This is a genomic window from Aquabacterium sp. (assembly GCF_044226965.1).
Taxonomy (GTDB): Bacteria; Pseudomonadota; Gammaproteobacteria; order Burkholderiales; family Burkholderiaceae_C; genus Pseudaquabacterium.
On record NZ_JBGAGA010000048.1, the window covers coordinates 1 to 45,397 of the forward strand.

The 45,397-nt window shown below is 72.0% G+C and carries 41 protein-coding genes and 1 pseudogene; 17 read left to right on the forward strand and 25 right to left on the reverse strand.

Going from position 1 to position 45,397, the window contains the following annotated elements:
• Positions 1-31: 31 nt before the first annotated feature.
• Genes puhC through bchF form a run of 10 tightly spaced genes read right to left on the reverse strand, consistent with a single transcriptional unit; the run spans position 32 to position 12,176 of the window.
• On the reverse strand, positions 32-472 hold the full coding sequence (puhC, locus tag ACILR4_RS19470) for a photosynthetic complex assembly protein PuhC (RefSeq protein ID WP_395702531.1): 441 nt from the start codon (positions 470-472) through the stop codon (positions 32-34).
• Between the two features lie 29 nt (positions 473-501).
• Positions 502-1,185 carry a photosynthetic complex putative assembly protein PuhB gene (gene puhB / locus ACILR4_RS19475; protein WP_395702532.1) on the reverse strand — a complete coding sequence of 228 codons (684 nt, stop codon included), beginning with the start codon at positions 1,183-1,185 and terminating at the stop codon, positions 502-504.
• Positions 1,182-1,955 carry a photosynthetic reaction center subunit H gene (gene puhA, locus ACILR4_RS19480; RefSeq protein WP_395702533.1) on the reverse strand — a complete coding sequence of 258 codons (774 nt, stop codon included), beginning with the start codon at positions 1,953-1,955 and terminating at the stop codon, positions 1,182-1,184. The genes puhB and puhA overlap by 4 nt, the downstream gene beginning before the upstream one ends.
• A gap of 20 nt (positions 1,956-1,975) precedes the next feature.
• Positions 1,976-3,439 (reverse strand): BCD family MFS transporter, encoded by a 1,464-nt coding sequence (locus ACILR4_RS19485; protein WP_395702534.1) that lies wholly within the window; start codon positions 3,437-3,439, stop codon positions 1,976-1,978.
• The gene (bchM, locus tag ACILR4_RS19490; protein WP_395702535.1) at positions 3,436-4,134 is read right to left on the reverse strand and encodes a magnesium protoporphyrin IX methyltransferase; all 699 of its coding nucleotides are present in this window, start codon (positions 4,132-4,134) and stop codon (positions 3,436-3,438) included. The genes ACILR4_RS19485 and bchM overlap by 4 nt, the downstream gene beginning before the upstream one ends.
• Positions 4,134-5,042, reverse strand: a complete 909-nt coding sequence (bchL, locus tag ACILR4_RS19495) for a ferredoxin:protochlorophyllide reductase (ATP-dependent) iron-sulfur ATP-binding protein (protein ID WP_395702536.1) — start codon at positions 5,040-5,042, stop codon at positions 4,134-4,136. Before bchL ends, bchM begins: the two co-directional genes overlap by 1 nt.
• Positions 5,039-8,848, reverse strand: coding sequence for a magnesium chelatase subunit H (locus tag ACILR4_RS19500; protein WP_395702537.1), 3,810 nt, complete (start codon positions 8,846-8,848; stop codon positions 5,039-5,041). Before ACILR4_RS19500 ends, bchL begins: the two co-directional genes overlap by 4 nt.
• Positions 8,823-10,376, reverse strand: coding sequence for a ferredoxin:protochlorophyllide reductase (ATP-dependent) subunit B (bchB, locus tag ACILR4_RS19505; RefSeq protein ID WP_395702538.1), 1,554 nt, complete (start codon positions 10,374-10,376; stop codon positions 8,823-8,825). The genes ACILR4_RS19500 and bchB overlap by 26 nt, the downstream gene beginning before the upstream one ends.
• A 13-nt stretch (positions 10,377-10,389) precedes the next feature.
• Positions 10,390-11,667 carry a ferredoxin:protochlorophyllide reductase (ATP-dependent) subunit N gene (locus tag ACILR4_RS19510; RefSeq protein WP_395702539.1) on the reverse strand — a complete coding sequence of 426 codons (1,278 nt, stop codon included), beginning with the start codon at positions 11,665-11,667 and terminating at the stop codon, positions 10,390-10,392.
• Positions 11,664-12,176: a 2-vinyl bacteriochlorophyllide hydratase gene (gene bchF, locus ACILR4_RS19515; RefSeq protein ID WP_395702540.1), complete on the reverse strand. Its 513-nt coding sequence runs from the start codon at positions 12,174-12,176 to the stop codon at positions 11,664-11,666. Before bchF ends, ACILR4_RS19510 begins: the two co-directional genes overlap by 4 nt.
• Before the next feature lie 272 nt (positions 12,177-12,448).
• Between bchF and ACILR4_RS19520 the strand changes: the two genes are divergently transcribed.
• Positions 12,449-13,330: a B12-binding domain-containing protein gene (locus ACILR4_RS19520; protein ID WP_395702570.1), complete on the forward strand. Its 882-nt coding sequence runs from the start codon at positions 12,449-12,451 to the stop codon at positions 13,328-13,330.
• Positions 13,331-13,408: 78 nt separating this feature from the next.
• The gene (gene ppsR / locus ACILR4_RS19525) at positions 13,409-14,848 is read left to right on the forward strand and encodes a transcriptional regulator PpsR (protein ID WP_395702541.1); all 1,440 of its coding nucleotides are present in this window, start codon (positions 13,409-13,411) and stop codon (positions 14,846-14,848) included.
• A 57-nt stretch (positions 14,849-14,905) separates the two neighbouring features.
• Here the strand turns inward: ppsR and ACILR4_RS19530 are convergent, their stop codons facing one another.
• A complete protein-coding gene (locus tag ACILR4_RS19530; RefSeq protein WP_395702542.1) occupies positions 14,906-15,061 on the reverse strand; it encodes a hypothetical protein in 156 nt (51 codons plus the stop codon).
• A gap of 48 nt (positions 15,062-15,109) precedes the next feature.
• On the opposite strand from ACILR4_RS19530, the gene chlG reads away from it, so the two are divergent.
• The 8 genes from chlG to ACILR4_RS19570 are packed head-to-tail and all read left to right on the forward strand — an operon-like array spanning position 15,110 to position 22,688.
• Positions 15,110-16,027: a chlorophyll synthase ChlG gene (gene chlG / locus ACILR4_RS19535; RefSeq protein ID WP_395702543.1), complete on the forward strand. Its 918-nt coding sequence runs from the start codon at positions 15,110-15,112 to the stop codon at positions 16,025-16,027.
• Position 16,028: 1 nt separating this feature from the next.
• Positions 16,029-17,351, forward strand: coding sequence for a BCD family MFS transporter (locus ACILR4_RS19540; RefSeq protein WP_395702544.1), 1,323 nt, complete (start codon positions 16,029-16,031; stop codon positions 17,349-17,351).
• An 8-nt stretch (positions 17,352-17,359) separates the two neighbouring features.
• Complete coding sequence (locus tag ACILR4_RS19545; protein WP_395702545.1) at positions 17,360-18,553, forward strand: geranylgeranyl diphosphate reductase; 1,194 nt, start codon at positions 17,360-17,362, stop codon at positions 18,551-18,553.
• Positions 18,550-19,074 (forward strand): TspO/MBR family protein, encoded by a 525-nt coding sequence (locus ACILR4_RS19550; RefSeq protein ID WP_395702546.1) that lies wholly within the window; start codon positions 18,550-18,552, stop codon positions 19,072-19,074. Before ACILR4_RS19545 ends, ACILR4_RS19550 begins: the two co-directional genes overlap by 4 nt.
• Before the next feature lie 18 nt (positions 19,075-19,092).
• Complete coding sequence (locus tag ACILR4_RS19555) at positions 19,093-19,383, forward strand: hypothetical protein (RefSeq protein WP_395702547.1); 291 nt, start codon at positions 19,093-19,095, stop codon at positions 19,381-19,383.
• An 18-nt stretch (positions 19,384-19,401) separates the two neighbouring features.
• Positions 19,402-19,704, forward strand: coding sequence for a high-potential iron-sulfur protein (locus tag ACILR4_RS19560; protein ID WP_395702548.1), 303 nt, complete (start codon positions 19,402-19,404; stop codon positions 19,702-19,704).
• Positions 19,705-19,713: 9 nt separating this feature from the next.
• Positions 19,714-20,736 (forward strand): magnesium chelatase ATPase subunit I, encoded by a 1,023-nt coding sequence (gene bchI / locus ACILR4_RS19565; RefSeq protein WP_395702549.1) that lies wholly within the window; start codon positions 19,714-19,716, stop codon positions 20,734-20,736.
• Positions 20,737-20,756: 20 nt separating this feature from the next.
• On the forward strand, positions 20,757-22,688 hold the full coding sequence (locus ACILR4_RS19570) for a magnesium chelatase subunit D (protein WP_395702550.1): 1,932 nt from the start codon (positions 20,757-20,759) through the stop codon (positions 22,686-22,688).
• A gap of 20 nt (positions 22,689-22,708) precedes the next feature.
• Here the strand turns inward: ACILR4_RS19570 and ACILR4_RS19575 are convergent, their stop codons facing one another.
• The gene (locus ACILR4_RS19575) at positions 22,709-23,101 is read right to left on the reverse strand and encodes a carboxymuconolactone decarboxylase family protein (RefSeq protein ID WP_395702551.1); all 393 of its coding nucleotides are present in this window, start codon (positions 23,099-23,101) and stop codon (positions 22,709-22,711) included.
• A 302-nt stretch (positions 23,102-23,403) separates the two neighbouring features.
• On the opposite strand from ACILR4_RS19575, the gene ACILR4_RS19580 reads away from it, so the two are divergent.
• Positions 23,404-26,349, forward strand: a complete 2,946-nt coding sequence (locus ACILR4_RS19580) for an ATP-binding protein (protein ID WP_395702552.1) — start codon at positions 23,404-23,406, stop codon at positions 26,347-26,349.
• Here ACILR4_RS19580 and ACILR4_RS19585 read toward each other — a convergent pair.
• The 10 genes from ACILR4_RS19585 to mltG all read right to left on the reverse strand — a co-directional run bounded on the left by ACILR4_RS19585 (position 26,346) and on the right by mltG (position 37,953).
• Positions 26,346-29,909: a Dyp-type peroxidase gene (locus ACILR4_RS19585; protein WP_395702553.1), complete on the reverse strand. Its 3,564-nt coding sequence runs from the start codon at positions 29,907-29,909 to the stop codon at positions 26,346-26,348. The two genes, ACILR4_RS19580 and ACILR4_RS19585, sit on opposite strands and share 4 nt — an antisense overlap.
• 156 nt (positions 29,910-30,065) lie before the next feature.
• The gene (locus tag ACILR4_RS19590) at positions 30,066-31,622 is read right to left on the reverse strand and encodes a methyl-accepting chemotaxis protein (protein ID WP_395702554.1); all 1,557 of its coding nucleotides are present in this window, start codon (positions 31,620-31,622) and stop codon (positions 30,066-30,068) included.
• Between the two features lie 209 nt (positions 31,623-31,831).
• Positions 31,832-33,001 carry an acyl-CoA dehydrogenase family protein gene (locus ACILR4_RS19595; RefSeq protein ID WP_395702555.1) on the reverse strand — a complete coding sequence of 390 codons (1,170 nt, stop codon included), beginning with the start codon at positions 32,999-33,001 and terminating at the stop codon, positions 31,832-31,834.
• Between the two features lie 48 nt (positions 33,002-33,049).
• Positions 33,050-33,271 carry a hypothetical protein gene (locus tag ACILR4_RS19600; RefSeq protein WP_395702556.1) on the reverse strand — a complete coding sequence of 74 codons (222 nt, stop codon included), beginning with the start codon at positions 33,269-33,271 and terminating at the stop codon, positions 33,050-33,052.
• 104 nt (positions 33,272-33,375) lie between these two features.
• Positions 33,376-34,014: an ankyrin repeat domain-containing protein gene (locus ACILR4_RS19605; RefSeq protein WP_395702557.1), complete on the reverse strand. Its 639-nt coding sequence runs from the start codon at positions 34,012-34,014 to the stop codon at positions 33,376-33,378.
• On the reverse strand, positions 34,011-34,817 hold the full coding sequence (locus tag ACILR4_RS19610; RefSeq protein WP_395702558.1) for a TatD family hydrolase: 807 nt from the start codon (positions 34,815-34,817) through the stop codon (positions 34,011-34,013). Before ACILR4_RS19610 ends, ACILR4_RS19605 begins: the two co-directional genes overlap by 4 nt.
• Positions 34,818-34,853: 36 nt before the next feature.
• Positions 34,854-35,252 (reverse strand): PilZ domain-containing protein, encoded by a 399-nt coding sequence (locus ACILR4_RS19615; protein ID WP_395702559.1) that lies wholly within the window; start codon positions 35,250-35,252, stop codon positions 34,854-34,856.
• The gene (gene holB / locus ACILR4_RS19620; RefSeq protein ID WP_395702560.1) at positions 35,249-36,322 is read right to left on the reverse strand and encodes a DNA polymerase III subunit delta'; all 1,074 of its coding nucleotides are present in this window, start codon (positions 36,320-36,322) and stop codon (positions 35,249-35,251) included. Before holB ends, ACILR4_RS19615 begins: the two co-directional genes overlap by 4 nt.
• Positions 36,323-36,334: 12 nt before the next feature.
• Positions 36,335-36,949 carry a dTMP kinase gene (gene tmk, locus ACILR4_RS19625; protein WP_395702561.1) on the reverse strand — a complete coding sequence of 205 codons (615 nt, stop codon included), beginning with the start codon at positions 36,947-36,949 and terminating at the stop codon, positions 36,335-36,337.
• Positions 36,946-37,953: an endolytic transglycosylase MltG gene (gene mltG / locus ACILR4_RS19630; protein WP_395702562.1), complete on the reverse strand. Its 1,008-nt coding sequence runs from the start codon at positions 37,951-37,953 to the stop codon at positions 36,946-36,948. The genes tmk and mltG overlap by 4 nt, the downstream gene beginning before the upstream one ends.
• Positions 37,954-38,027: 74 nt before the next feature.
• Here mltG and ACILR4_RS19635 point away from each other — a divergent pair, with 74 nt between their 5' ends.
• Together ACILR4_RS19635 and ACILR4_RS19640 are read left to right on the forward strand one after the other, a co-directional pair.
• Complete coding sequence (locus tag ACILR4_RS19635; protein ID WP_395702563.1) at positions 38,028-38,960, forward strand: YgfZ/GcvT domain-containing protein; 933 nt, start codon at positions 38,028-38,030, stop codon at positions 38,958-38,960.
• Positions 38,957-39,253, forward strand: a complete 297-nt coding sequence (locus ACILR4_RS19640) for a DUF4936 family protein (protein WP_395702564.1) — start codon at positions 38,957-38,959, stop codon at positions 39,251-39,253. The genes ACILR4_RS19635 and ACILR4_RS19640 overlap by 4 nt, the downstream gene beginning before the upstream one ends.
• Positions 39,254-39,259: 6 nt before the next feature.
• Here the strand turns inward: ACILR4_RS19640 and ACILR4_RS19645 are convergent, their stop codons facing one another.
• Positions 39,260-40,123, reverse strand: coding sequence for a YbgC/FadM family acyl-CoA thioesterase (locus ACILR4_RS19645; RefSeq protein ID WP_395702565.1), 864 nt, complete (start codon positions 40,121-40,123; stop codon positions 39,260-39,262).
• A complete protein-coding gene (locus ACILR4_RS19650) occupies positions 40,120-41,031 on the reverse strand; it encodes an alpha/beta hydrolase (protein ID WP_395702571.1) in 912 nt (303 codons plus the stop codon). The genes ACILR4_RS19645 and ACILR4_RS19650 overlap by 4 nt, the downstream gene beginning before the upstream one ends.
• Positions 41,032-41,133: 102 nt before the next feature.
• On the opposite strand from ACILR4_RS19650, the gene ACILR4_RS19655 reads away from it, so the two are divergent.
• From ACILR4_RS19655 to ACILR4_RS19670, 4 genes are all read left to right on the forward strand, one after another.
• Positions 41,134-42,282, forward strand: coding sequence for an iron-containing alcohol dehydrogenase (locus ACILR4_RS19655; RefSeq protein ID WP_395702566.1), 1,149 nt, complete (start codon positions 41,134-41,136; stop codon positions 42,280-42,282).
• Positions 42,283-42,409: 127 nt separating this feature from the next.
• Positions 42,410-42,757 carry a GntR family transcriptional regulator gene (locus tag ACILR4_RS19660; protein ID WP_395702567.1) on the forward strand — a complete coding sequence of 116 codons (348 nt, stop codon included), beginning with the start codon at positions 42,410-42,412 and terminating at the stop codon, positions 42,755-42,757.
• A gap of 2 nt (positions 42,758-42,759) precedes the next feature.
• The gene (locus tag ACILR4_RS19665) at positions 42,760-43,632 is read left to right on the forward strand and encodes an ABC transporter ATP-binding protein (protein ID WP_395702568.1); all 873 of its coding nucleotides are present in this window, start codon (positions 42,760-42,762) and stop codon (positions 43,630-43,632) included.
• Between the two features lie 23 nt (positions 43,633-43,655).
• Positions 43,656-44,573, forward strand: a complete 918-nt coding sequence (locus tag ACILR4_RS19670; protein WP_395702569.1) for a hypothetical protein — start codon at positions 43,656-43,658, stop codon at positions 44,571-44,573.
• A gap of 126 nt (positions 44,574-44,699) precedes the next feature.
• On the opposite strand, the pseudogene ACILR4_RS19675 reads toward ACILR4_RS19670, so the two are convergent.
• Positions 44,700-45,397 (reverse strand): annotated as a pseudogene (locus ACILR4_RS19675) (isocitrate lyase); the annotation flags it as partial.

A 45,397-nucleotide genomic window follows, 5' to 3' on the forward strand; every position in this document is an offset into this window, starting at 1 on the left:
GTCCATGGGCGCTCTCTCGTCGGGTGAGGTGTCAGGTCGAGGGCCGGGTCAGCAGGCGGGCGAACACGCCGGCGTTGGTCGGGCCGAAGGACCGCAGGTCGATCTGCCGGCCGGTGGCCGGGTCTTCGAGCAGCAACCGGCCGTCCGTGCGCAGCAGCAGCCGGAACGGGGTCTCGGCGCCGAGGCCCTGGCGGCGACGTTCGCGCACCAGGCCGCGCACGGCGCTGCGCAGGAAGCCATTGGTGCCGGGCGCGACGCTGTCGATGGCCCGGCCGCTGCGCGCATCGGCGATCGTGATGCCGCCGTCGTCGCGGTCTTCGAAGCGCAGCAGGCGCTCGTCGGCGGCGCTGGCGGGCGCGGCAGACAGGGTGGCCGCGCCACTCCAGCGCGCCAGCGCCACGAACGCCAGGGTGCCGGCCAGCAGCAGGCCCAGCGCCAGCAGCGGCAGGCGGGGGGTGGCGGCAGCAGCCATGGTGAAGACGGTCGGCGGGCGGCGGCCCATCAGGCGGCGCGCGCCTCGGGCTGCAGGGTCGGGCGTGCGGGCACCGTAGCCGGCGGCACGCTGGCGCCGGCCTTGTTCGGCGCCGCCACCGCCGCGGGCGCAGCCCCGGCGAGCCAGGCTTCGCGCAAAAGGCGGGCCACCGGCGCCACCTGCGGCAGGCCGCGCAGCATGGGCTGCGGTTGGCGCAGCTGCCACGGCCGCGCATGCGGCCACAGGTGCAGCCAGGCGATGCGGTTGCCAGGGGCCAGGCTGAGCACGATGTCGCCGCTGCCGTCGTCCGACTGGCGCACCGCGGCCGCTGCAATCTGGCGATAGGGCAGGTTGAAGCTGAGGCTGAGCACGATGCCCACCCGCATCACCACGCGCCGGTCGGTGACGGTGTAGACGGTGGTGCGCGCGAGCAGCCGGGCCCACGCGAACACGATGCCCAGCGCCAGCAGCGGCAGCGGCAGCACCCAGGCCACCGCCTGCAGCACCTGCAGCGGGCCGCCGCCGTCGTGGGCCACGCTCGCCGCGCGCCAGGCCAGCAGCAGCCCGAAGTACAGCGCCAGCTTGCGCCAGTGCAAGGCTTCGCGGGCCAGCAGCGCCGCGCTCGGCGCGCCCTGCCACAGCAGCCGCTCGCCGGCCGGCAGGGCCTCCGGCAGGCCGTGCACCGGCTCGAATTCGTGCTCGCCGGTGATCACAGCAGCGGCTCCGCGCGGTCGGCGGTGGCGTAGAGCGTGCCGGCGCCGTAGAAGGCCATCACCTTCTCCTCTTCGAGCAGCGTCACCTGGTCGGGCTGGCGCAGCGTCGGCACCTTCGCGAACTGGCTGGCCAGCAGCGCCTGCACCCGGACGCGGCGCCGGTCGATGCGGGCGAAGTTCACCGGCAGCAGCACGCGCCCGCCGCCGCCGGGCAGCTGCACCTCGAGGTAGCGGAACAGCATCTCGGCCTGGTCGACCCACAGGTCCACCACTTCGCCGGCCGTGGCACCGTCGGCGCCGATCACCGGCAGGCCACGCGGGTCGGGGTCGGCCGCGGCCACGCCGAAGGCCGGTGCGGCGCGCAGCGGCAGCAGGCGCGGGGCGCCTTCCAGCGTGGTGTCGGGCAGGTCTGCGCGCTGGGCGTGGCTGCCGGGGCCGACGCCCGACTGCAAGGCATCGCCCTGCGGCACCAGCGGTGCGCCGGGCCACGGGCCGCTGGGCTTCGCCTTCAACGCGGGCGCCGCGGGGTCCGGCCGCGGCACGCTGACGCTGCGGCCGTCACGCAGGCGGTAGGTCTTGGGCACCGGCATCGCCGGCCAGCCCTGGATCGGCACCCGCGGCGCGCGGGCGGAGCGGTCGGATTCCAGCGGATAGCCCTCGCGCTTGTTCTCGCGGTGCAGGTAGACGATCAAGCCTGCAAAGAAGATCCAGAACGCGTACAGCACCAGCTGTGCAACGTCGATGTAGGCCGTGATGGCACCGGTTTGCATACGCGCTCTCCTTTGAAGCCCTAGCCGGGAAACTCGGCGAGACCGAACTTCGGTCCCTGTGGTGGCCGCGCCGAGTGCTGACGCACCAGCGGGCCGATGGCGATCAAGGTCGCGAACAGCAGCGCGATCTCGAGGTGATAGACGACGCTGTAGCCCACGGTCGGCCCGCCCAGCGCAGGCCCGAGCCAGCCCGTGCGGGCCAGGGCGTCCACGCCGTCGCGCAGCGCACCGCCCAGGCCGATGGCGCCGCCGGCCGCACAGGCCTGCACCGCACCCCAGGCGCCCAGCACCAGGCCGCTGTTGCCGGCGCCGCGCGGGTCGGCCAGCTCCATCGCCGCGGTGAGGCTGCTCACCGCGAACAGGCCGCCGCCAAAGCCGATCAGCACCACACCGGCGCAGAACAGCGCCGGCGCGAGCAGCGGTGCCGAGAAGATGACCATGCCGAAGGCCAGCACGCCGGTCAGTGCGCCGGCGGCGGCCAGCCGCTGCGGGTCAGCGCCCCGTTGCAGCTGCCGCGCCGCCAGCGCGAAGGCGCACAGCGCGCCCACGGCCAGCCAGGCCGTCAGCAGGCTGGTGGCCGCCACCGGCAGCTGCAGCACCGCGCCGCCATAGGGCTCGAGCACGATGTCCTGCATGTTGAAGGCCGCCGTGCCCAGCGCCACGGCCACCAGGAAGCGCCGGGTGCGGGGCTGCGCCGCAAAGACGCGCCAGGCCGCGCGGAAGTCCAGCGCGGCGTCGGCGGCGGGCGCGATGCCACCGCGCGGTTCCTGCTTCCACAGCGCCACGATGTTCAGCGCCATGGTCATCATCGCGGCGCCCTGCACCACCTGGATCAGGCGCATCGGGCTGAACGTGCGCAGCAGCGCGCCGAAGGCCAGGCCGCCCAGCATCAGGCCCACCAGCAGCATCACGTACATCAGCGCCACCACGCGCGGGCGGTTGGCCTCGGGTGCCAGGTCGGTGGCCAACGCCAGGCCGGCGGTCTGGGTGGTCTGCATGCCGGCGCCCACCAGCAGGAAGGCCAGCGCGGCGGCCACGGTGCCCACCCACTGCGGGCCGTGCGTGTCGCCCGACAGGATCAGCAGCGAGAACGGCATGATCGCCAGCCCGCCGAACTGCAGCAGCGAGCCGAACCAGAGATACGGCACGCGGCGCCAGCCGAGCACCGAGCGATGGGTGTCGGAGCGGAAGCCCACCAGCGCACGGAACGGCGCCAGCAGCAGCGGCAGTGCCACCATCGTCGACACCAGCCAGGCGGCGACGCCCAGCTCGAGGATCATCACCCGGTTCAGCGTGCCCACCATCAGCGCGCCGGCCATGCCCACCGACGCCTGGAACAGCGACAGCCGCAGCAGCCGGCCCAGCGGCAGCTCGGTGCTGGCGGCGTCGGCAAAGGGCAGCAGGCGCGGGCTGAGCAGGCGCCAGGCGCGCACGACGCGTGAGCCTGCCCTGCCCTGCACCACCGCGCTGGCCTGGGATTTCATGAGGCCACCAGTTCGAGCGCCTGGGAGGTGTAGAACCCGCCCCCCACGCGGCGTGAACGCCCGATCGCAAAGCCGGCCAGGCCCGGCTGGCGGCCGATGAGCCGCTGCATCGTAGCCTCGGCCACCGGCACCACCGAAGGGGCCCGGTCGCCGCGCGGGAAGCAGCGGCCCACCGCCCACATTGCCGTCAGCAGCGGCGTGCGGGGCACGTGGGTGAAGACCAGCGAGCAGCGCGTGCGCTGGGCCAGGCGGTCCAGCGCGCGCACCGCATCGCGGCTGTCGTAGTGGATCAGCGAGTCCATCGCTATCACGTGATCGAAGCGGCCAAGGCCTTCGTCGAGCATGTCGCCCGAAAGGAAGCGGATGCGCCCGCGCAGCGCGGTCGGCAGGCGTTCGGCCGCCAGCGCCACCAGCGTGGGCGATAGATCGATCGCCACCACCTCCGCGCCCCGGCGCGCCAGCTCCAGCGCCAGCGCCCCGGTGCCGCAGCCGGCATCCAGCAGGCGCCGGCCGCGCAGGTCGGCAGGCAGCCAGGACAGCAGCGTGGCGCGCATCGTGTCGCGGCCGGCGCGCACGCTGGCGCGGATGCGGCCCAGCGGCGCGTCCGAGGTCAGGCGGGCCCAGGCCTGGGCCGCGGTGCGGTCGAAGTAGTGCTCTATCTCGCCGCGGCGCTGGGTGTAGGGCATCGGGCGCATCAGTCGAACCCCAGCAGGTCGAAGATCTCGCGGTCCTTCAGCGCGGTGGGGGCCAGCGGGTCGGTGCCGGCCCAGAGCTGCGCGGCCAGGCGCAGGTACTCGGCCTGCACCGCGTCCAGCGCGGGCGAGGACTCCATCTCGAACAGCGTGGCCTTCTTCAGCCGGCTGCGGCGCACCACGTCCAGGTCGTCGAAGCGGGCCATGGTCTTCAGGCCCACGCGTTCGTTGAAGCGGTCGATCTGGTCGGTGGCCGCGCTGCGGTTGGCCACCACGCCGCCCAGCCGCACGCGGTAGTTCTTGGCCTTGGCGCCGATGGCCTGCACGATGCGGTTCATCGCGAAGATCGAGTCGAAGTCGTTGGCGGTCACGATCAGCGCGCGGTCGGCATGCTGCAGCGGCGCCGCGAAGCCGCCGCACACCACGTCGCCCAGCACGTCGAAGATCACCACGTCGGTGTCGTCGAGCAGGTGGTGCTCCTTCAGCAGCTTCACGGTCTGCCCCACCACGTAGCCGCCGCAGCCGGTGCCGGCCGGCGGCCCGCCGGCCTCCACGCACATCACGCCGTTGTAGCCGGGGAACACGAAGTCCTCGATCCGCAGCTCCTCGGGATGGAAGTCCACCGACTCGAGCACGTCGATGACCGTGGGCACCAGCCGCTTGGTGAGCGTGAAGGTCGAGTCGTGCTTCGGATCGCAGCCGATCTGCAGCACCCGCTTGCCGAGCTTGCTGAAGGCCACCGAGAGGTTCGACGAGGTGGTGCTCTTGCCGATGCCCCCCTTGCCATAGACCGCAAAGACCTTGGCCGTGCCGATGTTGACGGTGGGGTCGAGCTGCACCTGCACGCTGCCCTCGCCGTCGGGTCGGCGCGTCTGCACGGTGGGGAATGGGAGGGTCGTGGTTTGCATCATGCGGCGGCCTTGTCGACGTACACACCCTCGAGGCGATCCTCGAGTTCTTCGCTGGCGCTGCGCAGCGCGTCCAGCACCTCGCCCGCGGGCGACCAGTACTGGCGACGCTGCGCCTCGAGCAGCCGATGGGCCACGCGCGCGGACGCGGTGGGGTTGAGCTCGGCCAGCCGCTGGCGCATGGCCGGGTCGAGCATGAAGGTTTCGGTGATCTGCTGGTACACCCAGGGCTGCACCTGGCCGGTGGTGGCCGACCAGCCGAGCGTGTTGGTCACGTGCTGCTCGATCTGGTGCACGCCTTCGTAGCCGTGGGCCAGCAGGCCTTCGTACCACTTGGGGTTGAGCATGCGGGTGCGGGTCTCCAGCGCCACCTGTTCGGCCAGCGTGCGCACGGTGCCGCCGCCCAGGTTGTCGCTGGTCTGGTCGCCGATGTAGACCGGGGCCACCTCGGCGGCGGTGCCCTGCGCCGCGGTCTTGGCGCGCTGCACCGCGCGGCTGATGCCGCCCAGCGTGTCGAAATAGGTGTCGATGGTGGTGACGCCGAGCTCGACCGATTCGAGGTTCTGGTAGGCCAGCTGCACGCCGGCCAGCACGCTGTGCAGCAGCGCGGGCTGCTGCACCGCCCGGCCGCCGCGCCCGTAGGCGAAGCCCTTGCGGCGGGTGTAGGTCTCGGCCAGTTCGTCGGCTTCTTCCCAGCGGCTGCCGTCGACCAGGCTGCTGACGTTGGCGCCATAGGCCCCTTCGGCATTGCCGAACACGCGCAGGGCCGCGGTTTCCAGGTCGCCGCCGTGTTCGGCCTGGAAGGCCAGCGCATGGCGGCGCACGCAGTTCAGCTCGGGCGGCTCGTCGGCCGCCGCGGCCAGGTAGGCGGCCTCGGCCAGCAGCCGCACCTGCAGCGGCAGCAGGTCGCGGAAGATGCCCGAGAGCGTGACCATCACGTCGATGCGCGGCCGCCCCAGCGTGGCCAGCGGCACCAGCTGCGCGCCGGCCAGCCGGCCGTAGCCGTCGAAGCGGGGCTCGGCGCCCATCAGCGCCAGCACCTGGCCGATGGCCGCGCCCTCGGTCTTCAGGTTGTCGGTGCCCCACAGCACGATGGCGACCGACTCGGGCTGCGGATGGCCCGCCGCGCGGTGCGCGGCCAGCAGGCGCTCGGCCTGGCGGGCGCCGTCGCGCACCGCATAGGCGCTGGGCAGACGGAACGGGTCGAAGCCGTGCAGGTTGCGGCCGGTGGGCAGCACCGCCGGATTGCGCAGCAGGTCGCCGCCGGGGGCCGGCCGCAGATAGCGTCCGTCGAGCGCCCGCAGCAAGCCGGCGGTTTCGTGGTCTTCGGCGAGCAGCCGGTCGCTGCGCTGCAGCGATTGCCACTGCGCCAGCGCGGCGGCATCGCCCGCGGCCAGCGCTTCGGGCGCCGCGCCGTCCACCAGCGCCTGCACCTGGGCCCGCTGCGGCGGCTGGCCGGACGATGCCTCGGCCAGCGCCAGCAGCAGATCGGTGCGCTGCTCGGGCGTGAGCACCCGGCCCAGCACGTGCAGGCCGTGCGGGATCAGCGTGTATTCCAGCTCGCGCACCGCATCGGCCAGGCGGGCCACCTGCGCCGGCGCATCCGCGCTCCAGGCCGGCACGGCTGCGCACAGTTCCAGTGGCGCGGCCTGGGCCTGGATCATCGTGGCCAGCTCGGCCGCCTCGGCCTGCGCGGCGGGGTCGAGGCCACGGTGTCGCTCGATCAGCGCCTTCAGGTCCAGCAGCCCCTTGTAGAGCCCGGCATGGGCCACCGGCGGCGTGAGGTAGCTCACCAGCGTGGCCGCGGCCCGGCGCTTGGCGATCATGCCCTCGGACGGGTTGTTCGAGGCATAGAGGTAGATGTTCGGCAGGTCGCCGATCAGCCGGTCGGGCCAGCAGCGTCCGCTCAGGCCGGCCTGCTTGCCGGGCATGAACTCGAGCGCGCCGTGGGTGCCGAAGTGCAGCACCGCATGGGCCTCGAAGTCTTCGCGCAGCCAGCGGTAGAAGGCCGAGAACGCATGCGTGGGCGCGAAGCCGCGCTCGAACAGCAGCCGCATCGGGTCGCCTTCGTGGCCAAAGGCGGGCTGGATGCCGACGAAGACATTGCCGAAGCGTTCGCCCAACACGAAAAGCGAGCGGCCATCGCTCTGGTGCTTGCCGGGCGCCGGGCCCCACTGGGCTTCGATCTGCCGCAGGTGCTTTTCACGTCGCAGGTGCTCGTTGACCGGGATGCGCGCATGCACGTTGGCGTCGGCGCCGAACATCGCGGCATTGCCGTGCAGCACCCGCTCCCGCAGCGCTTGCGCCGTGGCCGGCAGGTCGACGGTGTAGCCCTCGCGTTGCATCGCGGCCAGCACATGGTGCAGCGACTCGAACACCGAGAGGAAGGCGGCCGTGCCGGTGTGCCCCGCATTGGGCGGGAAGTTGAACAGCACGGCCGCGACGCGGCGCTGCGCGCGCTCGCTGCGGCGCAAGGCCACCAGCCGCGCGACCCGGGCGGCCAGCGCCTCGGAGCGTTCGGGGCAGTGCTGCATGTCGTGCTCGCCCAGGCTGTGCTCGAAGCTGCAGCCCCGGCTGCAGCCGGTGCACACCGTGTGCTGTCCGCTGGCGCGACCGCCGAACACCATCGGCCCGGTGGCGCCGTCCAGCTCGGGGATGGCCACCATCATCGTGGACTCCACCGGCAGCAGGCCGCGTTCGGAGCCGCCCCACTGGTCCAGGGTCTGGAACTCCACCGGCATCACGGCGAGATACGGCACGTCCAGCCGCGCCAGCAGTGCCTCGGCCGCGGGCGAATCGTTGTAGGCCGGGCCGCCGACCAGCGAGAAGCCGGTGAGCGACACTAGCGCGTCGATGCAGGGCCGGCCGTGGCGGAAGAAGAAGGCCTCGGCCACGGGCCGCGCGTCGAGCCCGGTGGCGAACACCGGCAGCACGCGCAGGCCGCGGGCTTCGAGCGCCTCGATCACGCCGTCGTAGTGCGCGCTGTTGCCCGCCAGCAGGTACGAGCGCAGCAGCAGCACGCCCACGGTGCCCTGCGTGCCCCGCAGCGCCTGGGGCGGCAGGTCCTCGGCATCGGCCGACAGCCGCGTTGGCATCTGCGGGTGGTAGACGCCCATCTCGGGATAGGACTGCGGCGGCGCCACCGGCGCGCGGCCGCGCAGCACGCGGCGCGGCCCGTCGGCATAGCGGTCGACCAGCATGTGCACCAGGTGCGCGATGTTGTCTTCCGAGCCCGCCAGCCAGTACTGCAGCGTGAGGAAATAGGCTCGCACGTCCTGCGCCGTGCCGGGAATGAAGCGCAGCAACTGGGGCAGCCGGCGCAGCAGCTTCATCTGCCGCGCGCCCGCGCTGGCAGGCACGCCACGCGCCTCGCCCGCGGCCGGCGGCTTGCCGCGCAGCCGGCGCAACAGTGCCATCGGGCCGCTGGCCGGCGTGTCCATGTTGAAGCGGCCCATGCGGGTGAGCTTCATCACCTCGCCGGCCGACATGACGCAGACCATCGCGTCGCACAGCGGGCGGCGTGCCCGCAGCGCCGGCAGCAGGGGCAGGTAGTGCTCCTCCATGAAGAGCATGGTCACGATGACGAGGTCGGCCTGGCCGATGTCGTCTTCGCAGCGGCGCAGCGCATCGGGCTTGCCGGCCCATTCAGAGGCGGCATGCACCGCGAACTGCAGCGTGGGCATCCAGGCCCGCAGCCGATGCGCCGCGCGTTCGGCCGCGCTGGCCAGATGGCTGTCCATCGTGACGAGCACGACGCGCAGGCTCGGATCGCCTGCCGGCGTTTCAGCGGCTGAAGTGCGCCTTGGCATCGTAGAGGGTCTCGAGGGTGATCAGCGGCATGCAGCGCTCCTGCGCGTAGCGCTCGGTGTTGCGCCGGGCCTTGCCGCGCACGAAGAACGGGATCTTGCGCAACTCGTGCTCGGCGTCGGGCGACCAGCCAGCGGCCAGCGGCACGTCGGGCGGCAGCGTGGGCGGCAGCACGGGCTCGGCCGGCAGTACCGCGGGCTGGGCGGCCCGGCCCAGATGCGAGGGCGCGGCGTCCTCGTGGAACTCGAAATCGCCACGGAACATGCCGAGCAGGTGCTCCTCCAGCCCCATCATCAGCGGGTGGACCCAGGTGTCGAACAGGACATTGGCGCCCTCGAAGCCCATCTGCGGCGAATAGCGGGCCGGAAAGTCCTGCACATGCACGGGCGCCGAGATCACCGCGCAGGGCAGGCCCAGCCGCTTGGCGATGTGCCGCTCCATCTGCGTGCCCAGCACCAGTTCCGGCTGCAGGCGCGTGATCTCGGCCTCGACCTCGAGGTAATCGTCGGTGATCAGCGGCGCCACGCCGTGGCGCTGCGCGGCCTCGCGCACTTCGCGGGCGAATTCGCGGTTGTAGGCGCCCAGGCCCACCACCTGGAAGCCCAGTTCCTCGGCCGCCACGCGCGCGGCGGCCACTGCATGCGTGGCGTCGCCGAACACGAACACCCGCTTGCCGGTGAGGTAGGTGGCGTCCACCGAACGGGCGTACCAGGGCGCACGCGCGACCTCGGCCTCCAGGTCGGGCGGCACCGGCACCTGCGCCAGCCGGGCGAGCTCGGCGACGAACTCGCGCGTGGCCTGCATGCCGATCGGCACCACGCTGGTGGCCGGCTGGCCGAAGCGGCGCTGCAGCCAGGCGGCGGCCTGGCCGGCGATTTCGGGATATAGCAGCACGTTGAAGTCGGCCTCGCCCAGCCGGGCCAGGTCCGCCGGGCTGGCCCCCAGCGGCGCCACCACGCGCACCTCGATGCCCATGCGCTCGATCAGGCCGCGCACCTCCTGCAGGTCGTCGCGGTGCCGGAAGCCCAGGGCCACCGGCCCCAGGATGTTGCAGCTGGGCCGCGAGGCCACGGGCCGCGGCGAGGCCGGCGGCTGCGCCAGGGCCCGCACCAGCTGCAGGAAGGTCTCGCTGGCGCCCCAGTGCTCCTTGCGCTGGTACGAGGGCAGCTCCAGCGGCACCACCGGGATCGGCAGGTCCAGCGCCCGCACCAGGCCGCCGGGATCGTCCTGGATCAGCTCGGCGGTGCAGGAGGCGCCGACGATCATCGCCTGCGGCCGGAAGCGTTCGTAGGCCTGGCGTGCGGCCGTCTGGAACAGTGCGGCCGTGTCGCCGCCGAGATCGCGCGCCTGGAAGGTGGTGTAGGTGACCGGCGGGCGCCGCGGCAGCCGCTCGATCATCGTGAACAGCAGGTCCGCATAGGTGTCGCCCTGCGGCGCGTGCAGCACGTAGTGCAGGTCCCGCATCGCCGTGGCCACGCGCATCGCGCCCACGTGAGGCGGTCCTTCGTAGGTCCAGAGCGTCAGCTGCATCGCGGGGGTCCCTTCAGGCGGCCAGCAGCGCACGCCGCTGCAGCGGGCGGCTGAACAGCGCGGCCAGGTCGCCGGCCTGCTCGTAGCCCTGGATCGGTGTGAAGACCAGCTCGATCGCCCACTTGGTGGTGAAGCCTTCGGCCTCCAGCGGATTGGCCAGCCCGAGGCCGCAGACCACGATGTCGGGCCGCGCCTGCCGGCAGCGGTCGAGCTGGCGCTCCACGTCCTGGCCTTCGGACAGCTGGCAACCTTCGGGCAGCCAGGCCAGTTCTTCGGCCAGGTGCTGGCGATGCAGGTAGGGCGTGCCGACCTCGGTCAGCTGCAGGCCGAGTTCCCGCGACAGGAAGCGCGCCAGCGGGATCTCGAGCTGCGAATCGGGGAAGAAGAAGACGCTGCGCCCGGCCAGCGCGGCGCGGTGCGGGGCCAGCGCCATCTCGGCCCTGGCGCGCCCAGGTGATATCACGTTATGCACGCGGCCACCGGGAATGCGGAAGGCCTCTGCGGCGGCCTGCAGCCAGGCCGTGGTGCCCTTGGCGCCGAGCGGGAACGGGGCCGCGATGCGCTGTGCGCCGCGCGTTTCAAGGGCGCGCGCGGTGTCCGCGAGGAAGGGCTGGGCCAGCAGGTAGCGGGTGCCCGCCCCGACAGGCGGCATCTCGGCCGCGCGGCGTGCCGGCAGGAAGTGCACCGGCGACAGGCCCATCTCGGCGAACAGGCGCCGGAACTGGTCTTCGACGACATCGGCCAGCGCGCCGACCACCATCAGCGCCGGTGCGTCGTCCCGCGGCAGGCTGGGCACCAGGGCGGCCAGGCAGGCGTCCTCGCCCTGGGTGAAGGTGGTCTCGATGCCGCTGCCCGAATAGTTCAGCACGCGCACGGCCGGCGCATGGCGCTCCGACAGGCGCGCCGCGGCCCGCGACAGGTCGAGCTTGATCACCTCGGACGGGCACGAGCCCACCAGGAACAGCAGCCGGATGTCGGGCCGTCGCTCCAGCAGGCGCGCGACGACGCGGTCGAGCTCGGCATTGGCGTCGGCCAGGCCGGCCAGGTCGCGCTCGTCGATGATGGCGGTGGCGAAGCGCGGCTCGGCAAAGATCATCACGCCCGCGGCCGACTGGATCAGGTGGGCGCAGGTGCGCGAGCCCACCACCAGGAAGAACGCATCCTGGATCTTGCGATGCAGCCAGATGATGCCGGTGAGGCCGCAGAACACCTCGCGCTGGCCACGCTCGCGCAGCACCGGCGTGTCGGCGCAGCCGCCGGCGGGTGTGATCGGGACCGTGCGCATGGTCATGAGGTGGCCCTCCGCGTGCCGGGTGCCGGGCTCGCGGCCCCGCTGCGGGCCGCATCCAGCCGTGCGGCGCGCAGCTTCAGCAGGAACTGCGTCGCGTTGATCGCGTAGCTGGCGTAGGCCGCCAGTGCCAGCAGCAGCTGCTGGCGGGTGTCGAGCCAGCCGGTGGCCAGGGCGACGAGGTAGGCCGTGTGCAGGGCCAGCACGGCCATGCTGAACACGTCCTCCCAGTAGAAGGCCGGCGCGAAGAGGTAGCGGCCGAACACCGCCTTCTCCCACAGGCAGCCGGTGACCATGATGGCGTACAGCGCCAGGGTCTTGACCAGCACCGAGCCGGTCGCCAGCACTTCACCCTGCCCCGTGGCCAGGCAGCGCAGCACCAGCACCAGGCTGACCAGGAACACCAGGAACTGCAGCGGCGCCAGTACGCCCTGCACCACGGTCCAGGGGCTCGCATCGCGGCGCTGGCGCTGGGCGGGCGTGTAGAGCGGGCGAGGCGGCGGGCGGTTCATGCCGGCCAATCTAGACCCGCTTTGTCAAAGTGTCAATCGTGGTTGACGTAAGTTCAATGTGACACTACGCTGCCATCACGCAACTGATTTTCGGGTTTGCCGGCTTGACGCCTGACAAATTTCGCGGACAGTTGCACCGTCACGTCTTTCCTTCGGCATTGGCAGCCGGTGGCATCCATGACGAACCGTATTTAGCAGCAACCGACCGGGTGCCCCGACAGGTCCGCTTCGAGACCCGCCGCATTCGGCCCACGAGGAGACACGTGGTGCAGATGTTCACGAGGGGCCCCTTCCAGGGCAGCGCGGCCGGCCAGGGGGCGCTCAGCCGCTGGGATTGCGAGGCCAGCAGCGAGAGTCCGGGCCCGCGGGCGGAGGACCATGCCGCGTCGCTGTGGCGGACCATCGAATGCGAGATCATCCCGCGCCTGCTGGTGGCGCACCGGGCGCCGAGCAACGATGACCAGGCTCCGGCCAGCCCCGCGCAGGCCGTGGTCCCGGAACAGGTGGCCCGGCTGACCGAACTGGTGCTGGCGCACGACGCCGTCCAGGCGCAGGCCTTCGTGCGGGGCTGCCAGGCCGACGGCCTGGCCCCGGAGCGCCTGTTCATCGAACTGCTCGGGCCGGTGGCTCGGCGGCTCGGCGCCCTGTGGGAAGCCGACCTGTGCGACTTCACGCAGGTGACCATCGGCCTGTGGCGCCTGCAGCAGCTGGTGCACGAATACAGCCCGGCATTCCAGCGCGAACGCAGCGCGCGCGTGGTCACCCGCCGCGCGCTGCTGGCACCGGCACCCGGCTCGCAGCACACGCTGGGCATCGTGATCGTCGGCGAGTTCTTCCGCCGCGCCGGCTGGGAACTGCATGGCGAGGCGACGGCCGACCTGCCGGCCCTGTGCGACCAGCTCGGACGGCGCTGGTTCGACCTGGTCGGCCTGTCGCTGGGTCACCAGGCGCATGTCCCGGCGCTGGCTTCGGCTATCCTCCGCATCCGCAAGGCGTCACTCAACCCTGACACCGTGGTGCTGGTTGGAGGACCCGTGGTCGCCTTGGTGCCCGATTTGGTGGCGATCACCGGTGCCGATGGCACGGCACCGGATGGCGCGAGCGCAGTGACCCTGGCCGAGCGCCTGTTGTCGCAGCGTGCATCTCCTGCTTGACGGCCCGTCGGCCGACCCTGGGGGCCGACGACATGGACGACCCCCGGACCCCGGATGGATGACATAGGCGTAATCGCGGTGAATCAGTTCGATGCCCCCGAGCAGTTGCTGGCCGACATCGATGCGCGGTCGGCGGCTGCGCTGATCTGCGCCGCAGCCGATGTGGCGCTGGTGATCGACAACCAAGGCGTCATCTGCGACGTGTCCATCGCGCGTGACGAACTGGTCTTCGAGGGCAGCGCCGACTGGGTCGGGCGCCATTGGCTCGAGACGGTGACCGTCGAAAGCCGGCCCAAGGTGCTGGCGCTGCTGCGGGACGCGACCGCAGCCGGTGCCGAACGCCAATGGCGGCAGGTGAACCATCCGGTGACCGGCGGACCGGACATTCCCGTGCTGTACGCGGCGCTGCGCGTCGGCCATGAGGGCCGGGTGGTGGCGGTCGGGCGCGACCTGCGGGCCGTCTCGGCGCTGCAGCAGCGGCTGGTCGATGCCCAGCAGGCCCTGGAACGCGACTACCTTCGCCTGCGGCAGACCGAGGCCCGCTACCGGCTGCTGTTCGAGAGCGTCACCGAGGCCGTGCTGCTGGCCGATGCCACCAGCCTGTCGGTGCTGGAAGCCAATCCCGCGGCCCAGCGCCTTCTGGGCGACGGCGGGCGGCGCTGGGTGGGCAAGAGCCTGCTGGAGGCCCTGGAGGCCGATTGCCGATCGGCCGCCGCCGGGGCCCTGGCCAGCGTGCGCAGCACCGGCCGCAGCGAGGACCTGCGCGTGCGCCTGTCGGCCGACGGCCCGGAACTCACCCTCGGCGCGTCGCTGGTGCGCCAGGACAACGGCACCCTGCTGCTGGTGCGGCTGGTGGCAGCGCCGACGGGCCGCGCGGCCGAGCGCGGCCAGGCCAGCGCCGCGCTGCTGCTCGCCGTCGACCGCATGCCGGACGCCTTCGTCGTCACCGATCCGCAGGGACGGGTGCTCACCGCCAACACCACGTTTGCCGAGCTGGTGCAGCTGCCCTCCGGCGAGGCGCTGGTCGGCCAGTCGCTGGACCGCTGGCTCGGCCGCTCGGGCGTGGACCTCAACGTGCTGATGGGCACGCTCAAGCAGCATGGCGTGGTGCGGCTGTTTCCCACCACCTTGCTGGCCGAATTCGGCCTGGCGCTGAAGGTCGAGATCTCGGCAGTGGCGGCCCTGCAGGGCGAGCTGCCCTGCATGGGCTTCACCATCCGCGATGTGGAGCGGCGCCTCGACAACGACGCCCGCGCCGCGCGCGACCTGCCGCCAGCCATCGCCCACCTGGCCGAACTGGTCGGCCGGGTGCCGATGAAGGACATCGTCAGCGAGACCACCGACATGATCGAGCGCATGTGCATCGAGGCGGCGCTCTCGCTGACGCGCGACAACCGCGCCTCGGCGGCCGAGATGCTGGGCCTGTCGCGCCAGAGCCTGTACGTCAAGCTGCGGCGCTACGGTCTCGGCGAGCTGGGCAGCACCAGCGCCGACGGCGCCGCCACCCCGGCGGCCTGACCCGCGGGGCGCGCCGCGCGCACGAGCGCTGCCGCGCCCCAGACGCTTGCAAGGTGCTCAAGGCGTCCAGCCGCCGCCGTGCCACAGGTAGCCAGGCGAGAGCGCGGCCAGCAGCTTCGGCCCGACCCTGCGCAGCCAGCGGCCGCCGGACTCGCCCAGGCGGCGCCAGCGCAGTGACCGCGCGGCCGACGCGGTCTGGACGTCACGGAGCACGGAAGGATGGGCTGTGTTCATGTTGACGACTTGTTGTGTAAACCAGTATTGACATATTCGGCGGCAAAGTCAAAGATTTCCGCCATGAATCGCCCGACGCTGTCGGCCATGGCCGAACTGCTCAAGCCCGTGACCTGGTTTCCGCCGATGTGGGCCTTCGGCTGTGGCGTGGTGGCCTCCGGCATGCCGGTGCAGGGGCGCTGGCCGCTGGTGGCGGCCGGCGTGCTGCTGGCAGGGCCGCTGGTCTGTGCCAGCAGCCAGGCGGTCAACGACTGGTTCGACCGCGAGGTCGATGCCATCAACGAGCCGCAGCGCCCGATTCCTTCGGGGCGCATGCCGGGGCAGTGGGGCCTGTACATCGCATGGGCGTGGGCCGCCCTGTCGATCACCATCGCGTCGCAGCTGGGTCCGCTGGCCCTGGGCGCCGCCGTGCTCGGCCTGCTGCTGGGCTGGGCCTACAGCGCGCCGCCGCTGCGCCTGAAGCGCAATGGCTGGTGGGGCAACAGCGCCTGCGCGCTGTGCTACGAGGGCCTGGCCTGGCTGACCGGTGCCGCGATCATGGCGCTGGGCAGCTGGCCGCATCCACGCTCGCTCGGGCTGGCCTTGCTCTACAGCGTCGGCGCCCACGGCATCATGACGCTGAACGACTTCAAGGCGATCGAGGGCGACCGGCGCATGGGCATCCGCTCGCTGCCGGTGCAACTGGGCATCACGGGCGCCGCCCGCACCGCCTGCGCGATGATGATCGCGCCCCAGCTCGTCGTGGTGGCGTTGCTGCTGACCTGGCAGATGAGCGGCCATGCGCTGGCCGTGGCCGGCCTGGTGCTGGCCCAGCTGCTGATGATGCGCCGCCTGCTGGCCGATCCGGTGGCGCAGGCCCGCTGGTACAGCGGTTTCGGCGTTCCGCTGTTCGTCGCCGGCATGCTGGTGAGTGCTTTCGCGCTGCGCGCGGCGGCGGGGGCCTGAGGTGGCCGGCGCGCACTTCGGCTGGGGGCACATTGCCCGCGTGGGCCTGGTGCAGGCGGCGATCGGGGCGATCGTCGTGCTCACCACCTCCACGCTGAACCGGGTGATGGTGGTCGAGCTGGCCCTGCCGGCACTGCTGCCCGGCCTGCTGGTGGCCCTGCACTATGCGGTGCAGCTGTCGCGTCCGCGCGTGGGCCATGGCTCGGATGCCGGCGGCCGCCGCACACCGTGGATCGCGTCTGGCATGGCCGTGCTGGCGCTGGGCGGCGTGCTCGCCGCGCTGGCCACCGCCTGGATGGGCACGCAGCGCGGCGCCGGCATCACGCTGGCGGTGCTGGCCTTCGTGCTGATCGGGCTGGGCGTCTCGGCCAGCGGCACCAACCTGCTCGTGCTGCTGGCCAAGCGGGTGGCCCCGGAACGCCGCGCCGGCGCCGCCACGCTGGTGTGGCTGATGATGATCGTGGGTTTTGCCGTCACCGCCGGCCTGGCCGGGCGCTGGCTCGATCCCTTCGGCCCGCAGCGCCTGGTGCTGGTCGCCACGGTGGTCTGCGCTGCCGCGCTGGCCGTCGCGCTGGCGGCGCTGGTGGGGCTGGAGGGGCCACCGTCTGCCGTGCCGGCCCACCCGGCCGACCGGCCGACGGCGGTGCCCTTCCGGACCGCGCTGCGCCAGGTGTGGCACGAGCCCGATGCGCGGCGCTTCACGGTGTTCGTCTTCGTCTCGATGCTGGCGTTCAGCGCGCAGGACCTGATCCTCGAACCCTTCGCGGGCAGCGTGCTGGGCTACACACCCGGGCAATCCACCTCGCTGTCCGGCGTGCAGCATGGCGGCGTGCTGGTGGGCATGCTGCTCGCGGCGCTGGCCGGGCGCCGCTTCCGCGGCCGCAGCCTGGGCTCGCTGCGGGCCTGGACGGTGGGCGGCTGCAGCGCTTCGGCCGTGGCGCTGGCGGGCCTGACGCTGGCGGGCCTGGTCGGGCCGGCATGGCCGTTCAAGCTCAACGTCTGGCTGATGGGTGCGGCCAACGGCGTCTTCTCGATCGCCGCGATCGGCTCGATGATGCGGCTTGCCGCCGAAGGCCGCAGCGCACGCGAAGGCACGCGCATGGGCCTGTGGGGCGCCGCGCAGGCCATCGCCTTCGCGCTCGGCGGACTGGTCGGCACAGGCGCGGCAGACCTCTGCCGCTGGCTGATCGGCCAACCCGGTGCCGCCTACGCCACCGTCTTTGCGCTCGAGGCGCTGCTGTTCGTCGTCTCGGCCCGCCTCGCCCTGGCGGTGCGGCCCGGGCCGGCCACCGCGGCCCCGCCCCTGCTCACCGCTGCCGGATGAGGAGCCCCATGGACAGCTACGACATCGTGGTGGTGGGCGGCGGGCCGGCAGGCGCCACCGCCGCCACCGACCTGGCCCGTGCCGGCCTGCGCGTGCTGCTGCTGGACCGCGCCGGCCGCATCAAGCCCTGCGGCGGCGCGATCCCGCCGCGCCTGATCGAGGAGTTCGAGATCCCGGCCTCGCTGCTGGTGGCCCATGCCACCGCCGCCCGCATGGTCGCGCCGAGCCAGCGGCAGGTGGACATCCCGATCGAAGGTGGCTTCGTCGGCATGGTCGACCGTGCACCCTTCGACGAATTCCTGCGCGCCCGTGCTGCCGAAGCCGGTGCGGTGCGCGCCACCGGCCGCTACGAACGGCTGTCACGAGAAGCGTCCGGGCAACTGGTCGTGCACTACACCGAAGAGGCGGCGCCTGCGGCACAGCCGGCCGAGCATCAGGTCACCGCGCGATTGGTGATCGGCGCCGATGGTGCCCGCTCGGCGGTGGCACGGGAGGCCATCCCGGGTGCCGAACGCGGCCGCTTCGTGTTCGCGTACCACGAGATCCTGCGCACGCCGACAGCGCCGCCCGCCGGTTTCGAGGGCTCGCGCTGCGAGGTCCACTACCGTGGCAGCCTGTCGCCCGACTTCTACGGCTGGGTGTTCCCGCACGGCGACACCGTCAGCGTGGGCAGCGGCAGTGCCGACAAGGGCTTCTCGCTACGCACGGCCGTGGCGGCGCTGCGCGCGAGCGTGGCGCTCGACGGCGCCCAGACGCTGCGCCGCGAGGGCGCGCCGATTCCGCTGAAGCCGCTGCCGCGCTGGGACAACGGCCGCGACGTGTTGCTGGCGGGCGACGCTGCCGGCGTCGTCGCACCGGCCTCGGGCGAAGGCATCTATTACGCGATGGCCAGCGGCCGCTTCGCCGCCCAGGCCGCGGCCCAGGCGCTGCGCACCGGCGATGCCCGCGCGCTGCGCCGGGCCCGCCAGCGTTTCATGGCCGCCCATGGCCGCGTCTTTTGGGTGCTGGGCATGATGCAGCGCTTCTGGTACGCCAGCGACCGCCGGCGCGAGCGCTTCGTCGGCATCTGCCGCGATCGCGACGTGCAGCAGCTCACCTTCGAGGCCTACATGCACAAGCGCCTGGTGCGGGCCCGGCCCTGGGCCCACGTGCGCATCTTCTTCAAGGACCTGGCCCACCTGCTGGGCCTGGTGCATGCATGAGTGAACCCCGCGTGGCGGCCCTGCGCCGGCGCGCCGTGCTCGTCGCCGCGCTCGCGGCGCTGACGGTGGCGGTGTTGGGCGGGCTGTCGACCGACATCGGCGCCTGGTACGCCGGGCTGCGCCAGCCGCCGTGGAAGCCGCCGGACGCCTGGTTCGGCCCCGCCTGGACCTTCATCTATGCCTGCACCGCCGCGGCCGGTGCCCTGGCCTGGCTGCGCCTGCGCGAGCCCCGGCACGATGCCGCCCGCCTCGGGTTGCTGGCCGCCTTCGCGGCCAATGGCTGCCTGAACGTGCTGTGGAGCCTGCTCTTCTTCCGCCTGCGGCGGCCAGACTGGGCCCTGCTCGAAGTCGGCGCCCTGTGGCTGTCGATCCTGCTGCTGGTGGTGCTGGTCTTGCGCCACAGCCGGCTCGCGGCCTGGCTGCTGCTGCCTTACCTGGTGTGGGTCAGCTTCGCCGCGACGCTGAATGCCGCGGTGGTGCGGCTCAACGGGCCTTTCGGCGCAGCCGCCGGCAGCGCCTGACACCGTGATCGAGCCCTGATGGTCGCCCTGCCCCCGATTCCCATGTCCTGGCTGGTCGATGCCGTGATCGTGGTGATGCTGCTGGAGGGCCTGGCGCTGATCGCCTGGCGCGTCCGCAGCGGCCGCGGCCCGGCGGCGGCCGACCTGCTCGCGAACCTGGCCGCGGGCTTGTGCCTGCTGCTGGCCTTGCGCAGCGTGCTGGGCGGCGGCGGCACGCTGCCCTGTGCTGGGTGGCTGGCGGCAGCCGGCCTGGCCCATGCCACCGACCTTTGGCGCCGATGGCCGCGCCGCAGATCCCTTCCGTCCTGACAACCCACGAGGTGCCCCATGTCCACACGTCGCAACTTCATCACCTGGATTCCGCTGATCGCCGCTGGCGGCACCGGCAGCACGCTGGCGCAGCCCGTGGCGCTCGACCCCAAGGACAGCCAAGCCACGGCGCTCGGCTACCAGACCGACGCCACCAAGGTGGACAAGGCCAAATACCCGAAGTACGCGGCCGGCCAGCACTGCGGCGCCTGCCAGCTGTACCAGGGCAAGGCCGGCGCGGCCAACGGGCCCTGCCCCATCTTCCAGAACAAGCTGGTCGCCGCCACCGGCTGGTGCAGCGCCTTCGTGAAGAAGCCCTGAGGCCGGGCCATGGGCACCGCCTACCCGTTTTCAGCGATCGTTGGCCAGGACGAGATGAAGCTCGCGATCCTGATCGCCGCGATCGAGCCGGCGATCGGCGGTGTGCTGGTCTTCGGCGACCGCGGCACCGGCAAGTCCACCGCGGTGCGCGGGCTGGCTGCGCTGCTGCCGCCGATGCGCGCGACGGCCGACTGCCGCTTCGGCTGTGATCCGTCCGATCGCGGCGCCTGCGAGCACTGCCGCGAGCGCAAGGCCGGCGGCAGCGCCCGCAGTCGCAACGTGCCGGTGCCGGTGGTCGATCTGCCGCTGGGCGCGACAGAAGACCGCGTGGTGGGTTCGCTCGACCTCGAGCGCGCCCTGACGCAAGGCGTGCGGGCCTTCGAGCCGGGGCTGCTGGCGCGCGCGCACCGCGGCTTCCTGTACATCGACGAAGTGAACCTGCTCGAGGACCACCTGGTCGACCTGCTGATCGACGTGGCCGCCTCGGGCGAGAACGTGGTCGAGCGCGAGGGCCTCTCGGTGCGGCACCCCGCCCGCTTCGTGCTGATCGGCAGCGGCAATCCGGAGGAAGGCGAGCTGCGGCCGCAGCTGCTGGACCGCTTCGGCCTGTCGGTGGAAGTGAAGACGCCGACCGACCTGGCCGAACGCGTGGAGATCATCAAGCGCCGCGATGCCTACGAGCGCCAGCCCGAAGCCTTCGTCTCGCACTGGCAGAAGGAGGACATCCGCGTGCGCCACCGCGTGGTGGCGGCACGGGCGCGATTGGCCGAGCTGACGGTGCCCGATGCAACGCTGGCCCAGGCCGCCAGCCTGTGCCTGCAGCTCGGCACCGATGGCCTGCGCGGCGAACTGACGCTGATGCGCGCGGCCCGCGCGCTGGCCGCGCTGCAGAACGACGACGAAGTGACGCCGGCGCACCTGCAGCGCATTGCGGCGCCGGCCTTGCGTCACCGCCTGCGCCGCGATCCGCTCGACGAGAGCGGTTCGAGCGAACGCGTCGAACGTGCCGTGGCCGAGGTCTTCGCGCATTAGCGCGGGATGCGGGCAGCGTGATGATCGAGCTCTGCGCGCGACCCGCGACCGGCAGCCTGCCCGCCGCCGCGCCAGCGCGCACCGCACCGGCATCGCCGCCGCCGGCCCCGGCCTCCGGTGCGGTGGCCCGGCCTGCGGCCACGCTTCCGGACACCGCCTGGGCAGCGGCCCTGCTGGCGGTCGACCCCGTCGGCCTGGGCGGCGTGCTGTGGCGCGGGCCGGCCAGCCTCGCACGCGACCAGTGGCTGGCCCAGTTGCGCACCCTGCAGCCGACAGGTGCACCGCTTCGCCGCGTGCCGGCGCACATTGGTGACGAGGCCCTGCTGGGCGGACTCGATCTGGCCGCGACGCTCCAGCGGAGAACGCCGGTCGTTCGCTGGGGCCTGCTGCGCGAAGCCCATGGCGGACTGCTGGTGCTGGCCATGGCCGAACGCCTGCCCGCGACGCTGGCCGCCCGCATCGCGGCGGCGCTGGACAGCGGCGAGGTGGCCCTTGAACGCGAGGGCGTGACCGAACGAGCGCCAACGCGCCTGGGCGTGGTGGCCTTCGACGAAGGCGAGACAGCGGACGAGCGGCTGCCCGCGGCGCTGACCGACCGGCTGGCGATCCATCTGGCCCCCGATGCAGCGGCCGCGCCAGCCCCGGCGCTGCCGGCCTGGTCTGCCGACGCGGTGGCGGCAGCGCGCCAGCGCGTGACCGACATTCCCTTCGACGCCGACCTGGTGGCCGCCTTGTGCGAAGCCGCCACGCGCCTGGGGGTGCACAGCCTGCGGGCACCCTGGCTGGCCTGGCGCGTTGCCTGCGCGGCCTGCGCGCTGCGCGGCGCGGCCACCGTGTCCACCGACGACGCGGCGCTCGCGGCCCGGCTGGTGCTGGGTCCACGCGCCTGCCAGTGCCCGCGGCCGGCCCCCATGCAGGCGGTGCCGGCCGATGCCGAACCGCCTCCGGAAGCATCGCCTGAACCACCGGCGGAATCATCGCCAGAACCGCCGCCGCAGACGTCCGGCCCTGATGCCGCCGCCGAGGATCCGCCGCTGGCTGAGGCGAGCGCCGCTGAACACCCCGCCGCCTGCGCCGAGCAGTTGCTGCAGGCGGCTGCCGCGCGCCTGCCGGCGGACCTGCTGGCCAGCCTGTTGGCCGGCGGCACGCGGTCGACGGCCGCGTCACGGACCCCGGCCACCGGTACCGGGCGGGGGGCTCCCGCCCAGCGCACGGGCAGCCGTGGTCGTCCACTGGGCGTGCAGCCTGGCGAGCCGCGTGCCGGCGCGCGGCTGGACCTGGTGCAGACGCTGCGCGCGGCGGCACCCTGGCAGGCATTGCGACGGTCGACAACGGGCCCGGCCTCGGCGCTGGCCGTGCAGGTCAGGCGCGAGGACTTCCGCTGGCGCCGCTATGCGCAGCCGCGCCAGACCCTCACGCTGTTCGCCGTGGACGCGTCCGGCTCGCAAGCGATGCGCAGGCTGGCCGAAGCCAAGGGCGCGGTGGAACTGCTGCTGGCGGACTGCTACGTGCGGCGCGACAAGGTGGCCCTGCTGGCCTTCCGCGGCACGAGTGCGCAGGTGCTGCTGAGCCCGACCCGTTCGCTGGTGCGCGCCAAGCGCTGCCTGGCGGAACTGCCGGGCGGTGGCGGCACCCCCCTGGCCGCGGGCATCGACGCCGCGCGCGCGCTGGCCGATGCCGCTGTCCGCCAGGGCTATCGGCCCCTGCTGGTGCTGATCACCGATGGGCGGGCCAACGTGGGTCGGCAAGGCCAGCCGGGCCGCCCGCAGGCCCAGGCCGACGCCCTGGCCGCCGCCCGCCTGTGGCGCCAGGGTGGCTGCGCTGCCCTGCTGCTGGACACCTCGCTGCCGCCGCAGGCGCAGGCCCTGGCCCAGGCAATGGGCGCGCGCTACATGGCCCTGCCCTGTGCCGACGCGCATTTGCTGGCCAAGGCCGTGGCTGACGCCACCTGAGGGCCGCAGCGCCCGGCAGGTCAGCGCGCCGGGGCTGCAGGCTCGATGACCTCGGCCGCCGCCCTGAACGCATCCAGCGCGGCGGGAAAGCCGCAATACACGCTGGCATGCAGGAAGATCTCCTGGAGCTCGGCAACCGTGACGCCGTTGTTGATCGCGCCACGCACGTGGATCTTCAGTTCGTGGGTCCGACCCAGCGCGACCAGCATCGAGACGGTGACGATGCTGCGCGTCTTCAGGTCGATGCCGCTGCGCTGCCAGGTGCTGCCCCACGCATGGCGGGTGACCAGTTCCTGCAGCGGCGCGGTGAAGTCGCTGGCGCTGTCGAGCGCTTTCTGCACGTAGGCGTCGCCGACCACGGCGCGGCGCGTGGCCAGGGCGGTCTGGAATTCGGCATCGGTGGGCAGTTGCATGGTCGTGAGGTCCTCGGGTTGTGCTGCGCGATTGTTGAGCAGCGCGAACACCCGACCTCGGCACCGGTGCTTGCGCCGGATACTGGATGTTCGTACAGTATCCGTATCGCTGGAGATTCCGATGCGCCATCCCGAACTTCGCTACCTGTACCGCCCCGCGCCCGAGCGCATTCCCCGCTGGGTCCGCCGCATCTGGGTCTGGTTCTGATGGCGCTGCGGCCCGTCGTCCGGGCGGCCGCGGGCGGTGCGGCCGTCCGCTGGCTTGATGCGATCATTGCGTCCGGGATTCGCAGCGAACCTGGATGTCCGAAGCCGCCAGAACCGAACCATCAGAGCCGGGCACACCCGACAGCGCCGCGCCGGCGCCGGACGGCACGCGGCGCTACGTCACGCTGCTGTTCTCCGACCTTTCCGGCTCCACCGCACTGTCCGGCGCGATGGAGGCCGAGGAATACGCCAAGCTGCTGGCCGCGCTGCGCAAGGCCTACCAGCAGACGGTGCCGCGCTGGGGCGGCACCATTGTGCGGGTGCAGGGCGATGGGCTGCTGGCCATGTTCGGCCACCCCGTCACGCGCGAGGACGATGGCCGGCGCGCGGTAGAAGCCGCGCTGGCATTGCACGAGCAGGTGCGCCGGATGGCGCCGCCGCTGCCGCCCGGCTTCAGCCTGCAACTGCACACCGGCATCCACGCCGGGCTGGTGCTGATCGGCACCGGCGACATCGAGCGCGGCCGCTTCGAGCTGATGGGTATGGTGCCGAACATCGCCGCGCGCCTGTCGGATGCCGCCGGCCCGCACGAAATCGTCGTCAGCGAGGAAACACTGGGCCCGGCACGGCGCTTCTTCCGCGCCGGCGCGCCGAGCATGATCTCGGTGAAGGGGCGCGAGGCGCCGATCCTGGTCTACCGCATCGACGCCCAGGGCGAAGAGAGCGCGCGCACCGAGGTGCGCAGCCGCCCGAGCGCGCCGCTGCTGGGACGCCAGCAGGAGCTGGCCCGCCTCGAACAGTCCTTGAACGACACCTTGCACGGCTATCCGGCCGGCATCGAGGTGGCCGGACCGCCGGGCATCGGCAAGACCCGGCTGGTCGAGGAATTCCTCGGCCATGCACGCCAGCACGGTTGCCGGGTGCTGCGCGGCGGCTGCGACAGCGGTGGCGGTGCGCCGCTGCAGCCCTTCCGCGAGATGCTGCAGTCGCTGGGCAGCGTCGAGCTGCCGGGCAGCCTGCGCGACTGGCCCGAGCGCTTGCTCGCGCTGGCGCGCGAGCAGCCCCTGGTCGCCTTCATCGACGACTGGCAATGGGCCGACGACGCCTCGCGCCAGGTGCTGGCCGCGGTGCAGCAGCGCGTCAGCGGCGCACCGCTGCTGATCGTGCTGACGCGGCGCCTGGCCGGCGCCGACGCGGCCCCGACGCCCGGCGTCACGACGCTGGCGCTGGCCCCCTTGCCCGCCGCCACGGCCGCCGAAGCGGTGGCCGCGCAGCTGCCGGGTGCGGACCCCTTCGTCGTGGCGCAGATCTGCGCCGACGCCGGTGGCATTCCGCTGTTCATCGAGGAGCTGTGCCATTCCGCGGCGCGCGGCGACCGAGGCCGGCTGGCACCGCCGCCCAGCCGCGCCGGCTGGCTGAACCAGCTGATCGAGTCGCGCGTGCAGGATCTCGGCGCGACCCTGGCTGACCTGGTGCGCACGGCCGCGGTCATCGGCAACGTGGTACCGGCCTGGCTGCTGGCGCGCATCACCGGCATCAGCGAGCACAGCCCGCGCGTGCGCGAACTCGCCGAGCAGGACTTCCTGTTCCCCGGTGAACGCGCAGGCACGCTGCGCTTCAAGCATGGCGTCACGCGTGACGTGGTGTACGCCTCCATCGGTCTGCTGCAGCGGCAGCTGCTGCACCTGCGCGTGGCGGTGGCGCTGATGCAGCACGCGGCGCGGGACGGTGTCCCCGAAGACGTCGAGGCCCTGGCGCTGCATTTCGGCGCCGGTGGCGACCCGGTGCTGGAAGCCCAGTACGCGGAGCGCGCGGGCGACCACGCGCTGGCCGTGTCGGCGCTGGACCGCGCCCGCAGCCATTACCGCACCGCGCTGGCGGCGCTGGACCGCGGCGAGCTCGAAGGCGACGCCGCCTTGCGCTGGGCCGACATCGTCGAGCGCCTGTGCATGGTGTGCATGTTCGACCCCGAGCGGTCCCAGATCGGCCTGGCCGAGCGCGCGCTGGCCCTGGTCGAGCGCTGGGGCGACCCAGCCCGCATCGCCCGCGCCCGCCACTGGCTGGGCTGCGTGAACTACGCGCTGGGCGAGGCACGCACGGCCATCGTGCAGGGCGAACGTGCGCTGGCCGAGGCCGAGCAGGCCGGCGACGAGCCGCTGGCGTTCCAGGTGGTGGCTTCGCTGGGGGAGGCCTGCACCGCCGCTGGCCGCTACGATCGCGCGTTAGAACTGCTGGAGCGCGCCATCGCAGTCAAGCGCCGCCACCGCAGCGGGCGCCGCACCAATGTCGGCCTGGCCTATTCGCTGGTCTGCCGGGGTGTCGTGCTGGGCGACCGCGGCAGCTTTGCGGCCGCGGCGGCCTGCTTCGACGAAGCGCTGGACTGCCTGGTCGACCCGATGCACCAGATCGTCGCCAGCATCCAGGGCTGGCGCGGGGCGGTGCTGCTGTGGCAGGGCCGCTGGCGCGCGGCGCGTGAAGCGGCGGCCGAATCCGCCCGGGTGGCCGAAGCCACGCGCAGCCTGTGGCAGCTGTCGATCGCGCGAGCGATCGACGGCTATGCTGCCTGGCGCCTCGATGGCACGCGTGAGGCCGTGGCCGGGATCGTCGAGGTCACGGACTGGCTGCTACCGCGTGACAACGGCTTGTTCCGCTCGCTCAACCACGGCTGGCTGGCCGAGGGACTGCAGGCACTGGGCGATCCGCACGCATGCCGCCGGCACACCGCGCTGGCGCTGCAGCGGGCGCGATTGGGCGATTGCGTTGGCCTGGCCATGGCCTGGCGTGCCATGGCGCGGGCCGCCCATGCCGCGGGTCAGCCTGCCGCGGCCGCCCGGCACCTGGCCGCGGCGCATCGCGTGGCCGCGCGGCGCCAGTCGGCGCACGAGCGCGCGGTGACCCAGCTGTGCGAGGCGGAACTGGCCGCCGCGGCCGGCGATGCGGCGGGTGCTCGGGTCCCGCTGTCGGCCGCGATGCAGGCCTTCGACGCGATGGGGATGGAAGGACACCTGGTAGCGGCGCAGGCCCTGCGCGACCGGCTCTAGACCGCTTCGGGTGGCGCTGCGGGCGCAGCGGGCTGCTTGGGCGTCAGCATCAGCAGCACCGGCGAACCCGTGGGCCGCAGCGTACCGGCGTTCAGCACCGCCGCGGCCATGCCCAGCATCACGCCCACGCCCATGCGTGCGCCTGGGCAGGCGTGCACGCCCCAGCGATCGGAGTCCTTGGGCGCGAAGTAGTCGCCGCCGAACAGCAGGGCCTCGCGCGTCGGCGCCGCGCAGGCAGCCGGCGCGAGCTCCTCGATCGCGGAGGCCAGGCCCAGCACCACGGGCGATGCATCGGTCGCCGGGGCACCGTCGACGACGCGCGTGCGCCATACCGCCGGCGGCACGGGCTCGCGCTCCATCGCCTCGATCAATGCCGCTCGCAGCGCCTTGCTGGCCTCGGCCGCCGTCGGCGCTTCATCCGCGGTGTGGTCCGCCAGCGCCTGCTGCAGCGTCCACAGCCTGTCCCCCTCGATCCAGAGCTTCATCACGTTGAGGAAGTTGCCGTGGATCGTCGGCGCAAAGCCGAGCAGCAGGCCGGCGACCTCGCGCTCGGGCAGGTCGGCCCCATGGGTCTTCAGCAACGGTGCCAGCTGCGCCAGGATCGGCTGCGTCAGCAGGCCGGTGCCCTGCGGCAGGCCGGCCGCGAGCCGCTGGCGCACGGCCTGCAGCACTGCCGGCCCGTGCAACTGCCCTTCCTGGGCCACGAAGGCGCGCGGCTGCGCATTGAAGATGGCGCGCGAGGGGCCGATGATGTCGCCCGGGCAGCGCGGCACGCCCGCATGCCCGGCCGCGGGCAGCCGGCCACCGGTGGCCAGTTTGCGGCCATCGGGCGCATCGTCGTCCGGCAGGCCGAACCAGAGTTGGCCCAGCTTGCCGATCACCAGCTCCGACAAGGTCATCAGGTCGACCGGCACGCGCAGCCGGCCGTCGGGGTGGCGTAGCGCAAAGCTGCCCTGCCCGGCCAGCTGGATCAGTGCACCCAGCACCCTGTGCGTGACGGCCAGGGCCAGGTTGAAGGCCGTGGCCTCGTCAACGCTCGCGATCACGCCGTTGACGCGGGGGCCGACCTCCGAATGGCCTTCGGCAGGGTCCTGCCCCAGGTGGTTGAGACCGATGGTCTGGCGCATCCTGTCGCCGAAGCCGCGCACCGAGACGGTCGCGCAGGCCTCGTCGGCCAGCGCGTCGAGCACATCGACCGCACCGCCGACCAGGCGGCCATAGCTCGCAACCTCCATCGTGCCGCCCTGCGCGCGGACTTTCTGCCAGGTCTGCCTGCCGTTGGTACGGTCTTCCAGCAGCGCGCGCCAGCGGTCGAGCTCGGACTGCCGCTGTGCCGCGGGGGCGTCGTCCGGGCCCGGCGCGCTGCGGAAGCGGGCCAGCTGCGCCAGTGCGTCAAGAGAAGGCACGAACAGGTACAGGCCCCATTGCAGCTCGACGAAGGCCTTGTCGCCCAGGTCGGCGCGTTGGGGCCGGCCTTGCGCGTCAACCCACCGGAAGATCCGCGGTTCGCCCACGCGCGGCACGCCGAGGAACGGGTCGTCCTGGGTCGAGCTCACACCGGTGCTGTTGCCACCACTCACCCAGCGCTGCACCGTCTCGTACTGCTCGGCCAGGCTGGCGCAGTAGGCCATGAACAGGGTGCCGCGGTCGCTCTGCGCCTGCGCTTCGTCGGTCGCGGGACCATAGGACATGCCGCGGCGCAGGATCCGCGGCATCGCGTCGCGGCCGTCGCGCGGATGGGCGCGGCGGATGTGCGAGGCGAAGGGACACTGCGGGCCCGTCGCGCCCTGCGGTCCCTGGAAGTCGAAATCGTTGTTGCCACCGGCACCGGCGGGCACCAGCGGGTCACCGTTCTGCCAGCGGCCCATCATGCGGGCGCGCAGGGCCTCGCGCGCAGCCGGGTCAGCGGGAAAGAGGCTCGCCATCACCGCGTCGAGGTGGTCGGTGCGTTGGCGCAGCTTGCGCACTGCGAGGAAGCTGCCCCGGTCCAGCAGCGGGTCGGCCCCCGCCGGCCATGCCTTGTCGCCGCGATCGTTGGCGAAACCCAGCACCAGTTCGCCAGGGCGAACCTGATGCCGGGCCGGATCCGGGTCCCCCTGCGGCCGCACGATCGGCTGGCTGATGCCATCGACGAAGTTGAAGTGCTCGCGTCCTCCGGGCGTGGCGGTGCGGCTGCGGGTGGATTCAATGGCCAGCACCACCAGCCCGGTTTCCGGCCGGGCCAGCGCGGCCACTTCCTGGGCGACCAGGGGGTGCAGGCGATGATCGGCATTGTCCGTGTCGATCGTGCGCAGCATGACGGCCACGTGCACCACGGAGAGGTCGATGCGGTCCTCGCGGGCAGGGTCGCTCCCCGCGCGCAGCGGACGAAGCCAGTGGTCCGGGTGATTGCCCCGCACGTCGCCCAGGATGCCGGCCCGCGCTTCCATGCCGTCGTGGAACTCGGGCGGCAGGCGATCGACCCGCTCCGGGTGCAGCCCGAGCGCCAGCAGCCCCGAATGGGTGAATCCGACGTGATAACGCACCACATCCTCGGCCGCGGCAGGGGCCGCGCAATGGGGTGCGAGCGACGACAGGTGCGCAATGGCGGCCGAAGGGTCGCTCACGCGCAGCAGCACGAGCGCCCCGTGCGTTGCGGAGGGCTGATCGGCGCGCAGCACGGCCTGCAGCTGGGCATCGTCCCAGTCAGCGCGCTCGTCGGCCGCAGGCTCGGCGGGCTCGCGCGCCAGCCACGCCAGTTCGTCCGGCACCACGCGCCCGGCAATCAGCTGCCATTCGGGGTTCTGCTGCAGGTCGGGTCGCGCCATCACCTCGCGCAGCCCTGCCAGCACCAGCCGCGCAAAGCGGAGCAGCACATCGCCTTCCGCACCGGACCAGAACCCGGTCAGGCGGTACAGGCCCTTGAGCGTGCGCAGGTGCAGCGGCAACGCGCTGCCCGCTGCCTGCGCAGCCTTCTCCACCGCGTCCCGCCAGGCCTGCCGGTCGGCCAGCTCGGCATGGTGAGCGATGGCGCGGTCTGCGTTCGCATCGGCTCGCGCCAGCGCCTCCACCTTGGCCAGGTAGCGCTGGTCGGCCAGCGTCGCCGGTGAATCGGTGTAGAAGATGCCGCCATCCTGCTCGTGCGCACGCACCCAGCGGCAGTAGCTGTCGAAATCGGTCTGGCGCGATCCGGGGTAGCCCTCGCAGTGCACCAGCAGCGCGTCGAGCAGCGGGCCGATGTCGCGGTAGATCACGCGCATGTAGGGTTCCCAGCCGCCGTCGAAGCCGACGTTGAGCGACAGGTGCCAGCGCCCGGCTTCGACGAGCCCGGGCGGGACCAGCGCGTAGCGGAAATGCGTGATGATCCCGTGGCGCCCGATCGGGTCCGGGAACACGCTGCCGCGCAGCTCGGATTCGCGCGCGTTGCGGCGGCTGGTGTGCATGGCCTCGAGCAGGCGACGCAGCCGCTCGAGGTAGCTCACGGGTTCAAAACCTTCGGCCAGCCCTTCGCGCACGGGCGCCATCAGGGCCAGGTTCGTGGTGCCCGCCAAGGCGGCGCCGTGCACGTTCGGGCGCTTCATGTCTCGTCCCCCTTTGGCGCGCGACCCTAAAGCGGCCTACGGTCGCTTACATCCTCAAAGCAGACGAGGCCGGCCAGCCCTGGGTGTGGCTCGGCACGACGATCGGCCGCTTCAGTGCGGGCTGAGCGGTGGGCCCAAGCTTGCCACAGCAAGCGCTCAGCGAAAGACGTCGATGGCCTCGGCCAGCCGTTCGGCGCGCTGCTGCAGGCTCTGCGACGCGGCAGCGCTCTCCTCCACCAGTGCGGCATTCTGCTGCGTCACCTGGTCCAGGTGGCCCACGGCCTGGCCGACCTGCGCGATGCCCTCGCTCTGCTCACGCGTGGCGGCGCCGATGTGCCCGATCAGCGACGACACGCGCCCCACCTGCGCGACGATGTCCTGCATCGTGCGGCCGGCGTCGTCGACCAGCCGGCTGCCAGCATCGACCTTGTCGACACTGGTGCCGATCAGCGCCTTGATCTCGCGCGCGGCCTGCGCGCTGCGCTGCGCCAGTGCCCGCACCTCGCCGGCGACCACGGCGAAACCGCGGCCGGCCTCGCCTGCGCGCGCCGCCTCCACCGCGGCATTGAGCGCAAGGATGTTGGTCTGGAACGCGATGCCGTCGATGGTGCCGTTGATGTCCGCGATGCGGCGCGCGCTGTCGGAGATCTCGCCCATCGTCGCGACCACCTGCTGCACGGCGTCGCCGCCGCGACCAGCGGCGGCACTGGCGCTGCCGAACAGGCGGTCGGCTTCGCCGACCGTCTCGGCGTTGGTGCGGACCGACGCCATCATCTGTTCCATCGACGCAGCCGTTTGCTCCACGCTCGCCGCGGCCTGCTCGGTGCGCGCGCTCAGATCGTGGTTGCCCTGCGCGATCTCGGTGGCCGCCGTGTGCACCGCCGCCACCTGCGTCCTGACGTCGTCGATCAGCCAGCGGAACATCAGCCCGAGCTGGCTGACCGCGCGCAGCGTCACGCCGATCTCGTCGACGCGATCCATGAGCGGCACTTCGCGGCTCGCCCCGGTGGCCACCGCCAGCGCCTGCGCGCGCAGTTGCTCCAGCGGCCGCGCGATCTGGCGTTCCAGCAAGGCCGACAGCACCATGGCGACGACAGCCCCCGTGGCGCCGATGGCGGCGAGCTGTGTCGCGCCGGTGCTGCCGGCCGCCAGCGCAAGGCCGCAGCCGGCGACGAGCGCGAACACGCCCGCGATCGTCAGCCGTATCCGGCCGCGCACCGACATGGTCTTGCGCCAGTTCGTCAGCCGGCCCCGCAGCCCGCCGGCGATCACAAGCCCCTTGTGCAGGCGGCGGCCGCCGGCGGGGCCTTCACGCAGCTCGCGGTACAGCGCTTCGGCGCCTGCCACCTCGTCTCGGCCGGGCTTGGTGCGCACCGAGAGGTAGCCCACCGTGCTGCCGTCGCGCACCACCGGCACCGCGTTGGCTCGCACCCAGTAGTGGTCGCCGTTGGCGCGCCGGTTCTTCACCAGCGCCGTCCACGGCTCGCCGCCCTTCAGCGTGGCCCACATGTCGGCGAAAGCCTCGCGCGGCATGTCCGGATGGCGGATGAAGTTGTGCGGCTGGCCGGCGATCTGCTCACGCGGAAAGCCGCTGGCCGCAACGAAGGCGTCGTTGGCGTAGGTGACGTGGCTGTGCACGTCGGTGGTGGACATCAGCGTCGCGCCGTCCGGCAATTCGTGCTCACGCTGGGTCACGGGTTGGTTCAGGCGCATGGGGCAACCTCGCTCGACGGCATGTCGATGTGTGGGTATCGACATCCTGCGATCAGAACTGAGCGTGGAAATCAGAATAAGCACGGCGATGGGCCGACAGTTGTCCACGGCGTGGGGGTCCTGCCGTACCCCGCTTGACGGTGCTCAAGCCGGCATGGCGGATCTCGCGCGGGCAGGCGCAGGCGTCGTGTTCCGCCCCGGGGAGGCGATCAGATGCCCAGCTGCCGCGCCGCCAGGTCCTTCATGATCTCTTCCGAGCCGCCGCCGATCATCATGACCTTCACCTCGCGGTAGATGCGCTCGCTCTTCGTGCCGCGCATGAAGCCCATGCCCCCCAGCAACTGCACCGCCTGGTCGGCGCAGAACTGCATCGCCTGGGTGGCCAGCACCTTGGCCATGGCAATCCGCGCGACCAGCTGCTGCGGCTCGGCCAGCCGGTGCTCGATGCGGTAGGCCAGTTCGTAGACCAGCGTGCGCGCGGCATCGATCTTCAGCGCCATGTCCACCAGCTTGTGGCGCACCACCTGGCGCTCGGACAGCGGCAGGCCGAAGGTTCGGCGCTCGTGCGCCCAGGCCAGCGCTTCGTCGAGGCAGACCTGCGCGAAGGTGTAGGCCTGCGCGGCCATGAACAAGCGTTCGGTGTTGAAGTTGCGCATCAGGATCTTGAACCCCTGGTGTTCCTCGCCGACCAGGTTGGCAGCGGGCACGCGGCAGCGGTCGAAGTGCAGGTGGGCCGTGTCGCTGGCCCACCAGCCCATCTTCTTCAGCGCCGTACGGGTCAGGCCCGGCGTGTCGCCATCGATCACCAGTACCGACAGGCCGTTGGCGCCCTGGCTGGCCGGATCGGTGCGCACCGCGACGGTCAGGAAGTCGGCGCGCAGGCCGGAGGTGATGAAGGTCTTCTCGCCGCTGACCAGGTAATGGTCGCCATCGCGCACGGCCCGGGTCCGGATCGCGGCGACATCCGAGCCGCCGGAGGGCTCGGTGACCGCCAGGGCGGAGATCTTCTCGCCTCGCAGCACCGGCGGGATCACGCGCTCCTGCAGGGCCGCGCTGCCGCCGTGCGCGACGGGTGGCAGCCCGATGGTGTGCGAGCCGAGCGAGGCCACCACGCCGCCGGCGCCGCAGCGCGAGTACTCCTCGGCCAGCACGATCTTGAAGAAGGTGTCGGCCGGCGTGCCGCCATGGACTTCTTCGAAGCCGATGCCTGTGGCGCCGATGGCCGCGGCGCGCTGGTACAGAGAAAGCGGGAAGGTGCCGGCCTCGTCCCACGCGTCGACGTGGGGAGTGATCTCGCGACCGACGAACTCGCGCAGCGTGGCGCGGAAGGCTTCGTGGTCAGGGCCGAAGTAGTGCGCCAGCGGCGGTTGGTCGAGCATGCCGGGATCTTGGCATGCTCCGCCACCGGCGGAGATCAGGGAAAGGGATCAGTTCAGCTCGTCGGGCGCGTCGTCGACCTCGCGATCAAACGCGTCGCGCGTCGCCGGCTGCTTGGCATTGGCGTTCTGCAGCGCCGGCTTGTCCAGCGGGCGGCAGATGCGGCTGTGCAGGCGCACCAGGCGCTCGGAACGTTCAACGCTGGCGAGCACCGTTTGCGGGTCCAGCAACAGGGCAAACGGATTGTTGGCAGCGGCGTTCAGGGTCGTCATGGCGAGGCTCCTGGGCAGTGGGTGATGCCACTGTAGAAGCTTCGCCAGGAATGTGTTAGTCGGCGCTGGTCCGTGATGCGTGTCAGATTTCCGCTGACAAGCGGTCAGCGCATCGCCTGCTCGAGCTTTTCGCCAAGTTTGTCGCGCCCGGCCAGGCGCGCGAAATCGGCCGCGCTGAGGTTCTTCTCGTTGCGCAGCCTGGCATCCGCCCCCTTGGCCAGCAGCAGTTCGGCCGAATCCTGGTCGCCATAGCGCGCGGCCATCATCAGCGGCGTGGTGCCGTTGGGCGAGCGGGCATCGAGCGCAGCGCCCCGCTCGATCAGCCAGGCCACCAGCGCCTTGTCCGGACCTGTGGCGGCGTAGTGCAAGGGCGTCCAGCCGCTGCGGTTGACCTGTGCGCCGCGCTCGACCAGTCGCCTGGCCCAGTCGGCCTGGCCTTTCAGCGCCGCCATCATCAGCGGCGTCTCGCCGGACTCGTTGGCCGTGTCCACCTGCGTCTGCGGCGACTGCAGCAGCACGGCCGCCACCTTGAACGAGCCTTCGCGCAGGCTCAGGTACAGCGGCACCTGGCCCTTCTCGTCGCGAGAATTGGGGTCGAAGCCGCGCTGCAGCAGCGCCTGCACGCTGCCGGCATCGTCGACCGAGACGGCCTTGAAGAAGTCCTCATAGGCGCCAGCGTGAGCGGCCAGCGGCAGGGCGATCGACGCGGCCAGCGCGGCGCCGGCGAGCCAGTGCTTGATCATGGGGTGGTCTCCGGTTGCGGCAGCCTGAACAGGCGCTCGAAGTTGCGGCTCGTCGCCTCGGCCACCTGCTCGACCGACAGGCCCTTGACCTGTGCCACCTGCGCGGCCACATGCGGCACATAGGCCGGCGAGTTGGTCTTGCCGCGGTAGGGCACGGGCGCGAGGTAGGGGCTGTCGGTCTCGATCAGGCAGCGGTCCAGCGGCACGAAGCGCGCCACCTCGCGCAGGTCCTCGGCATTGCGGAAGGTGAGGATGCCCGAGAACGAGATCATGAAGCCGAGGTCGAGCGCGGCGCGGGCCACCTCGGCGGTCTCGGTGAAGCAGTGGAACACGCCGCCCGGACCGCCAGCGGCCGCGCCGCCCTGCTCTTCGCGCAGGATGTCCAGCGTGTCGGCCGAAGCGCTGCGGGTGTGGATCACGAGCGGCAGCTGGCTCGCCCGCGCAGCGCGGATGTGCACGCGGAAGCGCTCGCGCTGCCAGGCCATGTCCGCCACGCTGCGGCCATTGAGCCGGTAGTAGTCCAGCCCGGTCTCGCCGATGGCGACCACCCGGGGCTCGCGCGCCAGCGCCAGCAGTCGCTCGAGCGTGGGCTCTTCCACGCCTTCGTTGTCCGGGTGCACGCCGGCGGAGGCCCAGAAGTTGTCGTAGCGCAAGGCCAGCGCGTGCACGCTGGCGAACTCTTCGAGCGTGGTGCAGATCACCAGCGCGCGGTCGACACGCGCAGCGGCCATCTCGGCGCGGACGGCCTCGATGCGGCCCTGCAATTCAGGGAATGTCAGGTGACAGTGGGAATCGACGTACATGCGCCGAGCATAGCCGGCGCCTGCGAGCCCGCGGTATCAGACGGTCTGAGTCGGCTTGGACGACGAGATCGAAGTGCCGAGGATCTCCTCGATCTTCAGCTTCAGCAGCCGGGTCTTCTCGTCGGCCGGGAAGCGCACGCCCACGCCCTGCGTGCGGCCGCCCGAGGCATTGGCCGGCGTGATCCAGGCCACCTTGCCCGCCACCGGGTAGCGCTGCGGGTCGTCGGGCAGCGACAGCAGCAGGTAGATGTCCTCGCCGAGCTTGTACTCGCGCGTGGTCGGCACGAACAGGCCGCCATCGCTGAGCAGCGGGATGTAGGCGGCGTACAGCGCACCCTTCTCGCGGAACACCAGCTGGATGACGCTGGGCCGCGCACCGGCCGCCGCGGCGGGCGCGGCAGCTCCGGCTGGACGGGCGGGGGGCGAAATGCTCATCGGGCCGAGTGTAGCGAAGCCACCTGGCGCGGGCCGGGGCCAGCCGGCGCGGCGGGCCACATCGCCGTGGCTTGCGTCACGAGGCTCTCGATCAGCAGCGCGGCATTCCACGGGTGCTCGTCGTGACGCGCGGCGCGCAACAAGGCATGTTGCCAGGCCACCGCGGCCGCCAGGTCGACCGGCGCGGGCCAGCGGCTCGCCTCGAAGAACCGCGGCACGCCGCCACCGGCCTGTGCCATCAGGTCATGCGCCAGCTTCAGCAACAGGTCGATCACCCGCGGCAGCGGCCGGCCGCTGAAGGGCGCCGCATCGCCACGTGCCACGCGCAGGGGCAGGTCGGCCAGCCAGGCGGCCGTGATGCCTTCGTCGCGCCAGGCCAGGGCTTCGAGCGGACTGCCGCCGGCCAGCGCCAGCAAGGCCGGCGCATCGGCACCCAGGCCCTGCCGGTTCAGCCATGCAGCGGCCGCGGCCGGCTCGGGCAGCTGCAGGCGCAGGCGCTGGCAGCGGCTGCGGATGGTGGGCAGCAGTCGCTCGGGGTCGGTGCTGGTCAGCAGCAGGCGCAGGCCGGTCGGCGGCTCTTCGAGCGTCTTCAGCAGCGCATTGGCGGCGGCCATGTTCAACGCATCGGCCGGATGCAGCAGCAGGGCCTTGCCACGGCCGCGGCCGCTGGTCTGGTGCGACCAGTCGATGGCCTGGCGCACCTGCTCGACGCGGATGTCGCGGCTGGGCTTGGCATCGGGCTTGCCTTCGTCGTCACCCAGCCAGTTCAGCTGCACGCGCCAGGCCTCGGGCACGACGACCATCAGGTCGGGATGCGTGCGCTGGCGCACCAGGTGGCAGCTGCCGCAGCGGCCGCAGGGCTGGTGCTCGCGGTCTTCACACAACCAGGCCTGGGCCAGCAGGCCGGCGAACTCGAGGTGGCCGACGCCCGCCGGCCCGGCCAGCAGCAAGGCATGCGATCGCTGCATCGCCCGCGCCTGGGCCAGCGGCGCACCCAGCCAGGGCAAAGGCAGCGCGCCGGGCGCGTCCACGCCCAGGCGCATCGGTTCAGTCGGCTTGCCGGTGGCCATGCGCTCGGCGCCCTACCACCAGCGCCGCGCGGCCAGCGCGGCTTCGATCTGCTGCCACACCATCTCGCGCGGCTGGTCGGCGTCGATGCGGGCAAAGCGCTGCGGCGTGGCATCGCGCCGCGCGGCGTAGCCGGCCCGCACGCGCTCGAAGAAGGCGATGTCCTCGCGCTCGAGCCGGTCGGCATCGCGCGCGGCGGCGCGGCGCTGGGCGGCCACCAACGGCGGCAGGTCGAACCACAGCGTCAGGTCCGGGTGCCGGCCCTGCTGCACCCATTGCTCCAGTTGCGCCAGCTGCACCAGATCGAAGCCGCGGCCGGCACCCTGGTAGGCGAAGCTGGCATCGGTGAAACGGTCGCAGACCACCGTGGCGCCGCGCGCCAGCGCGGGTTCGATCACGCGCTGCAGGTGGTCGCGCCGCGCGGCAAAGACCAGCAAGGCCTCGGTCAGGGCATCCATCTCCCGGTGCAGGAACAGCTCGCGCAACGACTCGGCCAGCGGCGTGCCGCCCGGTTCGCGCGTTAGCACCACCTCGACCTCGTGCTGGCGCAGCCAGTGCGCCAAGGCGGCGATGTGCGAGGACTTGCCGGCGCCGTCGATGCCTTCGATGGTGATGAAGCGGCCGCTCATGGCTTGCGCGCCGAGGCCTGGCGCTGAAAGGTGTTCACCGCGCGATTGTGCGCCGCCAGGTCTTCGCTGAACACGCTGCTGCCATCGCCGCGGGCCACGAAGTACAAGGCCTTGGTGGGCTCGGGCCGCACCGCGGCACGCAGGGACGCCAGGCCCGGCATCGCGATCGGCGTGGGCGGCAGCCCCGGGCGCAGGTAGGTGTTGAACGGACCGTCCGTCTGCAGGTCGCGCTTGCGCAGGTTGCCGTCGAATGCTTCGCCCAGGCCGTAGATCACGGCAGGGTCGGTCTGCAGCGGCATGCCGATGCGCAGGCGGTTCAGGAACACCCCGGCGATGCGCGCGCGGTCTTCGCCGCGGCCGGTTTCCTTCTCGACGATCGAGGCCAGGATCAGCGCTTCATCGGCCGACTTCAGCGCCAGGTTGGCGGCGCGCTCGGCCCATACCGCGGCCAGGCGCTGCTGCATCATGGTCTGCGCGCGCTTGAGCACGGTGATGTCGCTGACCCCTCGGCTGTAGACGTAGGTGTCCGGGAAGAAGCGGCCTTCCGGCGAGACGCCCGGCAGGCCGAGCCGCGCCATCAGCTGCGCATCGTCCAGCGCCGCGCTCACCGGCTTCAGGTTCGGGGCCTTGGCCAGCGCGGCGCGGAACTGGCGGAAGGTCCAGCCCTCGATCAGGCGCACGCGCTCGAAGGCTTCGTCGCCCTGCACCATCTTCGCCAGCAGGCTGCGCGGCGTGATGCCCGGCTCCAGCTCGTAGCTGCCGGCGCGGATGCGGCGGGCCTGGCCGGACCAGCGGAACCATTGGTACAGCAGCCAGCCGTCGGTCTGCACCCCGGCCTGCACCCAGGCCTGGGCCACATCGCGCGGCGTGCTGCCGGCCTCGATGGAGAGTTCGACGGTCGGCGTGGCCAGCGGCAGCGGACGGCTCAGCCACCACCAGGCGGCCGCGGCGGCGGAGACGGCGAGCAACAGGACGAAGAGGAGAAGGCGGCGCCAGAGCTTCATGCGGCTGACGCAGGGGCGGCGCCACAAGGCCCGCCTCGGACATCGAACATGGGGGCGTGATGATAATCGCCGCCATGACCGAAAACGCTCTGCCCAGTGGCGCGCTGCGCCTGACCGACTGGGGCCTGATCCGTGCCCGCGGCGCCGACGCCGCGCACTTTCTGCACGGCCAGCTGACCCAGGACATCGAGCACCTTGCGCCGGGCCAGGCGCGATTGGCCGGCTACTGCTCGCCCAAGGGGCGGCTGCTGGCCAGCTTCATCGTCTGGCGCCGCGGGCCGGAAGAGATCCTGCTGGCCTGCAGCGCCGATGTGCTGCCCGCCACGCTGAAGCGGCTGTCGATGTTCGTGCTGCGGGCCAAGTGCAAGCTCGATGACGCCAGTGCCGAGTGGGCGCTGTATGGGCTGGCCGGAGCAGCGGCGGCCGCGTGGCTGGGCGCGCGGGCGCCGGCCGCCGCCTGGCAGCTGAACACGCAGGAGGACGCCGACCTGCTGCGCCTGCCCGATGCCCAGGGCGTGCCGCGCTGGCTGCTGGCTCAGCCCGGCGCTGCCGCCGCACCGGCCCTGCCCGCGCTGGCACCCGAAGCCTGGCGCTGGCTGGAGGTGCACAGCGGCGTGGCCCGCATCGTCGCCCCGACGGTGGAGCAGTTCGTGCCGCAGATGGTGAACCTCGAGCTGGTGGGCGGGGTGAACTTCCAGAAGGGCTGCTACCCGGGTCAGGAGGTGGTGGCGCGCAGCCAGTACCGCGGCACCCTGAAGCGCCGCGCGATGGTGTTCGACAGCGAGGTGGCCGCGCAGCCCGGGCAGGAGGTGTTCCACAGCGACGATCCCGGCCAACCCGCCGGCCTGGTGGCGAATGCCGGACAGCTGGCCGAGGGCCGTGCCAGTGCGCTGGTGGAAGTGAAGCTGGCCGCGCTGGGTGGCGGCAGCTGGCACCTCGGGGCGGCCGACGGCCCGACCCTGCGGCCCGGCGCCCTGCCCTATCCGTTGCCCACCGAGGCCGCGTGAGCCGACGTCTCTACGTCTACTACCGGCTGCCCGAGGCACGCTGGCCCGCGCTGCTGCCGGCGCTGGAGCAATTGCAGGCCAGGTGCCGCACGGCCATGCCGGGGTTGCGGGCCGAGCTGCTGCGGCGGCCCGGCAGCAGCGATGGCCTGATCACGGTGATGGAGACCTACGCGGCCGAGGCCGGCATCGACGCAGCGCAGGAACGTCGCATCGAGTCGGCCTTCATCGGGCTGTTCCAGGAACTGGCGCTGCCGGTACAGCGCCATGTCGAGGTCTTCGAGACGCTGGACTGACACCCGCTACAGCGCCCGCACCATCTCCACGTGCGGAATGCCGGCCTCCTCGAACACCGGGCCGCGCGTGCTGAACCCGACGCGGCTGTAGAACGGCGCGGCCGACAGCTGCGCATGCAGCAGCGCCTCGCGGAAGCCGCGCTCGCGTGCCGCCTGCATCAACGCGTCCAGCACCGAACGGCCGATGCGGCCGCCGCGCATCGGCGCCAGCACCGCCATGCGGCCGATCTTCGCCACGCCCGGCACATGCTCGAGCAGGCGCCCGGTGGCCAGCGGCTTGCCGAAGCGGTTGTAGGCCACGGCGTGCACGCACTCGGCGTCGGCGGCGTCCCACTCCATCTCGGCGGGGATCTTCTGCTCCTCGACGAATACCTTCGCGCGGATCGCGCCGGCTTCGGGGCCCAGCTCGCGCCACGCACCGACACGCACCTCGACCATCGGCTTGCCGGCCTCGAAGGCTTCGAGCACGTCGCGGAACTGCTGCGGGATCGGCTGCGAGGTCTGCGTGGCCGGGTCGGCGAACACGTAGACCAGCTCGCCGCCGACCAGCAGCTGGTCGCCACGGAACACCGCGCAGGCCAGCACCATCGACGAGTTGCCGATGCGCGTGGTGCGCACGCCGACGTCGATCAATTCGTCGAAGCGCGCCGAGGCCTCGTACTCGACCGTGGCCTTGCGTGCGAACAGGTCGCCGCCCAGGTAGTGCATGGTGTCCGCATAGGGCATCGCCATCGCGCGCCAGTAGCCCGACACGGTGGTGTCGAAATACATCAGGTAGTGCGCGTTGAACACGATGTTCTGCATGTCCACCTCGGCCCAGCGCACGCGCAGGCGTTCGGTGAATCGGAAGTCGCTGCGCTTTGTCGTCATGGGAACCAGTGTCTCCGCAGTTGTTCGCCAGCCGCAGCCTGGGCCTGGCCCGCTTCCTTCAGCGCGCGACCCATCTTGATGAAGTCGTGCGTCAGGCCGCGGTAGAGCTCCAGCGCGACCGGCACGCCGGCCATGCGCAGCCGATCGGCATAGGCCAGTCCTTCTTCGACCAGCGCGTCGCATTCGGCCAGGATCAGGCAGGCCGGCGCCACGCCGTCGAGGTCGAGCGCCTCCAGCGGCGCGAAGCGCCAGTCGCGCCGGTGGCGGTGGTCGATGTAGTGGTCGAAGAACCAGCTCACGTCCGCCGCTTCAAGCAGGAAGCCGTTGGCGAACAGCTTGTGCGACGCCGTGTCGGCATGCGCGGTGGTGCCGGGCGTGATGAGCAGCTGCAGCGCCAGCGGCAGGCCGATGTCGCGGGCATGGATCGCGCAGGTGGCCGCCAGCGTGCCGCCGGCGCTGTCGCCGCCCACCGCCAGCCGCGTGGTGTCGAGGCCGAGCCGGTCGCCATGCTCGGCCAGCCAGCGCATCGCGGCCCAGGCATCGTCCACCGCGGTCGGAAAGCGATGCTCGGGCGCGAGACGGTAGTCCAGCGACACCACGGCGCCGCCGCTCTTGAGCGCCAGCTGCCGGCACAGGCTGTCGTGCGTCTCGATGCCACCGATCACGAAGCCACCCCCGTGCAGGTACAGCAGCGTCGCGGGCTTGCCGGGCTGGTCGGTGTACAGCCGGGCCGGCAGCGCGGTGCCGTCGGCGGCGCGCAGGGTCAGGTCTTCCACGCGCGACAGCGTCGCACGCGGTGGCTCCAGCACTTCGGCAGCGGCCAGGTAGGCCTTGCGTGCCTCGGCCGGCGTCTGCGCATGGAAGGGCGTGCGCCTGGCGCGCTGGATGCGTTCGAGCAGGCCGGCCATCGCCGGGGTCAGCAGGGTGCGAGATGTCACCGAAGCGCTCGTCGTGGGGCTGGGACAGCGAGGATACTGTGTGCCCTTCCCTCGCCCCATCCGCCCTGCACCATGGCCCGCATCCTCTACCTCACGCAGATTGAAATCGACCACGGCGCCATCGCCTGCCTGCCGCAGGAATGCCAGCGCGTCGGCATGAAGAGGCCGCTGGTGGTCACCGACCCCGGCGTGCGGGCGGCGGGCGTGCTCGACAAGGCGCTGGCCGCGCTGGGCGCCATCGACCATGTCGTGTTCGACCAGACGCCGGGCAACCCGACCGAGGCCGCGGTGCGGTCTGCGGCCGAGCTGTTCCGCGCGCAGCGTTGCGACGGCCTCATCGCGGTGGGCGGCGGCTCCAGCATCGACCTGGCCAAGGGCGTCGCGATCCTCGGCACCCATCCCGGCGCGTTAAAGACCTACGCCACCATCGAAGGCGGCAGCCCGAAGATCACCGAGGCCGTGGCGCCGCTGATCGCGGTGCCCACCACCGCCGGCACGGGCAGCGAGGTGGCGCGCGGCGCGATCGTCATCGTCGACGATGGCCGCAAGCTCGGCTTTCACAGCTGGCACCTGGTGCCCAAGACCGCGATCCTCGACCCCGACCTGACGCTGGGCCTGCCGCCGCTGCTGACTGCCGCGACCGGCATGGACGCGATCGCCCATTGCCTGGAGACCTTCATGGCGCCGGCCATCAACCCGCCGGCCGATGGCATTGCGCTCGACGGCCTGGAGCGCGGCTGGGCCCACATCGAGCGCGCCACGAAGAATGGCCAGGACCGCGAAGCGCGCTGGAACATGATGAGCGCCAGCATGCAGGGTGCAATGGCCTTCCAGAAAGGCCTGGGCTGCGTGCACTCGCTGAGCCACAGCCTGGGCGGGGTGAACCCGAAGCTGCACCATGGCACCCTGAATGCGATGTTCCTGCCGGCCGTGATCCTGTTCAACGCACCGGCCGAGTCGATGCAGAACGACCGGCGCCTGCAACGCATGGCGCATGCGATCGGTCTGCCGGGCTGCGACAGCCGCGGCACCGAGCTGGCCGAGGCCGTGCGTGCACTGAACGCGCGGCTGGGCCTGCCACCCGGCCTGGCGGCAATGGGCGTCACGCGCGACCTGTACGAGCGCATCATCGACGGCGCGATGGCCGACCACTGCCACAAGACCAACCCGCGCATCGCCACGCGCGAGGACTACCGCGCGATGCTCGACGCGTCGCTGTAGGCCGTCACCGGCAGTCCGGCGTCGGCTGCAGTTCGTCATCCGGCGCTGCAGTCCGTCGCATCCGGCGTGACCGGGTCGAAGGCAGCTTGATATGGTGTGCTACATCAGCAACACACCGGAAGCGCCCATGCAAACCTGGGATGCCAAGCTGCCGATCTACCAGCAACTGGCCGACATCCTCGCGGCCAGGCTGCTCGATGGCCAACCGCACGAAGGCGAACCGATGCCCTCGGTGCGCGCCCTGGCCGGGCAGTACCTGATCAACCCGCTCACGGTCAGCCGTGCGCTGCAGGCGTTGGGCGACGAAGGCCTGATCGAGACCCGGCGCGGGCTCGGCATCTTCGTGCGGCCCGGCGCGCGCGATCGGCTCAAGCAGGCCGAGCGCGAGCGGTTCTTGAAGGAAGAGTGGCCGCAGCTGCGTGCCCGCCTGCGCCGGCTGGACATCGGCGCGGATCAACTGAGTTGGGAGGACTGACGATGGAACCCCTGATCCAGGCCCAGGGCCTGACGCTGCGCTACGGCCGCAAGGTGGCGGTGGACGACGTGAGCTTCACGATTCCCAAGGGTCGCGTCGTCGGCCTGCTCGGCCACAACGGTGCCGGCAAGACCTCGCTGATGAAGGCGCTGGTCGGCCTGCTGCCGGCCGAGGGCCAGCTCACGGTGCTGGGCATGCAGCCGCGGGCGCAGCGGGTGCAGCTGCTCGAGCAGCTGAGCTACATCCCCGACGTCGCGATCCTGCCGCGCTGGGCCCGTGTCGAGCAGCTGATCACGCTGATGAGCGGGCTGCATCCGCGCTTCTCGGCTGACCGCGCCCGGGCGCTGATCAAGCGCACCAGCGTGTCGCTGTCCGACAAGGTGAAGTCGCTGTCCAAGGGCATGGTGGTGCAGGTGCACCTGGCGCTGATGGCGGCCATCGATGCCCGCGTGATGATCCTGGACGAGCCGACGCTGGGCCTGGACGTGCTGTCGCGCAAGGCCTTCTACGAGATGCTGATCGACGAGTGGTGCGACGGCGAGCGCAGCGTGCTGATCTCGACCCACCAGGTCGAGGAGATCGAGTCGCTGCTGTCGGACGTGATGATGCTCAATGAAGGCAAGCTGGTGCTGTCGATCAGCCTGGAGGAGATGGACCGCCGCTTCGTCGCACTGAGCCACGACCCGGCCCAGGCCGACGCGATGGCCGCCGCCCATCCGCTGCTGCGCTACCGCGTGCAGGGCGGCGCGGCTGCGCTCTTCGACGGCCCGCCGCCGGCGGCCGTGCAGGCCCTCGGCCAGCGCGTGCGGCCCAGCCTGGTCGACCTGTTCGTCGCGCTGACGCGCGCGCCCGAAATGAACCGCACGCAGGGCTGAAGCAGCCCTCGAGGAGCCGAACCATGAACCGTTTTGCCACGCTGATGCAGCGTGAATGGATGCAGCACCGCCTGGGCTGGATCATCATGATGGCCGCGCCTTTCGCGATCACGCTCGCGGCAGCGCCCTTCAGCGGCGTGCAGGTCACGCTGGACGACGGCGCGGCCGTGGTGCAGCGCGTGCCCGAGGCCCTGCTGATCGCCTTCGGCTGCATGGCCGGCCTGGCCGTCTCGACGATGGTGCTGGCCTCGATGTTCTCGTTGTTCCAGGCCCCCGGCCTGGCTCGGCGCGACCACCAGGACCGCTCGATCGAGTTCTGGCTCTCGCTGCCCACCGGCCACCTGCAGAGCGTGGGGGCGCCGCTGCTGGTGCACCTGCTGCTGGTGCCGTGGCTGGCGCTCGCGGTCGGCGCACTGGGCGGCTGGGTGGTGTCGCTGGCGGTCGTCACCAAAACCTGGAGCGTGGGCGCCTGGTTCACGCTGCCGTGGGGCAGCGTGCTGGCCGCGGCGCTGGCGCTGCTGGGTCGGCTTGCCGCGGGCTACGTGCTGGCCCTGCTGTGGCTGTCGCCGCTGGTGCTGTTGACGATGGCCGCCTCCGCCTGGTTCAAGCGCTGGGGCGTGCCACTGGTGGTGGCGGTGGTCGGCGGGGGTGGACTGGTGCTGGACAACGTCTACCACCAGACGCAGGTGTGGGACACGCTGCGCTACCTGCTGCACCAAGCCACCCAGGCGCTGATCGTTGCCGATCGCGCCGGCCCGCGCAGCCTGACGATGCGCGCCGACGGCGATCCCCTGCCCTTCGTGCAAGGCCTGCCGGCCTGGGCCCTGCATGACCTGGGCTCGGCGCTGGGCGCCGCGGCAACGTCGGGCTTCCTGGCGGCCCTGGCAGTGGCCGGGCTTGGCTACGCGCTGCTGGTGCTGCGCCGTCAGCGCGGCGCCTGAGCCGCGCGCAGGAATTTCCTGACGCAAAAAAGGCGCGGCCCCTTGTGGGGACCGCGCCGCCTTGCTTGTCTCCCCGAACCCGCCGCGTGTGGCGGCAGGCTCAGCACCTCTCAAAGCAATCGTGCATCAGCCGTGCTTGGCCTCGAAGAACTGCTCGTCTTCGGTCGAGCCCTTCAGCGCGGCGGTCGAAGCCTCGCGCTCGATCGTCGTGGTCACCGCGTCGAAGTAACCGGTGCCCACTTCGCGCTGGTGCTTCACGGCCGTGAAGCCCTTCTCGGCGGCGGCGAATTCCTTTTCCTGCATCTCGACGAAGGCCGTCATGTTGTTGCGGGCGTAGCCGTAGGCCAGCTCGAACATCGAGTAGTTCAGGCTGTGGAAACCGGCCAGCGTGATGAACTGGAACTTGTAGCCCATGGCGCCCAGTTCGCGCTGGAACTTGGCGATCGTCGCGTCGTCGAGGTTCTTCTTCCAGTTGAACGAGGGCGAGCAGTTGTAGGCCAGCAGCTTGCCGGGGAACTTGGCATGGATCGCATCGGCGAAGGCCTTCGCGAACGCCAGGTCCGGCGTGCCGGTCTCGCACCAGATCAGGTCGGCGTACTCGGCATAGGCCAGGCCGCGGCTCACCGCCTGCTCGAAGCCCTTCTTGGTCTTGTAGAAGCCTTCGACGGTGCGCTCGCCGGTCAGGAAGGGCTTGTCGTTGGCGTCGACGTCGCTGGTCACCAGGTCGGCTGCTTCGGCGTCGGTGCGGGCCAGCAGGATGGTCGGCACGCCCATCACGTCGGCCGCCAGGCGGGCGGCCACCAGCTTGCTCACCGCTTCACGCG

Coding starts and splice junctions, on each gene's coding strand:
- ACILR4_RS19605 (WP_395702557.1), bottom strand. CDS start 34,014: ATGATCAAGCACTGGCTCGCCGGCGCCGCGCTGGCCGCGTCGATCGCC.
- ACILR4_RS19580 (WP_395702552.1), top strand. CDS start 23,404: ATGTCCGAAGCCGCCAGAACCGAACCATCAGAGCCGGGCACACCCGAC.
- bchB (WP_395702538.1), bottom strand. CDS start 10,376: ATGCAGCTGACGCTCTGGACCTACGAAGGACCGCCTCACGTGGGCGCG.
- ACILR4_RS19665 (WP_395702568.1), top strand. CDS start 42,760: ATGGAACCCCTGATCCAGGCCCAGGGCCTGACGCTGCGCTACGGCCGC.
- bchI (WP_395702549.1), top strand. CDS start 19,714: ATGGGCACCGCCTACCCGTTTTCAGCGATCGTTGGCCAGGACGAGATG.
- ACILR4_RS19485 (WP_395702534.1), bottom strand. CDS start 3,439: ATGAAATCCCAGGCCAGCGCGGTGGTGCAGGGCAGGGCAGGCTCACGC.
- puhA (WP_395702533.1), bottom strand. CDS start 1,955: ATGCAAACCGGTGCCATCACGGCCTACATCGACGTTGCACAGCTGGTG.
- puhC (WP_395702531.1), bottom strand. CDS start 472: ATGGCTGCTGCCGCCACCCCCCGCCTGCCGCTGCTGGCGCTGGGCCTG.
- ACILR4_RS19510 (WP_395702539.1), bottom strand. CDS start 11,667: ATGACCATGCGCACGGTCCCGATCACACCCGCCGGCGGCTGCGCCGAC.
- holB (WP_395702560.1), bottom strand. CDS start 36,322: ATGGCCACCGGCAAGCCGACTGAACCGATGCGCCTGGGCGTGGACGCG.
- ACILR4_RS19615 (WP_395702559.1), bottom strand. CDS start 35,252: ATGAGCATTTCGCCCCCCGCCCGTCCAGCCGGAGCTGCCGCGCCCGCC.
- ACILR4_RS19575 (WP_395702551.1), bottom strand. CDS start 23,101: ATGCAACTGCCCACCGATGCCGAATTCCAGACCGCCCTGGCCACGCGC.
- ACILR4_RS19555 (WP_395702547.1), top strand. CDS start 19,093: ATGGTCGCCCTGCCCCCGATTCCCATGTCCTGGCTGGTCGATGCCGTG.
- ACILR4_RS19560 (WP_395702548.1), top strand. CDS start 19,402: ATGTCCACACGTCGCAACTTCATCACCTGGATTCCGCTGATCGCCGCT.
- ACILR4_RS19550 (WP_395702546.1), top strand. CDS start 18,550: ATGAGTGAACCCCGCGTGGCGGCCCTGCGCCGGCGCGCCGTGCTCGTC.
- ACILR4_RS19570 (WP_395702550.1), top strand. CDS start 20,757: ATGATCGAGCTCTGCGCGCGACCCGCGACCGGCAGCCTGCCCGCCGCC.
- ACILR4_RS19635 (WP_395702563.1), top strand. CDS start 38,028: ATGACCGAAAACGCTCTGCCCAGTGGCGCGCTGCGCCTGACCGACTGG.
- ACILR4_RS19595 (WP_395702555.1), bottom strand. CDS start 33,001: ATGCTCGACCAACCGCCGCTGGCGCACTACTTCGGCCCTGACCACGAA.
- ACILR4_RS19520 (WP_395702570.1), top strand. CDS start 12,449: ATGTTCACGAGGGGCCCCTTCCAGGGCAGCGCGGCCGGCCAGGGGGCG.
- ACILR4_RS19650 (WP_395702571.1), bottom strand. CDS start 41,031: ATGGCCGGCCTGCTCGAACGCATCCAGCGCGCCAGGCGCACGCCCTTC.
- bchF (WP_395702540.1), bottom strand. CDS start 12,176: ATGAACCGCCCGCCGCCTCGCCCGCTCTACACGCCCGCCCAGCGCCAG.
- ACILR4_RS19545 (WP_395702545.1), top strand. CDS start 17,360: ATGGACAGCTACGACATCGTGGTGGTGGGCGGCGGGCCGGCAGGCGCC.
- ACILR4_RS19655 (WP_395702566.1), top strand. CDS start 41,134: ATGGCCCGCATCCTCTACCTCACGCAGATTGAAATCGACCACGGCGCC.
- ACILR4_RS19585 (WP_395702553.1), bottom strand. CDS start 29,909: ATGAAGCGCCCGAACGTGCACGGCGCCGCCTTGGCGGGCACCACGAAC.
- ACILR4_RS19645 (WP_395702565.1), bottom strand. CDS start 40,123: ATGACGACAAAGCGCAGCGACTTCCGATTCACCGAACGCCTGCGCGTG.
- tmk (WP_395702561.1), bottom strand. CDS start 36,949: ATGAGCGGCCGCTTCATCACCATCGAAGGCATCGACGGCGCCGGCAAG.
- ACILR4_RS19500 (WP_395702537.1), bottom strand. CDS start 8,848: ATGCCAAGGCGCACTTCAGCCGCTGAAACGCCGGCAGGCGATCCGAGC.
- bchL (WP_395702536.1), bottom strand. CDS start 5,042: ATGATGCAAACCACGACCCTCCCATTCCCCACCGTGCAGACGCGCCGA.
- bchM (WP_395702535.1), bottom strand. CDS start 4,134: ATGCGCCCGATGCCCTACACCCAGCGCCGCGGCGAGATAGAGCACTAC.
- mltG (WP_395702562.1), bottom strand. CDS start 37,953: ATGAAGCTCTGGCGCCGCCTTCTCCTCTTCGTCCTGTTGCTCGCCGTC.
- ACILR4_RS19660 (WP_395702567.1), top strand. CDS start 42,410: ATGCAAACCTGGGATGCCAAGCTGCCGATCTACCAGCAACTGGCCGAC.
- ACILR4_RS19590 (WP_395702554.1), bottom strand. CDS start 31,622: ATGCGCCTGAACCAACCCGTGACCCAGCGTGAGCACGAATTGCCGGAC.
- ACILR4_RS19600 (WP_395702556.1), bottom strand. CDS start 33,271: ATGACGACCCTGAACGCCGCTGCCAACAATCCGTTTGCCCTGTTGCTG.
- ACILR4_RS19610 (WP_395702558.1), bottom strand. CDS start 34,817: ATGTACGTCGATTCCCACTGTCACCTGACATTCCCTGAATTGCAGGGC.
- ACILR4_RS19670 (WP_395702569.1), top strand. CDS start 43,656: ATGAACCGTTTTGCCACGCTGATGCAGCGTGAATGGATGCAGCACCGC.